The 55905-nt window shown below is 74.7% G+C and carries 54 protein-coding genes and 1 pseudogene (2 of these 55 running past the window's edge); 28 read left to right on the forward strand and 27 right to left on the reverse strand.

Annotation, left to right across the window (positions count from 1 at the left end; translation table 11 throughout):
• Nucleotides 1-46 carry the final stretch of a hypothetical protein gene (locus tag ACI790_RS09685; RefSeq protein WP_456569570.1) on the forward strand. Its footprint begins 449 nt before the window's first position, so the window shows 46 of its 495 coding nt (coding positions 450-495); its start codon lies off the left edge, out of view; its stop codon occupies nucleotides 44-46.
• Between the two features lie 10 nt (nucleotides 47-56).
• Nucleotides 57-566: a phosphohydrolase gene (locus tag ACI790_RS09690; RefSeq protein ID WP_456569571.1), complete on the forward strand. Its 510-nt coding sequence runs from the start codon at nucleotides 57-59 to the stop codon at nucleotides 564-566.
• Nucleotides 567-605: 39 nt separating this feature from the next.
• On the opposite strand, the gene serA is transcribed toward ACI790_RS09690, so the two are convergent.
• The 3 genes from serA to ACI790_RS09705 all read right to left on the reverse strand — a co-directional run bounded on the left by serA (nucleotide 606) and on the right by ACI790_RS09705 (nucleotide 3616).
• On the reverse strand, nucleotides 606-1814 hold the full coding sequence (gene serA, locus ACI790_RS09695) for a phosphoglycerate dehydrogenase (protein ID WP_456569572.1): 1209 nt from the start codon (nucleotides 1812-1814) through the stop codon (nucleotides 606-608).
• Nucleotides 1815-1919: 105 nt separating this feature from the next.
• Nucleotides 1920-2744, reverse strand: a complete 825-nt coding sequence (locus ACI790_RS09700; protein ID WP_456569573.1) for a sulfite exporter TauE/SafE family protein — start codon at nucleotides 2742-2744, stop codon at nucleotides 1920-1922.
• A gap of 101 nt (nucleotides 2745-2845) precedes the next feature.
• On the reverse strand, nucleotides 2846-3616 hold the full coding sequence (locus tag ACI790_RS09705) for an SDR family NAD(P)-dependent oxidoreductase (protein WP_456569574.1): 771 nt from the start codon (nucleotides 3614-3616) through the stop codon (nucleotides 2846-2848).
• A gap of 97 nt (nucleotides 3617-3713) precedes the next feature.
• On the opposite strand from ACI790_RS09705, the gene ACI790_RS09710 reads away from it, so the two are divergent.
• Nucleotides 3714-4970, forward strand: coding sequence for an acyl-CoA dehydrogenase family protein (locus ACI790_RS09710; protein ID WP_456569575.1), 1257 nt, complete (start codon nucleotides 3714-3716; stop codon nucleotides 4968-4970).
• Here ACI790_RS09710 and ACI790_RS09715 read toward each other — a convergent pair.
• A complete protein-coding gene (locus ACI790_RS09715; RefSeq protein ID WP_456569576.1) occupies nucleotides 4967-5758 on the reverse strand; it encodes a crotonase/enoyl-CoA hydratase family protein in 792 nt (263 codons plus the stop codon). The genes ACI790_RS09710 and ACI790_RS09715 overlap by 4 nt on opposite strands.
• 100 nt (nucleotides 5759-5858) lie before the next feature.
• On the opposite strand from ACI790_RS09715, the gene ACI790_RS09720 reads away from it, so the two are divergent.
• Nucleotides 5859-6665, forward strand: a complete 807-nt coding sequence (locus ACI790_RS09720; RefSeq protein ID WP_456569577.1) for an enoyl-CoA hydratase/isomerase family protein — start codon at nucleotides 5859-5861, stop codon at nucleotides 6663-6665.
• 24 nt (nucleotides 6666-6689) lie between these two features.
• Here ACI790_RS09720 and ACI790_RS09725 read toward each other — a convergent pair whose 3' ends face one another.
• From ACI790_RS09725 to ACI790_RS09760, 8 genes are all read right to left on the reverse strand, one after another.
• Nucleotides 6690-7712, reverse strand: a complete 1023-nt coding sequence (locus tag ACI790_RS09725) for an LLM class F420-dependent oxidoreductase (RefSeq protein ID WP_456569578.1) — start codon at nucleotides 7710-7712, stop codon at nucleotides 6690-6692.
• Between the two features lie 55 nt (nucleotides 7713-7767).
• Complete coding sequence (locus tag ACI790_RS09730; RefSeq protein WP_456569579.1) at nucleotides 7768-8925, reverse strand: acyl-CoA dehydrogenase family protein; 1158 nt, start codon at nucleotides 8923-8925, stop codon at nucleotides 7768-7770.
• A complete protein-coding gene (locus tag ACI790_RS09735) occupies nucleotides 8922-9863 on the reverse strand; it encodes a crotonase/enoyl-CoA hydratase family protein (protein WP_456569580.1) in 942 nt (313 codons plus the stop codon). The genes ACI790_RS09730 and ACI790_RS09735 overlap by 4 nt, the downstream gene beginning before the upstream one ends.
• Before the next feature lie 82 nt (nucleotides 9864-9945).
• Nucleotides 9946-11076, reverse strand: a complete 1131-nt coding sequence (locus ACI790_RS09740; protein WP_456569581.1) for a branched-chain amino acid ABC transporter permease — start codon at nucleotides 11074-11076, stop codon at nucleotides 9946-9948.
• Nucleotides 11073-11960, reverse strand: a complete 888-nt coding sequence (locus ACI790_RS09745; RefSeq protein WP_456569582.1) for a branched-chain amino acid ABC transporter permease — start codon at nucleotides 11958-11960, stop codon at nucleotides 11073-11075. The genes ACI790_RS09740 and ACI790_RS09745 overlap by 4 nt, the downstream gene beginning before the upstream one ends.
• Nucleotides 11961-12008: 48 nt before the next feature.
• On the reverse strand, nucleotides 12009-12716 hold the full coding sequence (locus ACI790_RS09750) for an ABC transporter ATP-binding protein (RefSeq protein ID WP_456569583.1): 708 nt from the start codon (nucleotides 12714-12716) through the stop codon (nucleotides 12009-12011).
• Nucleotides 12713-13540 (reverse strand): ABC transporter ATP-binding protein, encoded by an 828-nt coding sequence (locus ACI790_RS09755; RefSeq protein WP_456569584.1) that lies wholly within the window; start codon nucleotides 13538-13540, stop codon nucleotides 12713-12715. The genes ACI790_RS09750 and ACI790_RS09755 overlap by 4 nt, the downstream gene beginning before the upstream one ends.
• Nucleotides 13521-14759: an ABC transporter substrate-binding protein gene (locus tag ACI790_RS09760; protein ID WP_456569585.1), complete on the reverse strand. Its 1239-nt coding sequence runs from the start codon at nucleotides 14757-14759 to the stop codon at nucleotides 13521-13523. The genes ACI790_RS09755 and ACI790_RS09760 overlap by 20 nt, the downstream gene beginning before the upstream one ends.
• A gap of 198 nt (nucleotides 14760-14957) precedes the next feature.
• Between ACI790_RS09760 and ACI790_RS09765 the strand changes: the two genes are divergently transcribed.
• Genes ACI790_RS09765 through ACI790_RS09785 form a run of 5 tightly spaced genes read left to right on the forward strand, consistent with a single transcriptional unit; the run spans nucleotide 14958 to nucleotide 19765 of the window.
• Nucleotides 14958-15992, forward strand: a complete 1035-nt coding sequence (locus ACI790_RS09765) for a phosphotransferase family protein (protein WP_456569586.1) — start codon at nucleotides 14958-14960, stop codon at nucleotides 15990-15992.
• Nucleotides 15992-16363, forward strand: a complete 372-nt coding sequence (locus tag ACI790_RS09770) for a DUF6285 domain-containing protein (protein ID WP_456569587.1) — start codon at nucleotides 15992-15994, stop codon at nucleotides 16361-16363. Before ACI790_RS09765 ends, ACI790_RS09770 begins: the two co-directional genes overlap by 1 nt.
• Before the next feature lie 26 nt (nucleotides 16364-16389).
• On the forward strand, nucleotides 16390-17976 hold the full coding sequence (locus ACI790_RS09775) for a long-chain-fatty-acid--CoA ligase (RefSeq protein WP_456569588.1): 1587 nt from the start codon (nucleotides 16390-16392) through the stop codon (nucleotides 17974-17976).
• Nucleotides 17973-18740 carry an enoyl-CoA hydratase-related protein gene (locus ACI790_RS09780; RefSeq protein WP_456569589.1) on the forward strand — a complete coding sequence of 256 codons (768 nt, stop codon included), beginning with the start codon at nucleotides 17973-17975 and terminating at the stop codon, nucleotides 18738-18740. The genes ACI790_RS09775 and ACI790_RS09780 overlap by 4 nt, the downstream gene beginning before the upstream one ends.
• A 53-nt stretch (nucleotides 18741-18793) precedes the next feature.
• Nucleotides 18794-19765, forward strand: a complete 972-nt coding sequence (locus ACI790_RS09785; protein WP_456569590.1) for an NADPH:quinone oxidoreductase family protein — start codon at nucleotides 18794-18796, stop codon at nucleotides 19763-19765.
• A gap of 18 nt (nucleotides 19766-19783) precedes the next feature.
• Here the strand turns inward: ACI790_RS09785 and ACI790_RS09790 are convergent, their stop codons facing one another.
• Together ACI790_RS09790 and ACI790_RS09795 are read right to left on the reverse strand one after the other, a co-directional pair.
• Entirely contained in the window at nucleotides 19784-20812 is a 1029-nt protein-coding gene (locus ACI790_RS09790; protein WP_456569591.1) for an ATP-dependent 6-phosphofructokinase, read from the reverse strand.
• Nucleotides 20813-20905: 93 nt separating this feature from the next.
• Nucleotides 20906-21742: an acyl-CoA thioesterase gene (locus ACI790_RS09795; RefSeq protein WP_456569592.1), complete on the reverse strand. Its 837-nt coding sequence runs from the start codon at nucleotides 21740-21742 to the stop codon at nucleotides 20906-20908.
• Between the two features lie 260 nt (nucleotides 21743-22002).
• On the opposite strand from ACI790_RS09795, the gene ACI790_RS09800 reads away from it, so the two are divergent.
• On the forward strand, nucleotides 22003-22869 hold the full coding sequence (locus ACI790_RS09800) for a siderophore-interacting protein (RefSeq protein WP_456569593.1): 867 nt from the start codon (nucleotides 22003-22005) through the stop codon (nucleotides 22867-22869).
• Between the two features lie 6 nt (nucleotides 22870-22875).
• On the opposite strand, the gene ggt is transcribed toward ACI790_RS09800, so the two are convergent.
• Complete coding sequence (gene ggt, locus ACI790_RS09805) at nucleotides 22876-24747, reverse strand: gamma-glutamyltransferase (protein ID WP_456569594.1); 1872 nt, start codon at nucleotides 24745-24747, stop codon at nucleotides 22876-22878.
• 158 nt (nucleotides 24748-24905) lie between these two features.
• On the opposite strand from ggt, the gene ACI790_RS09810 reads away from it, so the two are divergent.
• The gene (locus tag ACI790_RS09810) at nucleotides 24906-26432 is read left to right on the forward strand and encodes a DUF2252 family protein (protein ID WP_456569595.1); all 1527 of its coding nucleotides are present in this window, start codon (nucleotides 24906-24908) and stop codon (nucleotides 26430-26432) included.
• Here ACI790_RS09810 and ACI790_RS09815 read toward each other — a convergent pair.
• From ACI790_RS09815 to ACI790_RS09830, 4 genes and pseudogenes are all read right to left on the reverse strand, one after another.
• The gene (locus tag ACI790_RS09815) at nucleotides 26423-27514 is read right to left on the reverse strand and encodes a YihY/virulence factor BrkB family protein (protein WP_456569596.1); all 1092 of its coding nucleotides are present in this window, start codon (nucleotides 27512-27514) and stop codon (nucleotides 26423-26425) included. The genes ACI790_RS09810 and ACI790_RS09815 overlap by 10 nt on opposite strands.
• Before the next feature lie 130 nt (nucleotides 27515-27644).
• Nucleotides 27645-28163, reverse strand: a pseudogene (locus ACI790_RS09820) (UGSC family (seleno)protein).
• A complete protein-coding gene (locus ACI790_RS09825) occupies nucleotides 28160-29557 on the reverse strand; it encodes a thioredoxin family protein (protein WP_456569597.1) in 1398 nt (465 codons plus the stop codon). The pseudogene ACI790_RS09820 and the gene ACI790_RS09825 overlap by 4 nt, the downstream one beginning before the upstream one ends.
• 55 nt (nucleotides 29558-29612) lie before the next feature.
• On the reverse strand, nucleotides 29613-29831 hold the full coding sequence (locus ACI790_RS09830) for a hypothetical protein (RefSeq protein WP_456569598.1): 219 nt from the start codon (nucleotides 29829-29831) through the stop codon (nucleotides 29613-29615).
• 223 nt (nucleotides 29832-30054) lie between these two features.
• On the opposite strand from ACI790_RS09830, the gene ACI790_RS09835 reads away from it, so the two are divergent.
• Nucleotides 30055-31017 (forward strand): hypothetical protein, encoded by a 963-nt coding sequence (locus ACI790_RS09835; RefSeq protein ID WP_456569599.1) that lies wholly within the window; start codon nucleotides 30055-30057, stop codon nucleotides 31015-31017.
• 25 nt (nucleotides 31018-31042) lie between these two features.
• Here the strand turns inward: ACI790_RS09835 and ACI790_RS09840 are convergent, their stop codons facing one another.
• Both ACI790_RS09840 and ACI790_RS09845 read right to left on the reverse strand, forming a co-directional pair.
• Complete coding sequence (locus ACI790_RS09840; protein ID WP_456569600.1) at nucleotides 31043-32023, reverse strand: phosphotriesterase family protein; 981 nt, start codon at nucleotides 32021-32023, stop codon at nucleotides 31043-31045.
• 37 nt (nucleotides 32024-32060) lie between these two features.
• Nucleotides 32061-33560 (reverse strand): class I adenylate-forming enzyme family protein, encoded by a 1500-nt coding sequence (locus ACI790_RS09845; protein WP_456569601.1) that lies wholly within the window; start codon nucleotides 33558-33560, stop codon nucleotides 32061-32063.
• Nucleotides 33561-33690: 130 nt separating this feature from the next.
• Between ACI790_RS09845 and ACI790_RS09850 the strand changes: the two genes are divergently transcribed.
• Nucleotides 33691-34557 carry a polysaccharide deacetylase family protein gene (locus ACI790_RS09850; RefSeq protein ID WP_456569602.1) on the forward strand — a complete coding sequence of 289 codons (867 nt, stop codon included), beginning with the start codon at nucleotides 33691-33693 and terminating at the stop codon, nucleotides 34555-34557.
• Nucleotides 34558-34561: 4 nt separating this feature from the next.
• Here the strand turns inward: ACI790_RS09850 and ACI790_RS09855 are convergent, their stop codons facing one another.
• Nucleotides 34562-35311 carry an alpha/beta hydrolase gene (locus ACI790_RS09855; RefSeq protein ID WP_456569603.1) on the reverse strand — a complete coding sequence of 250 codons (750 nt, stop codon included), beginning with the start codon at nucleotides 35309-35311 and terminating at the stop codon, nucleotides 34562-34564.
• Between the two features lie 252 nt (nucleotides 35312-35563).
• Between ACI790_RS09855 and ACI790_RS09860 the strand changes: the two genes are divergently transcribed.
• From ACI790_RS09860 to ACI790_RS09880, 5 genes are all read left to right on the forward strand, one after another.
• Nucleotides 35564-36049 carry a kynureninase/PvdN C-terminal domain-containing protein gene (locus ACI790_RS09860; protein ID WP_456569604.1) on the forward strand — a complete coding sequence of 162 codons (486 nt, stop codon included), beginning with the start codon at nucleotides 35564-35566 and terminating at the stop codon, nucleotides 36047-36049.
• 8 nt (nucleotides 36050-36057) lie between these two features.
• Nucleotides 36058-36528, forward strand: coding sequence for a heme-degrading domain-containing protein (locus tag ACI790_RS09865; RefSeq protein ID WP_456569605.1), 471 nt, complete (start codon nucleotides 36058-36060; stop codon nucleotides 36526-36528).
• Nucleotides 36529-36676: 148 nt separating this feature from the next.
• On the forward strand, nucleotides 36677-37066 hold the full coding sequence (locus tag ACI790_RS09870; protein WP_456569606.1) for a universal stress protein: 390 nt from the start codon (nucleotides 36677-36679) through the stop codon (nucleotides 37064-37066).
• Nucleotides 37067-37156: 90 nt separating this feature from the next.
• Nucleotides 37157-37747 (forward strand): TetR/AcrR family transcriptional regulator, encoded by a 591-nt coding sequence (locus ACI790_RS09875; protein ID WP_456569607.1) that lies wholly within the window; start codon nucleotides 37157-37159, stop codon nucleotides 37745-37747.
• A gap of 14 nt (nucleotides 37748-37761) precedes the next feature.
• Nucleotides 37762-39948: an MMPL family transporter gene (locus ACI790_RS09880; protein WP_456569608.1), complete on the forward strand. Its 2187-nt coding sequence runs from the start codon at nucleotides 37762-37764 to the stop codon at nucleotides 39946-39948.
• Between the two features lie 63 nt (nucleotides 39949-40011).
• Here ACI790_RS09880 and ACI790_RS09885 read toward each other — a convergent pair whose 3' ends face one another.
• Nucleotides 40012-40887, reverse strand: coding sequence for a mechanosensitive ion channel family protein (locus ACI790_RS09885; RefSeq protein WP_456569609.1), 876 nt, complete (start codon nucleotides 40885-40887; stop codon nucleotides 40012-40014).
• A gap of 170 nt (nucleotides 40888-41057) precedes the next feature.
• Between ACI790_RS09885 and ACI790_RS09890 the strand changes: the two genes are divergently transcribed.
• Nucleotides 41058-42878 carry a helicase-related protein gene (locus ACI790_RS09890; RefSeq protein ID WP_456569610.1) on the forward strand — a complete coding sequence of 607 codons (1821 nt, stop codon included), beginning with the start codon at nucleotides 41058-41060 and terminating at the stop codon, nucleotides 42876-42878.
• Between the two features lie 99 nt (nucleotides 42879-42977).
• On the forward strand, nucleotides 42978-44894 hold the full coding sequence (locus ACI790_RS09895) for an FAD-binding monooxygenase (protein WP_456569611.1): 1917 nt from the start codon (nucleotides 42978-42980) through the stop codon (nucleotides 44892-44894).
• 69 nt (nucleotides 44895-44963) lie between these two features.
• Here the strand turns inward: ACI790_RS09895 and ACI790_RS09900 are convergent, their stop codons facing one another.
• Complete coding sequence (locus ACI790_RS09900) at nucleotides 44964-45227, reverse strand: DoxX family protein (protein WP_456569612.1); 264 nt, start codon at nucleotides 45225-45227, stop codon at nucleotides 44964-44966.
• Nucleotides 45228-45229: 2 nt separating this feature from the next.
• Nucleotides 45230-45367 carry a hypothetical protein gene (locus tag ACI790_RS09905; RefSeq protein ID WP_456569613.1) on the reverse strand — a complete coding sequence of 46 codons (138 nt, stop codon included), beginning with the start codon at nucleotides 45365-45367 and terminating at the stop codon, nucleotides 45230-45232.
• Between the two features lie 106 nt (nucleotides 45368-45473).
• On the opposite strand from ACI790_RS09905, the gene ACI790_RS09910 reads away from it, so the two are divergent.
• Nucleotides 45474-46109, forward strand: coding sequence for a trimeric intracellular cation channel family protein (locus ACI790_RS09910; protein ID WP_456569614.1), 636 nt, complete (start codon nucleotides 45474-45476; stop codon nucleotides 46107-46109).
• A gap of 34 nt (nucleotides 46110-46143) precedes the next feature.
• Here ACI790_RS09910 and ACI790_RS09915 read toward each other — a convergent pair whose 3' ends face one another.
• Complete coding sequence (locus ACI790_RS09915; RefSeq protein ID WP_456569615.1) at nucleotides 46144-47829, reverse strand: phospholipase D family protein; 1686 nt, start codon at nucleotides 47827-47829, stop codon at nucleotides 46144-46146.
• A gap of 257 nt (nucleotides 47830-48086) precedes the next feature.
• Between ACI790_RS09915 and ACI790_RS09920 the strand changes: the two genes are divergently transcribed.
• The 6 genes from ACI790_RS09920 (at nucleotide 48087) to ACI790_RS09945 (ending at nucleotide 53638) form a co-directional block, all read left to right on the forward strand.
• Entirely contained in the window at nucleotides 48087-49031 is a 945-nt protein-coding gene (locus ACI790_RS09920; RefSeq protein ID WP_456569616.1) for a pirin family protein, read from the forward strand.
• Between the two features lie 346 nt (nucleotides 49032-49377).
• On the forward strand, nucleotides 49378-49788 hold the full coding sequence (locus ACI790_RS09925) for a WhiB family transcriptional regulator (RefSeq protein ID WP_456569617.1): 411 nt from the start codon (nucleotides 49378-49380) through the stop codon (nucleotides 49786-49788).
• 117 nt (nucleotides 49789-49905) lie between these two features.
• Nucleotides 49906-50811, forward strand: a complete 906-nt coding sequence (locus ACI790_RS09930; RefSeq protein ID WP_456569618.1) for an acyl-CoA thioesterase — start codon at nucleotides 49906-49908, stop codon at nucleotides 50809-50811.
• A gap of 69 nt (nucleotides 50812-50880) precedes the next feature.
• Nucleotides 50881-52344 (forward strand): protein adenylyltransferase SelO, encoded by a 1464-nt coding sequence (locus ACI790_RS09935; protein ID WP_456569619.1) that lies wholly within the window; start codon nucleotides 50881-50883, stop codon nucleotides 52342-52344.
• 59 nt (nucleotides 52345-52403) lie between these two features.
• Nucleotides 52404-52559, forward strand: a complete 156-nt coding sequence (locus ACI790_RS09940; RefSeq protein ID WP_456569620.1) for a hypothetical protein — start codon at nucleotides 52404-52406, stop codon at nucleotides 52557-52559.
• Nucleotides 52560-52666: 107 nt separating this feature from the next.
• Nucleotides 52667-53638, forward strand: coding sequence for an NADPH:quinone oxidoreductase family protein (locus tag ACI790_RS09945; RefSeq protein WP_456569621.1), 972 nt, complete (start codon nucleotides 52667-52669; stop codon nucleotides 53636-53638).
• 12 nt (nucleotides 53639-53650) lie between these two features.
• Here the strand turns inward: ACI790_RS09945 and ACI790_RS09950 are convergent, their stop codons facing one another.
• Nucleotides 53651-55579, reverse strand: coding sequence for a serine/threonine-protein kinase (locus ACI790_RS09950; protein WP_456569622.1), 1929 nt, complete (start codon nucleotides 55577-55579; stop codon nucleotides 53651-53653).
• Nucleotides 55580-55698: 119 nt separating this feature from the next.
• Here ACI790_RS09950 and ACI790_RS09955 point away from each other — a divergent pair, with 119 nt between their 5' ends.
• Nucleotides 55699-55905 carry the 5' portion of a hypothetical protein gene (locus tag ACI790_RS09955; protein ID WP_456569623.1) on the forward strand. Its footprint extends 108 nt past the window's final position, so the window shows 207 of its 315 coding nt (coding positions 1-207); its start codon is at nucleotides 55699-55701; its stop codon lies beyond the right edge, outside the window.

The raw sequence follows: 55905 nt of genomic DNA on the forward strand, positions 1-55905 counted from the left end.
GTCGTCGTCCGTCCCGCCGGACCCGACCGTCCGGCTCGGCGCCTAGCCTCGGCTCCGTGGGTTTCACCGTTCCCGACGCGCACCTGCTCGCGCTCGACGCGCACGACGGGCAGGTCGACGAGCACGGGCACGACCTCTACCTCGCCCACCTGCGGCCCCTCGGCGAGGCGCTGCGCCCGTACGGCCCGGACGCCGAGATGGCCGGCCTGCTCTCGGCCATCGTCGCGAGCACCCGCGACCACCCGGATCCCGGCCGCCGCTACGACCTCGACCGGCTGCGCGGCCTGGGCGTCCCGGAGGTGGTGGTCGAGGCGGTCGACGCGGTCACCCGGCGCCCCGGCGAGCCGTACATGTCCGGGCTGGTCCGGCGGGCTGCCGGCCACCCCCTCGGCCGCCTGGTCATGCTGGTCGGCAACAGCCGCGACCTCGCCGCCGGCGCGGCGCTGGCCGCGACCGATCCGGACAAGGCCCGCACCCTGCGCGAGGGCCGCTACCGCCCGGCGCGCCGGATCCTGCTCGCCGCCGAGGCCGCCGACCGCCGGCACGGGTGCCGCGTCCTCGTCTGACCGTGGGCCCGGCCGCGCCGGTCCGGTTGACCCGGGGGTTCAGCCGGGCAGGACGTCCAGGCGGATGGTCTCGGGCAGCCCGCGCAGCCGGTCGGTCACGTCCGCACCGAGCGTTCCCCGCACGTCGGTGACCGCGTACCCGACCGAGCCGGTCGTGGTGAGCAGCTGCTGCTCGACGTTCAGCCCGCCCTCGGCGAGCACCCCGGCCAGGTGGGCGAGGGCGCCGGGCTGGTTGCGGTGCAGCAGCAGCAGCCGGGTGGCGCCGTCCAGCCGCGGCAGCTGCACCTCCGGGAGGTTCACCGACAGCCCGGTGACCCCGGCGCGCAGGTAGCCGACCAGCTTGCCGGCGACGAAGTCGCCGATGTCCTGCTGCGCCTCCTCGGTGGAGCCGCCGACGTGCGGGGTGAGGATGACGTTGGGCAGCCCGCGCAGCTCCGACTCGAACGGGTCGCCGGGTCCGGCCGGCTCCTTCGGGAAGACGTCGACGGCCGCCCCCGCCAGGTGACCGCTGAGGATGCGCTCCCGCAGGGCCCCGTGGTCGACGAGGAAGCCGCGGGAGAGGTTGAGGAAGATCGCGCCCGGGGGCATCAGCCCGAACTGCGCGTCCCCGAACATGCCGCTGTTGCCGGGGCGCCCGTCGACGTGCAGCGAGACCACGTCGGAGTCGACCAGGAGCTCCTCCAGGGTCGCGCACCGGCGGGCGTTGCCGAGCGCGAGCCGGTCGGCGGTGTCGAAGAAGCGCACGTGCATGCCGAGCGCCTCGGCGAGCACCGAGAGCTGGCTGCCGATCTTGCCGTACCCGACGATGCCCAGCCGCCGGCCGCGGAGCTCGTGGCTGCCCTTGGCCGACTTGCGCCACTGCCCGGCGTGCATGGCGTCGTCCTGGACGGTGAGCCGGCGGGTCAGCGCGATGATCTCGGCGACGGCGAGCTCGACGACGCTGCGGGTGTTGGAGAACGGCGCGTTGAACACCGCGATCCCGCGCTCGGTGGCCGCCTGCAGGTCGATCTGGTTGGTGCCGATGCAGAACGCGCCGATCACCCGGAGGTCGGGGGCCTGGTCGAGCACCTCGGCGGTGACGTGGGTGCCCGAGCGCAGCCCCAGCACCTGCACGCCCGCCAGCCGGGCGGCCAGCTCCGCGCCGTCGAGGGCGCGGGTCTCCCGCTCGACGTCGATGCCGGAAAGGCCGAGCACCTCGGCCGCCACCGGGTGGATGCCCTCGACCAGCAGTGCCTTCAGGTCGTTCACGCGTTCTCCCCTGCTCCTCCGCGCCGACGTCCCGGCGCCCGCCCCGCCGTCCGTCCGGGGCGCCACCAGCATGCCCTTCTCCCCGGCCCGGCGACCGGCCGGGGATCAGTCCAGCAGCGGACGGACGTTCTCCGTCCACACGTCCCAGCCGACCCGACCGATCAGCGCGGTGACCACCACGAGGAAGACCACCCGGATGAAACCGCTCCCGCGGGTGGTCGCCGTCCGCGAACCGACGTAGCCGCCGAGCATGTTCGCCGCGCCCAGGACGAGCCCCAGGCCCCAGAAGACCGCGCCGTGCGGCGCGAAGAACAGCAGCGCCCCCAGGTTCGTGGCGACGTTGACGATCTTGGCCTTGGCGCTGGCGTTGAGGAAGTCGTAGCCCAGCAGCGAGACCATGGCGAACACCAGGAACGACCCCGTCCCCGGGCCGAGGATGCCGTCGTAGAACCCGATCACCGCACCGACTCCCCCGGCGACGACGTGGTGCCGCCGCCCGGTGTGCCGCAGCGCCGTCACCTCGCCCAGGGACGGGCGCAGCACGGTGAACGCGGCGATGGCGATCAGCGCGACCACGATGACCGGCTTGAAGACCGCGGCCGGCAGCGCCGCCGCGACCGACGCCCCGGCGAAGCTCCCGCCGAGCGCGATCGCGGCCATGGGGAGCGCGGTGCGCAGGTCGGGGTGCACCCGGCGGTAGTAGGTGACCGCGCTGGTCGTGGTGCCGAAGATCGAGGCCAGCTTGTTGGTGGCCAGCGCCTGCACCGGGCTCATCCCCGGGACGAGCAGCAGCGCGGGCAGCTGCACCAGCCCGCCGCCGCCGACCACGGCGTCGATCCACCCGGCCGTGAGCGCGGCGAGCAGGAGCAGCAGCAGGATGCCCGGGGTCAGCCCCTCGGGCAGCAGGTCGGCCGGGACGGCGTCCAGCATTCCGGCGACGTCCTCCTCGTCCCCCGCCCCCGGCCGGGCGCGTCACGCCGGAGACGGTAGGGCCCGCCGGTGCCCGGGTGGTGCGCGGGGCCCCTTGGGGATCAGAAGACGGCGTAGCCGCCGTCGACGAGGACCGTGGTGCCGGTCTGGTAGGCCGACGCGTCGCTCGCCAGGTAGACCGCGATGCCGCCGAAGTCCTCGGGGCGGCCCCACCGGCCGGCGGGGATGCGCGGCACGATCTTCTCCGCGAAGGCGGGCGACGCCTGGGCCGCGGCGGTCATGTCCGTGGCGATCCAGCCGGGCAGCACCGCGTTGACGCGGATGCCGTACCGGCCGAGCTCCACCGCCGACGACCGCACCAGCCCGGTGAGGGCGGCCTTGGCCATGCCGTAGGCGTGGTTGCGCGCCGCGCCCTCGACGGCGGCGAGGCTGGCCACGGCGATGATCGAGCCGCCCGGCCGGTCCGCCCCGGCGCCCGCGACCATGACCCGCGCCGACTCGCGCACCGTCCAGAACGCGCCGTCGAGGTTGGTCGCCATCGTCGTCCGGTAGTCGGCTGTGGTGGACTCCACCAGCCGCGTCAGCGGCAGCCCGATCCCGGCGTTGACGACCACGACGTCGAGCCGGCCGAGGGTGCGGACGGCCGCGTCCACGCCCGCGACGACGGCGTCCTCGTCGGACACGTCGACCTGCTGGACGTGCACCGTTCCGCCGGTCGCCCGGATCCCGTCGGCCGCATCCCGCAGCCGCTGCTCGTTGCGCCCCCAGAGCAGCACCTCGGCGCCGGCCTCGGCCAGGCCCCGGGCCATCCCCAGGCCGATGCCCGAGCCGCCTCCGGTCACCAGGGCCGTCCGGCCGCTCAGATCGAACATGGCACCCATTCGTCGTCCTCCTCGCCGCGAAGCCTGGACGCGTCCTCGCCCGCGGCCTAACCTAGCGCTCACTAATCCCCGGGAGAAGGTGGCGACGATGGAGTTCGCACTGTCCGACGAACTGCAGGGCTTCCTGGACGAGCTCGACACGTTCATCGACACGGAGATCGTGCCGCTGGAGCGGGAGCACATCCAGTTCTTCGACCACCGCCGGGAGTGGGCCAGGACCGACTGGGAGGCCGGCGGCACCCCCCGCGACGAGTGGGAGGCCCTGCTCGCCGAGATGAAGCGCCGGGCCGACGCTGCGGGCTTCTTCCGGTACTCCCTCCCCCCGGAGCTCGGCGGGCGGGGGGCGTCGAACCTCGAGATGGCGGTGGTGCGCGAGCACCTCGCCCACCGGGGCCTGGGCCTGCACAACGACCTGCAGAACGAGTCGTCGGTGGTGGCGAACCTGCCCTTCGCCCTGATCGTGCACGAGTTCGGCACGCCGGAGCAGAAGGCGGACCTCATCGAGGGCATGATCACCGGCGAGCGCGGGGTGGCCTTCGCCCTCACCGAGCCCGACCACGGCAGCGACGCCACCTGGATGGAGACCCGCGCGACCCGGAACGGTGACTCCTGGGTCATCAACGGGCGCAAGCGCTGGAACTCCGGCGTCCACCGGGCCACCCACGACGTGGTCTTCGCGCGCACCAGCGGGAAGGACGGCGACGCCCGCGGGATCACCGCGTTCGTCGTCCCGATGGGGACGCCGGGGCTGGAGGTGACCAGCTACGACTGGACCTTCAACATGCCGACCGACCACGCCAACGTGTCGCTGACCGACCTGCGGGTGCCCCACAGCTGCATCCTCGGCACCGAGGACGAGGGGCTCACCATCGCCCAGCACTTCCTGCACGAGAACCGCATCCGCCAGGCGGCCTCCAGCCTCGGCGCGGCGCAGTTCTGCATCGACCGTGCCGTGGCCCGGGCCCGGGAGCGGGTCACCTTCGGTGAACCGCTCGCCCGGCGCCAGGCCGTGCAGTGGCCGCTGGTGGAGCTGCACACCGAGGCCGAGATGGTCCGGGGGCTCGTCCGCAAGGCCGCCTGGACGCTCGACCACGCCGGGGACCCCACCGAGGTCAGCGAGTACGTCTCGATGGCGAACTACCGCGCGAACCGCCTCGTCTGCGACGCGGCGGACCAGGCGATGCAGGTCTTCGGCGGCGAGGGGTACTCCCGCAACCAGCCGTTCGAGCACATCTACCGGCACCACCGCCGGTACCGCATCACCGAGGGCGCCGAGGAGATCCAGATCCGGAAGATCGCCGGCACGCTGTTCGGCTTCATGGGCCGGCGGAAGGTTCGGGCCTAGCTCCTCGGTGAACCGGCGCCCCGCGATGCCGCGAGGCGCCGGTTCACCACCTCCACCTGCTCCGGCGAGCCGATCAGCTCGCCGATCGCGTCCTGCTCGGCCTGCAGCCCCTCGGCCAGGCCGACCCGGCCGGCGAGGTCGATCAGCCGCTTGACGTGCCGGGTAGCGGTGCGGCTGTGCCCGGCGATCTCCCGGGCCAGCGCACCAGCCGCCTCGAGCGGGTCGTCGGCCAGCCGCGTGGCCAGGCCGAGGGAGACCGCCTCGGCGCCGTCCACCCTCCGGCCGGTGAGCGCCAGCTCCTTGGCGACGTCGCGGCCCACGAGCTCCGGCAGCAGCTGGGTGCCCATCATGTCGGGGACCAGCCCCCACTGGACCTCCATCACCGAGAGCTGGGCTTCCGGGGCGACGATCCGGATGTCGGCGCCGAGCGCGATCTGCAGGCCGCCGCCGAAGGCCACGCCGTGCACCGCCGCCACCACGGGCGCCGGCACGAGCGACCACACGTGCACCGCCTGCTGGGCCAGCGCACGCGCCGCTCCGAGCGGCTCCCGGGGCGCCACCGCGCCCACCCGGCGGCCTTCCCCCATGGCGGCGAACTGGGCGAAGTCCAGCCCGGCGCAGAAGGCGCGGCCGTTCCCGGCGAGCACCACGGCGCCCACGTCGTCGCGCGCCATGAGCTCGGTGCCCACGGCCACGAGGTCCTCGAACGTCGCGGGGTCGAGCGCGTTGAGCTTGTCCGGCCGGTCGAGCCGCACGTGCCCGACCCCCTCGACGACATCGAGCGTCACGCGACAGTCCTGGTTGCCCATGGCTGCCTCCGGAGGTCCTTGGCCGCGGGGTCGCGGCTGGTTAGCATGCTAGTGAGCGCTCGGTCAGAATGGGGAGTCCATGTCCACGGTCCGCATCACGACGCCGATGCCCGGCGTCACCACCCTGACGCTGGACCGGCCGGACCGGCTCAACGCCCTGGACGCCGGCCTGGTGGCCGAGCTCTCCGCGGCGCTGGACCGCATCGCGGCGGACCGCGACTGCCGCGTGGTGGTGCTGACCGGCGCCGGCCGGGCGTTCTGCGCCGGGCTGGACCTGGGTGGCTACGACGCCGACGACGAACGCGTCGACCGGCTGGGTGAGGCGCTGGGGACGCTGGACCGCCAGCGCGAGATCGCCCACCTGGCCGAGCAGCTGCACCGGCTGCCCCAGCCGGTCATCGCCGCGGTCAACGGTCCGGCCGCCGGCGGGGGCCTGGCCCTGGTGTGCGCCAGCGACATCCGCCTCGCGGCCGGGTCGGCCGTCTTCGCCGTCGGGTTCATCCGGGCCGGCTACTCCGCCTGCGACATCGGCGTCTCGTGGCTCCTCCCCCGGCTCGTCGGCGCGGGGCGGGCCCACGAGCTGATGCTCACCGGACGCCGCTTCACCGCGGCCGAGGCCCGGGAGATGGGGCTCGTCGTCGCCGTGGTGCCCGACGCCGACCTCGAGGAGCGGGCCCTGGCCACGGCCCGGGAGATCCTGGCCAACCCGCCGGCCTCGGTCGAGCTGACCAAGCAGGGCATGTGGATCTCCCTGGAGACGCCCTCGTTCTCCGCCGCCGTGGAGTTCGAGAACCGGCAGCAGGTCATCACCGCCCTGACCGCCGACGCGCGGGAGGCCACCAGCGCCTTCCTGGCCAAGCGCCCCCCGGTCTACCGGCGGCGGTAGACCGGGGCCCGCCCCGGCGCCGGCTCAGCCGGCGATCTCCGCCATGACCCGTAGCGTCTCCGCGGAGCCGTTCACCAGCACGGTGGTCACCAGCGACGACTCCCAGGCGGCGAACTCCTCGGCGATCTTCTCCCGCGGGCCGACGAGCGCGACCTTCTCCACCATGGCCAGGGGCACGGCCCGCACCGCCTGCTCCTTCTCCCCGCCCAGGTAGAGGTCCTGGATGCGCGCGCATTCCTCCTCGAAGCCCATCCGGGCCAGCACCTCGTAGTGGAAGTTCGCCCCGCGGGCACCCATGCCGCCGATGTAGAGGGCGAGCAGCGGCCGCACCCGGTCGGCGGCGGCCTCGACGTCGTCGTCGATCTCCACGCTGACCATGCAGCTGACCTCGAACTCCTCCGGCGTGCGACGCGCCCCCGGCCGGGCGAAGCCCTCCGCCAGCGACTCCCGGTAGTGCCCGTCGTCGTGCGGCGAGTAGAACAGCGGGATCCACCCGTCGGCGATCTCGGCCGCGAGGGCGACGTTCTTCGGCCCCTCCGCGGCGAGCAGGATCGGGATGTCCGGCCGCACCGGGTGGATCGTCGAGCGCAACGGCTTGCCGAGCCCGGTCCCCCCGGGGAAGGGCACCGGGTAGTGCTCTCCCTCGAAGCGCACGACCTCCCGGCGCATGACCCGGCGGAGGATCTCCACGTACTCCCGGGTCCGCGCCAGGGGCCGCGGGTAGGGCTGGCCGTACCAGCCCTCGACGACCTGGGGACCGGACGCGCCGATGCCCAGCACGAACCGGCCGCCGCTGAGGTGGTCCAGCGTCATCGCGGCCATGGCCGTCGCGGCCGGGGTGCGCGCCGACATCTGCGCGACCGCCGTCCCGAGCCGGAGCCCGGACGTACGGCTGCCCAGCCACGCCAGCGGGGTGAGCGCGTCGGAGCCGTACGCCTCCGCCGTCCAGACCGAGTCGAAACCGAGCTCCTCGGCGACGGCGACCAGCTCCGCCTGGCCCTCGGGTTGCCGGGCGCCCCAGTACCCCAGCGACAGGCCGAGCTTCATCCGATGACCTCCAGGTGCGTGCTGGTGTGGACGGAGGGCCGCGCTGCCCGCCGGCTCATTTCCGGCCGACGACGTCGCGGCCGATGATCTGCCGCATGATCTCGTTGGTCCCGCCGAAGATGCGCTGCACCCGGGCGTCCTGGAAGGCGCGGGCCACGGGGTACTCGAGCATGTAGCCGTAGCCGCCGTGCAGCTGCAGGCACTGGTCGATCACCCGGTTCTGCACCTCGGTCGACCACAGTTTCGCCTTGGCCGCGTCCACCGCACCGAGCTCGCCGTCGTTGTAGGCCAGCACCGCCTCGTCGACGAAGACCCGGGTGACGTCGAGCTCGGTGACCATCTCGGCCAGCCGGAACCGCGTGTTCTGGAAGTCGGCGACCGGCTGGCCGAAGGCGGTGCGCTGGTCGGTGTACTGCACGGTCGAGGCGAGCGTCGCATCGGTGGCCGCGACGGCGTGGGCGGCGATGGACAGCCGCTCCAGCGGCAGGTGCGACATGAGCTGCCGGAACCCGCCCCCCTCGGCGCCGAGGAGGTTCTCCTGCGGGACGAACACGTCCTCGAAGAACAGCTCCGCGGTGTCCTGGGCGGGCAGCCCCACCTTCGCCAGCTTCCGGCCCCGCGTGAAGCCGGGCATCCCCCGCTCGACGACCAGCAGGCTGAACCCGCCGGGCCCCCCGGCCGGGTCGGTGCGGGCCACGGTGATGACCAGGTCGGACTGGATGCCGTTGGTGATGAACGTCTTCGCCCCGTTCACCACCCAGCCGCCGTCGACCTTGCGGGCCGCCGTCCGGATGCCCTGCAGGTCGCTGCCGGTCGCCGGCTCGGTCATCGCGATGGCGCCGATCAGCTCGCCCGAGGCCATCCCGGGGAGCCACCGCTGCCGCTGCTCCGGGGTGCCGAGCGCGGCGACGTAGGGCACCGCGATGTCGTCCTGCAGCGAGAAGCCCGAGGCCAGCGAGGTGGCGAAGGCCTTGGCAAGCTCCTCCAGGACGACGTACCGGTAGCGGTAGTCCCGCCCCACGCCCGCCCCGCCGTACTCGGCCGGCGTGGACAGCCCGATCACCCCCTGGGCGCCGGCGGCCCGCCACACCTCCCGGTCGATCAGCCGCTGCTCGTCCCACCGCTCGACGTGCGGCGTCACCTCCCGGGCGACGAACTCCGCCACCACCTCCCGGAAGGCCTCGTGGTCGGCGTCGTACAGCCGGCGTCTCATCGGTGCTCCTCGTGCTCGACCAGGGGTTCCCGGTAGCTCGGTGCGGGCAGCCGCGCGAAGACGTCGGGCAGGTCCCCGCTGACCGTCTCGGGGAACCGCGCCGGGCGCTTCTCGAGGAAGGCGCTGATGCCCTCCCGGGCATCGCGGCCGACGCCCCGCACGTTGAGGGCGTGGGTCTCGATCTCGTGGGCGGTCATCGGGTGCGCGGCGCCGAGCATCCGCCACAGCATCTGGCGGGCGAGCGCGACCGACACCGGCGCGGTGTGCTCGGCGATCTCCGCTGCCAGCGCATGGGCGACGTCCAGCAGCTCCGCGCGGGGGTGCAGGCTGCGCACCAGGCCCGCCGCGAGCGCATCCGTCGCCGGGAAGACCCGCCCGCTCAGCACCCACTCCAGCGCCGTCTGCACGGACACCAGCCGGGGCAGGAACCAGGACGAGCAGGATTCCGGCACCAACCCCCGCCGGTTGAAGACGAACCCCATCCGGGCGTCGTCGGCGGCGATCCGGATGTCGGCCGCGAGGGTCATCGTGATGCCGACGCCCACGGCCGGCCCGTTGATGGCGGCGATGATCGGCTTGTGCAGCTCGAACATGCGCAGCACCACTCGGCCACCACCGTCCCGCCGCAGCCGTGGGCCGGACGCGCCGGAGTCGTCGTCGGTCCGCCAGCCGTCGAAGGTGGCAGCGCTCTGCGAGAGGTCCATCCCGGCGCAGAACGCCCGCCCCGCCCCGGTGATCACCACGGCGCGCACGGTGTCGTCCCGGTCGCAGGAGTCGAACACCGCCAGGAGCTCCACCTCCATGCGGTCGGTGAAGGCGTTGAGCGCCTCCGGCCGGCTGAGCGTGATGGTGGCGATGCCGTCACGCACCTCCAGCGAGATGTCGCGCAGGTCGAGCTCCTGCGCCGCCTCCCCCGCCACCGTGCCGGCGGCGCTCATCGCGGACCGGTCCGAGCAGCGACTGCGGTGTCCATGCGTGTCCTTCCTCGGGGGCGTCGGTGCCGTCCGTCGGTGGCCCGCCTCACCGGACGGGTGCCGTCTGCTCGATCTCCTCGTCCTGCGGGACGGCGACCGAGGCCGCCGGCTCGCGGCTGCTGAGCAGCCCACGCCGGCCCGGGAGGCGGTCGACGAACGGGCGGAGGACCGCACGCGCCAGGCCCGCGATGCCGAACGGCATGACGAACATGAAGAGGATCAGCGAGAGGCCGTACACCAGGCCCGCGGCCGCCTGGTTGACGTCCGCCGTCCACTCGGGGACGTAGGTGATGAAGAAGGCGCCGAGCACGGCGCCGCCGAGGGTGCCCAGCCCGCCGACGACGATCAGCGAGATGAACGCGATGGCCATGACCAGGCCGAAGGAGTCCGGGCCGACGAACTGGACGGCGTAGACGTAGAGGACGCCACCGACGCCGGTGTAGGCCGCGCTGATCGCGAACACCGTCGTCTTGGTGCGCGAGCTGCGCACGCCCAGCGTCCGGGCGACGGTCTCGTGGTCGCGCACGGCCACCAGGGAGCGCCCGATCCGCCCGGTCGACAGCCGGCGGGTCAGGATCCAGGCGGCCACCACCGCGACGAGGCACAGCAGGTAGACCCACTGGTCGCGGGCGAGGCCGGTCCACTCCGGCGGCTGCGCGGTGAAGACGTTGATGCCCTCCTGCCCCTGGGTGATGCCGTCCAGGCGCTTGATCGCCGCCGGGGTCACGATCGCCAGGGCGAGGGTGACCAGCGCCAGCTGCAGGCCCTGCAACCGCAGCGCCGGCATGCCGAACAGGTAGCCCAGGACGAACGTGGCCACGATCGCCACGGGCAGGACCGCCAGGTAGTGCCAGCCCTCCTGGATCAGCACCGCCCCGACGTAGGCGCCCGTCGCGAAGAAGGCGCTGTGCCCCAGGGAGATCTGGCCGTTGAACCCGGTGAGCAGGTTCAGGCCCATGCCCACGACCGCGTAGATCATGACCATGCTCAGGTCGAAGTTCACGTACGGCGGGGAGTTGAGCGGGATCAGGACGGCGACGACGACCACCGCCGCGAACACCGCGTAGCGGAGCCAGCCGGGCGCGTCGAGCGGGGCCTGCGCCTGCCGGAGCCGGCCGACCCGGCCGGCCAGCGTGCGGCGGGGCGTGGGCCGCGCCGCGGTCAGGGTGCTGGTCATACCCGCGCCACCGTCCTCGTTCCGAAGAGCCCCTCGGGCTTGAACAGCAGCACCGCCATGATGATCACCAGCGCCACCGCCTGCTTGAAGTCGTTGCCGATGAAGTCCACGTAGGTGCCGGCGAGGTTCTCCACGACACCGACGATCAGACCGCCGACCAGCGCGCCCACCGGGCTGTCGAAACCGCCCAGGGTCGCCGCCGCGAACGCGTACAGCAGCATCGCGGCCATCATGTTGGGCTGCAGGAACAGCTGCGGCGCGGCCAGCGAGCCGACCAGTGCCCCGATGCCGGCGGCGAGACCCCAGCCGAGCATCAGCATCCGCCCGACCGGAACCCCCGACAGCCGGGCCGACTCGGGGTTGCTGGCGGCGGCCCGCATGGTGAGCCCGAGCTTCGTGTGCTGGAACACCCAGTACAGGACACCGGCGACCACGGCGACGGTGGCGATGATGCCGAGCGCCTGCCGGGACACCGCGGCCGGGCCGAGGTCGACGGCTCCCTCGCCGAAGACCGGCGGGACGTCCTTGGTCAGGTAGCCCCAGATCCAGCCCGCACCGCTGGTCAGGCAGAGCATCAGGCCGAGGGTGACGATGATCAGCGACAGGTGCGCCGAGGGGCTGGTCCCGAACGGGCGGATGAGCACCTTCTCGGCGAGCACGCCGAAGAGGAACGCGACCGCCATCGACACCAGGATGGCCAGCGGCAGGGCCAGGCCCCAGGCGTAGAGCTGCCAGGTGAGGAAGGCGGCGAACATCGCCATCTCCCCCTGCGCGAAGTTCACGATGCCCGATGCCCGGTAGACCAGGACGACGCTCAGCGCCAGGGCGCCGTAGAGCGCACCGGTGGCGATGCCGTCGAGCACCTGCTGCATCAGCAGGTCCATGTGTGCTCCTTCATCCGTGCCGGTGTTCCGAGGCCGGCGGCGGGGCGGTCAGTAGCCGAGGTAGGCACGGCGGATGTCGTCGTTGTCCCGGAGCTCCGCGGCCCGGCCGGAGGAGACGACGCGACCCGCCTCGAGCAGCACGGCGGTGCTGCCGATGTCGAGCGCGAGCTGGGCGTTCTGCTCGACCACGAGCATCGCGGTGCCCGTCTCGGCGTTGATCTGCTGCAGCGACTCGAACAGCGACCGCGTGGTGTTGGGCGCCAGCCCCAGCGAGGGCTCGTCGAGCAGCAGCAGCCGGGGCGAGGGCATGAGCGCCCGGGCGATGGCCAGCATCTGCTGCTCGCCGCCGCTGAGGCTGCCGGCCTGCTGCCGGCGCCGCTCGGCGAGCCGGGGGAACACCGAGAACCACTGCTCGATGTGCCGGCGCTCGTCGCGGTCGCTGCGCAGGTAGGCCCCGACGCGGAGGTTGTCCTCCACGCTCATGTCGCCGAAGGTCCCCCGGCCCTGGGGGACGTGCGCGATCCCCAGGGCGGCGATCCGCTCGCTGGCGAGCCCCAGCAGCTCCTGGTCGTCGAACCGCACGCTGCCGCTGCCGCGGATGATGCCCGACAGCGCGCGCAGCAGCGTGGTCTTCCCGGCACCGTTCGCGCCGAGGACGACCGCGATCTCGCCCCGGTCCACCGACAGGTCGATGTCGTGCAGCACCTGCACCGGCCCGTAGCCGGCGCTCAGGCCCGCCACCGTCAGGAGGTTCACGACCCGCCTCCCAGGTAGGCCTCGACGACGTCGGGATCCGACCGCACCTGGTCCGGCGTGCCGTCGGCGATCTTGCGCCCGAGGTTGAGCACGACAACCTGGTCGGAGACCCGCATGACCATCGCCATGTGGTGCTCCACGAGCAGCACCGAGAGGCCGCGCTCGTCGCACAGGCGGCGGATCGTGTCCGCCAGCTCGAGCACCTCTTCGTGGATGAGACCGTTCGCCGGCTCGTCGAGCATGAGCAGGCGTGGCTCGGCCATCAGGGCCCGGGCCAGCTCGACCCGCTTGAGCGTTCCGTACGGCAGCCCCGCGGCGAGCGAGCCGGAGACCTCGGTCAGGCCCAGGTCGGCCAGGAGCGCCCGGGCCCGGTCGATCTCCGCCCGTTCCTGCCGGCGCACCCCGGGCAGCCCGAGCGCGCTGGCCCAGAACCCGGACCGGGTGCGGTGGTGCCCGCCGGCCAGCACGTTCTCCAGCACGGTCATCGACCCGAACAGGCCCAGGTTCTGGAAGGTGCGGGCGATGCCGACCGAGGCGATCTCCTCGGTCCGCAGCTGCAGCAGGTCGCGGCCCTCGAGCCTGATCTCGCCCGAATCCGGCTCGTACAGCCGGCTGATGCAGTTGAACAGCGTCGTCTTGCCCGCGCCGTTGGGTCCGATCAGGCCGCAGATCCGCCCCTCCCGGAGATCGAACGAGGGGCCGTCGAGGGCGACGACGCCGCCGAACCGGAGCCGGACGTCGCGCACGGTGAGGAAGGCGTCCCCCGGCGTCCCCGGCCGCTCCCGGACGGCGGTCCCCATCGGGTCACTCGCGCTCGAGGACATCGCCCTGCAGCTCCCACGTGGTCCCGTTGAAGGTCATCATCTGGACCTGGGTGGTGAAGAACGGGTAGTCCGGCGTCGTCTCGACGGTCACCTCGGGAAGGAACAGGTCCGGCGAGACCCCGGACAGGTTCTGGGCGGCGTCGAGCATGTCCTGACGGGTGCACCCGTCCATCTGCTCGAGCACCTCGACCATCATCTGGCCCACGGTGTAGCCGTTGGCTGCGGTGGAGTCGGCCGCCTCGAAGTCACCCTGGTGCTTCTCGGCGAAGGCCTGCCAGGCCTGCATGCCCTCGTCGTCGGACCAGCTGGGGTCGGACACGTCCTTGAGCCAGGTGAAGGACACCGCGTCCACCGCGCCCTCCCCGGCGGGCTGCATGATCGCCTGGGCGTGGTTGGTGCCGGAGGTGACCAGCGTCAGCGGCTCCCACCCGATCTCGGCGGCCTTCTTCAGCGACTGCGTCATGAAGGTGCCGGTGGCGTAGTTCAGCCACACGTCGGCGCCGGAGTTCGCCAGGTTGACCACCTGGGAGTCGGCCGATCCCCCGGACTGCTCGTAGGCCTGCGCGCTGACGATCTCGACGTCGGTGCCCTCGAACTCCTTCTCGAAGTTGGCGAGCATGCCCTTGCCGAAGCCGTCGTTCTGGTAGAGCAGGCCGACCTTGGCCTGCGGGTTGTTCGCCAGCACGTAGTCGGCCATCACCTGGGCCTCGAACTCGTACTGCGGGAGGAAGCCCATGGACCAGTACTCGTCCTGCGCCATGAACTCGTCGGTGCCCGTCATCGCGAAGAGGTTGGGCACCCCCTGCCCGGCCACCAGGTCACCGATCGCGAGGTTCGGGGAGGTGCCCAGGACGTTCATCAGCGCGAACACCTGGTCCTGCTCGATGAGCGTGCGCGCGTTGCTCACCGTGCGGGCGGGGTCGTAGGCGTCGTCCATCGGGATGTACTCGATGGTGCGGGTGACGCCGTCCCCCATCTCGACCCCGCCCTGGGCGTTGACGTCCTCGAAGTACGCCTGGGCGGCGCGGGCGATGGAGCCGTAGACGGCGCCGGCACCCGACATCGGCAGGCTGGCGCCGATCTTGATGCTGGAGTCGGTGATCCCCGGATCGCAGTTCCCCCCGGCGGCCGAGGCCTCCTCCGAGTCGGCGCGACCCCCGCATCCGGCGAGCACGAGCGCGGTGCAGCCCAGGGCGAGGACGGAGCGACGGCGATTCACGGCAACCTCCACGGTTCGGGGAGCCCGCCGGCGGCGGCTCCGGCAGCTCAGGTGGCTGAGCGAGCGCTACATAGAAGACACGCGGATGTGATCTGTGTCAACGTCTTGCGCGCCGTGTCCGTGAACCCGTTCACTGTGCCGGTTGACGGTTCCTGATCGATCGTTCAGTCGCGGCGCGGCTGTGACGGAGGGGTGGGCATGGCGGCGGCGCAGACAGCACGCGACGGGGGCCTCCCGGAGACGGCGTCGCTCGCCGCGGCCCTCCGGACCCGGCTCGAGGACGTGCTGGACCGCCCCTGCCCGGTGACCGGGCTGCGCCGCCTCTCCGGCGGGGCCAGCCGCGAGACCTGGACCTTCACCACGGGCGGGGGGGAGCACCCCGCGACGCGACTGGTGCTGCGCCGCGACCCACCTGCCGAACCGCGGCCGGAGATGATGCGCCGGGAGGCGGTGGCGCTCGGTGCCGCCGGGCGGACGGGGGTGCCGGTCCCGGAGCTGGTCGACTGGTCCGCCGACGTCACGACGCTGGGTGCCCCGTACCTGATCACGTCCTTCGTCGACGGCGAGACGATCGCCCGGCGCATCCTGCGCGACGAGGAGTACGCCGGCGCCCGGTCGGTGCTCGCCGCCGACCTGGGGCGCGCGGCCGCCCGGATCCACCGGATCACGCCCGAGGAGGCCCCGGGGATACCCCGCACGGACATCCTCGAGGACCTCCGGGCCCGGTACGAGTCGGTCGGCGTCGCCCGCCCCGTCCTGGAGCTGGCGTTCCGCTGGCTCGGGTCGTCGCGGCCGCCCTCGGCGCGGGCCGACGTCCTGGTGCACGGGGACTTCCGGCTCGGGAACGTGATCGTGGGACCCGACGGCCTGCGGGCCGTGCTCGACTGGGAACTGGTCCACCGGGGCGACCCCATGGAGGACCTCGGCTACCTGTGCATCCGCGCCTGGCGGTTCGGCGGCCCCGAGCCGGTCGCCGGGGTCGGCCGCTTCGGCAGCCTCTTCGACGCCTACGAGGAGGCCGCCGGCGTGCGACCCGACCCCGAGGTCGTGCACTGGTGGCAGGTCGCCGGCACCCTGAACTGGGGCGTGAGCTGCCTCGTGCAGGCCGACCGCCACTTCTCCGGGTCGACCCGGTCGGTCGAACTGGCCGCCATCGGCCGGCGCGTGGCGGAGCAGGAGTACGACCTGCTGCGCATGCTCGGCCGTCGCGTCGGAGCGGCGGTGGCCGGCTGATGCTGCACCGCTTCCCGGACGCCCGGGAGATCGTCGAGGCCGTACGCGAGTTCCTCGAGCACGAGGTGATGCCCGGGACCACGGGTGCGCTGTCGTTCCACGCCCGGGTGGCCGCCAACCTGCTCGGCGCCCTCGAGCGGGAGCTCGCCGAGGGACCGGAGCCGCAGGCGCGCTACGCCGACCTCCTGGCCGGCCTCGGCGTCCGGGACGAGGCCGAGCTCGCCGAGTGGATCCGCACCGGGCGGATCGGCGCCGACGACCCCCGGCTCCTGCCCTCACTGCTCTCCATCACCACCGACCGGCTGCTGGCCTGGAACCCCCGGTACCTGGCCGCCGAGATCGACGACGACCCGCGCACGACCGCGCAGTGACCGCCACACCGAACAGAGAGGACCGCATGACCGTGCGCACCGACTCGCACCCGAGCCAGCGCCTCACCTGGGTCCACCAGGTGGCCAAGCACGCCTGGACCCACCCCGACCGCCCGGCCCTGCGCTTCGGCGGCCGCACCACCACCTGGGGCGACCTCGAGGACCGGACCCGCCGGCTGGCCACCGCCCTCGAGCAGCGCGGGATCGGCCGCGGGGACCGGGTGCTGCTGCTCCTGACGAACCGGCCCGAGTTCATCGAGGCCTTCGTCGCCGTCAACCGGCTCGGCGCCGTCGCCGTCCCGGTGAACTTCCGGCTCGTCGCCGGCGAGGTCTCCTTCCTCGCCGAGAACTCCGGCAGCCGGGCCGTGATCGTCGAGCAGCAGCTGGCGGGCCTGGTCGGCGCGGTCCGCGCCGGCCGGGAGGACGAGCTGCCGTGCCTGGTGGTCGGCGACGACGTCTCCGCGGCCGGCGCCGGCGCGACCCGGTACGAGGACGCGCTGACCGGCGCGGAGCCGCACGCGGCGGACGGCCCGGACGACCTCCGCGAGGTCGCGTTCATCATGTACACCTCGGGCACCACGGGCCTGCCCAAGGGCGCGATGCTCACCTACGAGAACCTGCTCGGGCAGACCATGACGCTCGTCCAGGCGTTCCGGCTGGTCGAGGACGACGAGATCGGGCTGGTCACCTCGCCGATGTTCCACATCGCCGCCGTGGGGGCCATGGTGCCGAACCTCGTCCTCGGCTACACGACCGTCATCACGCCCACCGGCGCGTTCGACCCCGAGGCATTCCTCGACCTGGTCGAGTCCGAGGGCGTGACCAACGCCTTCCTGGTGCCGACCCAGTGGCAGGCCGTCTGCGCCTCCCCCACCATCGGCGGGCGCGACATCCGGCTGCGCAGCATCGCCTGGGGCGCTGCCCCGGCCACCCCGGCGGTGCTGCGCGCCATGGCCGCGGCCTTCCCCGGCGTGCCGAACGTCTGCACCTTCGGCCAGACCGAGATGTCCCCGGTCACCACCGTGCTGCCCGGCGAGGACGCCATCCGGAAGATCGGGTCGATCGGCAAGCCGGTGCCGCTGGTGGCGGTGCGGGTGGTCGATCCGGACATGGTCGACGTGCCGCAGGGCGAGATCGGCGAGATCGTCTACCGCGGGCCGCAGACGATGGTCGGCTACTGGGACAACCCCGGCGCCACCGAGGAGGCGTTCCGGGGCGGCTGGTTCCACTCCGGTGACCTGGTCCGGGTGGACGAGGACGGGTTCTTCTACGTCGTCGACCGGCTCAAGGACATGATCATCTCCGGCGGGGAGAACATCTACAGCGCCGAGGTCGAGGCGGTCGTCGCCGACCACCCCAAGGTCCGGGAGGTCGCGCTGGTGGGCCGCCCGCACCCCCGCTGGGGCGAGACGCCGGTCGCCGTGGTGGTCCCCCACGACCCCGCCGACCCGCCCGGCGAGGAGGAGCTGATCGCCTTCTGCGCCTCCCGGCTGGCCTCCTACAAGAAGCCCACCCGGGTCGTCGTCCTGGACGAGCTGCCCCGCAACGCGTCGGGGAAGATCCTCAAGAACCCGCTCCGCGAGCGGTTCCGCGAGGAGGCGGTGGCGCAGTGACCCGCTCCCCCGAGGGCCTCGAGCGCGACCTGGCCGACGGCGTCCTGCACCTCGTGCTGTCCCGGCCGCAGACGCTCAACGCCGTCACCACCGGCCTGCTGGAGGAGCTGGCCGGGACGGTCTCGGCGGCCGGCACGGACCCGGCGGTGCGCGCGATCACCCTCCGCGGCGCGGGGCCGGCCTTCTCCTCCGGCGCCGACCTCAGTGGCTCCGAGGAAGAGGTCTCCGTCGCGGCCGCGAACCGGGCCGTCCTGGCGGTCCGGGACGTGCCGGTGCCGGTCGTGGCGCTGGTGCACGGCCCGGCCGCGGGCGTCGGCTGCTCGCTGGCGCTGGCCTGCGACCTGCTGCTGATGAGCCGCTCGTCCTACCTGCTGCTCGCCTTCACCCGGATCGGCCTCATGCCCGACGGCGGGGCCACCGCCCTGGTGGCTGCCTCCGCCGGTCGGGCCCGCGCCATGCGCATGGCTCTCCTGGCGGAGAAGATGCCGGCCGAGGAGGCGCTGGCGTGCGGCCTGGCCGCCGCGGTGGTCGACGACGACCGGCTCCACGACGAGGGCGCGGCACTGGCGACGCGGCTGGCCGGCGGGCCCACCGCCGCGTTCGGCCGGACGAAGCAGGCGATCAACGCCGCAGCCCTCGCCGAGATCGAGGGCGCGCTGGACCGCGAGGCGGAGGGGCAGGCCGCGCTCGCGGGCACCGCCGACTTCGCGGAGGGCGTGGCGGCCTTCCGCGAGCGACGGGCGCCCGCCTTCACCGGACGGTGACGGCGACCGCACCGGGTCACGGCGGTGCCCGGCCCGCACGCGCGGGCAGGGGCATGCGCGCGTGGCAGGTGCAGGAGCTCGGTGAGCCGGAGTCGGCCCTGCGGCTCACCGAGCTCCCGGCGCCGGTGCCGGGTCCGGGGCAGCTGCTGGTCCGGGTCGAGGCGGCCGCGCTGAACTTCCCCGACCTGCTGCTGTGCCGCGGGCAGTACCAGGAGCGGCCGGCCCTGCCGTTCACCCCGGGGCTCGAGGCGTGCGGCACCGTGGTCGAGGGCCCGCGCGCCGGGGAGCGGGTGGTGGTGTCACCCCGGCTGCCCGCCGGCGGGCTCGCGGAGCTCGTCGTCGTACCGGCCGGGGATGCGCTCCCCGTTCCGGACGGGATGGCCGCCGCCACCGCGGCCGCGATGCTGACGACCTACCAGACGGGGTGGGCGGGACTGCACCGGCGGGCCCGGCTGCGTCCCGGTGAGACGCTGCTGGTGCACGCGGGCGCGGGCGGCGTGGGGAGTGCGGCGATCCAGCTGGGCAAGGCCGCCGGCGCGACGGTGATCGCCACCGCGGGCGGCCCGGCGAAGACCGGGGTGTGCCGCCGGCTGGGGGCCGACGTGGTCGTGGACTACTCGGCCGGGGACTGGGTGGCCGCGGTGCTCGATGCGACCGGTGGCCGCGGCGTCGACGTCGTCTACGACTCCGTCGGGGGCGACGTCTTCGACGGCAGCCGGCGCTGCACGGCCTTCGAGGGACGTCTCGTGGTGGTCGGCTTCGCCGGCGGGCGCATCCCCACGTTCCCCACCGCCGAGCCGATGGCGGGGAACTACGACGTCGTCGGATTGCACTACGGCCTCTACCGCACCCACGAGCCCCACCTGTCGGCCGAGGTCCACGAGCGGCTGGTCGGGCTGTGGCGCAGCGGCGACATCGAGCCGCTCATCGGCGCCGAGGTGCCGATGGCCGAGGCTCCGGCGGCGCTGCGCCGGCTCGGCGAACGCGGCACGGTCGGCAAGATCCTGGTCCGCCCGCAGGGCTGAGCGGATCCTGCGCACCGGTCAGCCCGTGAACGCGTGGATCTCCGCCAGCCGGGCCGGGGTGACGGTCTTGAGCCGGGCGACGGCGCGGGCCAGCGGCACCAGTTCGATCTCGGTGCCGTGCAGGGCGACCATCTGGCCGGTGTGCCCTTCGTGCGCGGCGATCGTCGCGTGCAGGCCGAACCGGGTGGCGAGCACCCGGTCGAAGGAGGTCGGCGTCCCGCCGCGCTGGACGTGGCCCAGCACGGTGGCCCGCACCTCCTTGCCGGTGCGCCGCTCCAGCTCCTCCCCCAGCTGCTGGGTGACCCCGGTGAAGCGGCGGTGGCCGAACTCGTCCACGCCGCCCCGCCGGAAGGCCATCTGGCCGGGCAACGGCTCCGCGCCCTCGGCGACCACGCCGATGACGTGCGAGTCCCCCCGGGCGAACCGCTCGCAGACCAGCGAGACGACGTCGTCGACGTCGAAGGGCTCCTCGGGCACCAGGGTGAGGTGCGCCCCGGCGGCCAGGCCCGCGTGCAGCGCGATCCACCCGGCGTGCCGGCCCATCACCTCGACCAGCAGCACCCGCTGGTGGGACTCCGCGGTGGTGTGCAGCCGGTCGATGAGCTCGGTGGCGATGCTGACCGCGGTGTCGAAGCCGAAGGTCAGGTCGGTGCCGTCGATGTCGTTGTCGATGGTCTTGGGGATGCCCACCACCGGCACGCCCGCCTCCGACAGCAGGTGGGCCGCCGTCAGGGTGCCTTCGCCGCCGATCGGGACGAGCACGTCGATCCGGTGCTCGTCGAGGGTGCCGATCATCTCGTCGATGCCGGCGTTCAGCTTCTCCGGCGCGACCCGGGCCGACCCCAGCGTGGTCCCGCCCCGGGTCAGCAGCCCGTCGACGGCGGCGACGTCCAGCGGCGTCGTCCGGTTCTCCAGCAGGCCGCGCCAGCCGTCGCGGAAACCGACCACCTCGCTGCCGTAGTGGGCGCCCGCGGTGCGGACCACCGAACGGATCACGGCATTGAGGCCGGGGCAGTCCCCGCCTCCGGTGAGTACTCCGATGCGCACCGGCTGGCTCCTCGCGGTCGTGGGCCGGGACGCGGTCGACCATACGTCATGACGTCTGGACGAACGGGCGACGCGCGGGCCCGTCCAGGACCGTCAGCTGCCGGGCCGGAACGGGTTGCGGCCCGGCCGGAACAGCGTCTCCTGCGTGAAGCTCGCGGCCAGCACCCCGCCCGGGGTGGTGATCGAGCCGGTGTACCAGCCGCGGCCGCCGGAGACGGTGCGCGGAACCATGTCCATGAGGGCCCAGTCGTCGAGCCGGACGTGCCGGTGGAACCAGACGGCGTGGTCCAGGCTCGGGCCGGGCGCGGCCTCGTCGTCGGGCAGCGCGGAGAGCCCGGTGCCGATGTCGGACAGGTAGGTCAGGACGCAGGCGTGCACCAGCGGGTCGTCGGGCAGCGCGACCGTGGCCCGGGCCCAGAACCGGGTGGGCCAGTGCGCCGCCGGGAACGGCTGCTCCGGCCGGCGGGCCTCCATGGAGAACAGCCGCGGCATGTCGAACCGGGGCAGCGCGTCCGGCGCCTCGACGGTCGGCGTCTCCTGCACCTGGTGGTCGGGGCCGGGACCGGGCACGTGGAAGGAGGCGGACATGCTGAAGATGACCTCGCCGCCCTGGATGGCGACCACCCGGCGGGCCGAGAACGAGCCGCCGTCCCGGTCCCGGTCCACCCGGAAGATCGTCGGGCGGGCGGCGTCCCCGCTGCGCAGGAAGTACCCGTGCAGCGAGTGCGGGAGCCGGTCGGCGCCGACGGTGCGGCCGGCGGCGTACAGGGCCTGGGCGGCCACCTGCCCGCCGTAGAGCGGGAACGGGTCGCTGAACAGCAGGGTGCTGCGGTAGAGGTCCCGGTCGATCTCCTCCAGCGCCAGGACGTCGAGCACGCTCGCCTCGGCTGCGGTTCGGTCCTCGCCGGTGCCGGCTGCGATGGTGCCCACGCCGGGACAGTAACCGCCCGCCTCCGGCACACCGATCACCGTCGCCAGGGGGCTGCCGGCGGGAACGATCGGCTCACCGCCGGCGATGTGCGCTGGTGGCGCCTGGTGGACGCCGGAACGCGCCATCGCCGCACATCACCGGCCGGGGCGCTGCGCCGGGCGGGCGAGCGGGAACGGTGATCATCGGGCTCTGTAGCGTCCCCGGGGACGGCGGACCGGTCGGTGCAGCGGTCGCCGGCGCGACCAGGAGCGGAGCAGCCATGAGCGAACCACGGCGGAACGGCGACGGGCGCCCGCCGCGCAAGCGGACGCCGCGGATCGGCGAGGTCGTCCGGACCTCCTGGATCACCCCGCACATGATCCGCGTCGTGCTCGGCGGCGAGGGCCTGGCCGGCTTCCCCGACGGCGAGTTCACCGACCGCTACGTCAAGCTGCTCTTCCCGCCCGCAGACGCCTCCTACGCCGTCCCCTACGACGTCGAGCAGGTGCGCGCGGAGCTGCCCGCCGACCAGTGGCCGGTCACCCGCACGTACACGGTGCGCGCGTGGGACGCGGCGGCCGGTGAGCTGACCATCGACTTCGTTCACCACGGCGACGAGGGGCTGGCCGGGCCCTGGGCCGCCGCCGCCCGACCCGGCGACCGCATCCAGTTCATGGGCCCCGGCGGCGCCTACGCGCCCCGGCCGGACGCCGACTGGCACCTGCTCGCCGGGGACGAGGCCGCGCTGCCCGCCATCGCCGCGACCCTCGACCGGCTGCCCGCCGGCGCGCGGGCGCTGGTGTTCGTCGAGGTGGCCGGGGCCGAGGAGGAGCAGACGGACCTCGCCGTCGGGCCGGGCGTCGAGCTGCACTGGCTGCACCGCGACGGCGCCGAGCCGGGCGTGCCGCTGGTCGATGCGGTGCGGGCCGTCGCGCTGCCGGCCGGCAGCGGCCACGTGTTCGTGCACGGCGAGGCCTACGCCGTCCGGGAGCTGCGCCGCCACCTGCGGGCGCAGCGGGGCCTGGACCCGGAGTGGACCTCGATCTCCGGCTACTGGCGGCGGGGCGACACCGAGGACCGCTGGCAGTCGGGCAAGCGCGACTGGAACGCCGCCATCGAGGCCGAGGACGCCGTCGCCGGTCGCTGACCGGCGTCAGCCGTCCCCGAGCGGCGGGGCGAGCTCCGCGGCCCCCGGAGCGGATGCCTCCGGGCCGGTGCGGACCGGGTGCACCACCCCGGCGCTCCCGCCGCCGCGGCGTTCCCCCTCCGCGGCGGCCAGCACCAGGCCGCCCGGCAGGTACTCGATGCCGGTCGCCGCGCCGAGCTCCTCCACCACGGTGAACTCGTGGCCGAGGGCGGCGAGCGGCTCGCCGTACGCGTCGACGAACGCCTGCTCCGCGCTGACCGTGGGCGTGTTGCGCTGGCTGGCCCGCGGAGCGGCGATCGCCTCCGCGAGATCCATGTTCCGGTCGATGCGGTTCACCAGCGTCTGCAGGACCGTCGTGATGATCGTGCTGCCGCCCGGCGAGCCGAGGCCGAGCACCGGCTCGCCGTCGTGCAGGACGATCGTCGGCGCCATGCTGCTGCGCGGGCGCTTGCCGGGGGCCGGCAGGTTCGGCTCGGGCCGGGTGGGATCGGCGACCGCGAACGTGAAGTCGGTCAGCTCGTTGTTGAGCAGGAACCCGCGGCCGGGCACCGTGATCCCGCTGCCGCCGGTCTGCTCGATGGTCAGCGTGTAGCTGGCGATGTTGCCCGCGGCGTCACCGACGGTCAGGTGGGTCGTGGACGGCCCCTCCGAGCCCTCCCCCACCGTGGGCCCCTCGGGGGCCGGGCACGCGGCGTACTCGCCGTCCGGGTTGCCGGCGGCGGTCGGCTTCGCCAGCACCGCGTCCGGAGCGATCTCGCAGGCCCGCTCCCGGGCGAACCCGTCCGAGAGCAGCTCGGCCAGCGGCACCTGGCTGTACGCCGGGTCGCCGACGTAGGCGTTGCGGTCGGCGAACGCCAGCGCGCTCGCCTCCAGGTAGGTGTGCAGCACCGGCACGGCCGGCAGCGAGCCGAGCGGGAAGGGCTCCAGGATGTTCAGCGCCTCCCCGACGGTCGACCCGCCGCTGGACGGCGGCGCCATCCCGTAGACCTCGAGCCCGCGGTAGTCGACCCGGGTGGGCTCCCGCAGCGGCGCCTCGTACCGCGCCAGGTCGACGGCCTCCAGCAGGCCCGGCCGGACCTCCGCGGCACCGGCCGCCTCGGGCGGGTCCTGGACCGTCCGCACGATCTCCTCGGCCAGCTCACCGGTGTAGAGCGGGTCCACGCCCTTGCCCGCCAGCAGCCGGTAGGTGTCGGCCAGGTGGGGGTTGCGGAACACCGAGCCCACCTCGGGCAGCGCCCCTCCGGGGAGGAACAGCTCGGCGGTCGGCGCGAACCGGCGGAACTTCTCCTCGTTGTCCGCCGTCTGCTGCCGGAAGGTCTCGTCGACGACGAAGCCCTCGTCGGCCAGCCGGGTCGCGCCCTGCAGCGCATCGTCCAGCGACCAGGTGCCGAACTCCTCCAGCGCCGTCGCCCAGGTGCGCGGGGTTCCCGGCGTGCCCACCGACAGCCCGCTCTCGACGGCCTCGGAGAAGGGGATCGGCTCGCCGGCGTCGTCGAGGAAGGCGTCGGCTCCCATCGCCAGCGGCGCGGTCTCCCGGCCGTCGATCGTGGTGACCTCGCCGGTGGCGGCGTCGTAGTACACGAAGAAGCCACCGCCGCCGATGCCCGCCGAGTAGGGCTCGGTCACGCCCAGCGCGGCGGCCGCGGCCACCGCCGCGTCGGCGGCGTTGCCGCCGGCGGCCAGGACGTCCAGGCCCACCCGGGTGGCGTCGGGGTCGACCGTGGCGACCGCACCCCCGGTGCCCACGGCGAGCGCGCGCTTCTCCGGTGGAGCAGTGCCCGGGTGGTCGCCCGGGGCGGCGCTCGCGGGGCCGCCGGCCACCAGGGAGCCGCCGGCGAGCACGGTGAGGGCCAGGACGGTGGTACGCGGACGCGGCATGGGATCTCCTCGGGCGTCATCGGCGCAGGAGGCCATGGGACACCCGCGCGGCCCGGCGCGCCAGGTGTCCCCGCGCGCCGTTCCGGAACGCAACCGGACGACCCGGTGTCACACGATCGTCGTGCCTGGTCGGGGCGCCGGCGGGTAGCCGGACAGCCATGGATCCCTCCCCGCGGCTCACCACCGCCACCCGCGCCGAGCTCCTCCGTCTGGCCCGCGAGCACGGGATCCCCGGCCGCAGCCGGATGACGAAGGACGAGCTCGTCGCCGAGCTGCGCGAGCGGTCCGCGCCGCTGCAAGAGACCGAGCGCCCCGGGCCGGGCCGGCGGCAGATCAGCTCCCGGGTCGAGGCCTTCCGCCGGCTCGCCGAGGCCCGCGCGGCCGGCGAAATGGTCTTGATCCCCCGCATGCTCACCGGCAACGACCGCCGGGTTCACGTGCGGGAGACCGTCCGCGAGGACCACGAGACCCGGATCGCGAGCGGTGACCTGGAGGCGCGGGCGAAGTTCGACAAGCTCGCCGGGTCGGTCTTCCACTTCTTCCGCGGCACCAACCTGCTCTTCTACCGGGACCTGGTGGGCGAGGACGCCCGGCTGCCCACCGTGCTGGCGCTCGGCGACGTCCACCCCGGCAACTTCGGCGTGATGCCGAGCTCCGACAACGTGCCGGTCTTCGGTGTCAACGACTTCGACGACGCCTACTACGCGCCGTTCACCTGGGACCTCAAGCGCGGCGCCGTCGGGTTCCTGCTCGGAGCGGCGGAGAAGTCCGGCCACGGCCCGAAGAAGCAGCGGGCCATCGCCCGCCGGTTCGTGCGCGGCTACGTCGCCGGCATCGCCTCCTACGCCGCCGACGGCCGGGAGCAGACCGAGCAGCTCCGGATGGACAACGCTCCGCCGCTGATCGCCGGGCTGATCGCCGGCACGCTGGAGACCAGCCGCGCCGACTGGCTGGCCGGCCTGCTGGACGAGACCCGGACCGGCTTCCGGACCGACGAGGAGCTGGTGCCGGTCAGCAGCCGCCGGGCGGAGTTCCAGCAGCTCGTCGACCGCTACGTCACCGAGAACGAGGTGGCGGTCCCCGAGCGCGCCGGCCGGATGCGGGTGAGGGACGTCGCCGAGCGGCGCGGCGCCGGCACCGCCTCGCTCGGCCTGACCCGGTACTACGTGCTGATCGCCGGCGTGCGCGACGACGGGACCGACGACCTGCTCCTGGAGTTCAAGCGCGCCCGCCGCTCGGCCCTGTCCGGGCTGGTGCCGCCGTCGGGCTACGAGGTGGACGGTCAGGGTGACCGGATCCGGCACGCCCAGCGGGTGCACCTGGTCAGCGGCGACGTCTTCTACGGCAGCGTCGACATCGACGGCCAGAGCTTCATGGTGCGCGAGCGCGCGCCGTTCCGGGACGACCTCGGGCTGGGCCCGCTGTCGCCCGGGGAGTGGAAGGACTACGCCGGGATCTGCGGCCGGGTGCTGGCGCACACCCACGCGATGAGCGACGAGACGGGGAACGTCGACTACGACGTGGAGCCGGCGATCCTCGACGCGATCGGCAACCGGGACCTGTTCGTCGACGACATGCTCCGGTTCGCCGAGGAGGCGGCCGCCCGGGTGCGCCGGGACCACGCCCTCTTCGCCGCCGACCACGCCCTGGGCGCGTTCCGCAGCGTCGACGTCGTCTACCGCTGAGCGCCCCGCGGCCGGTCGACGTCCTCGGCCCCATCGGCCGAGGCCGCGGCGGCCGCGTCCTGGGCGACGTCCCCGGGAAAGCCCTCGGCATCGGCGGGCCGTCGGCCGGCGTCCTTGCGGAACGAGGCGTCCACGCGCTGGAAGCCCTTGTACCGCTCGCTGCGCGCGTAGCCGGTGTAGGCCCGGACGTCGGCCGGGGTCAGCTCCACGTCGTCGGTGAACGGGGTCAGCAGCGACCGGGGGTACAGCCGCCGGTGCCGGACGACGTTGATCTCCGCGGCCAGGACCACGACCAGCGCCTGCAGGTAGATCCAGACGACCAGGCCGAGGATCACGCCGAAGACCCCGTAGACGTCGCTGGACCGCGTCACGTACGTGCCGAAGTAGTAGGTGCCGAGCACGTGCAGCAGCTCCCAGAGCACGGCGGCGATGACGGCACCGACGGCGACGTTCCGCCACTCCAGCCGGCGTGCGGTGAGCACCTGGTAGACCACCAGGAAGATCCCGACGTTGATCGCCAGGCTGGCCAGCGTGCCGGTGGCCGTGACCACCGGGCCGGGCACCGGCAGGACGTCGGAGAAGGTCGCCACGAAGGCGGTCAGCGCCGTCGACACCACCGCCCCGAACCCGAGGGCCAGGACCAGCAGCAGGCTGCGCAGCCGCGACAGCAGGGGGTTGGGCTGGGCGAAGCGCGGCACGGCGTAGATCCGGTTGAGCGCCGCCTGGGCCGCCTGCATGACGCCCAGCCCGCCGTAGAGGCTGCCCAGGACGCCGATGACCAGCGCGACGCCGCTGCCCCGGAAGGTGCCGATGTTCTCCTCCAGCACCGGACCCAGCAGCGGGAAGTCCGACAGCGCGGACTCGAGGATCCGCTGCTGTAGCCCGGGGTCGTCCTGCAGCAGGAAGCCGAGCACCGAGGTCAGCATCAGCAGCAGCGGGAACAGCGAGACGAACCCGTAGTAGGTGATCAGCGCGGCGAGGTGCGGCCCGCGGTCGTCGGCGAACTTGTAGACGACCGCCAGCGGAAGGGCCACCGCGGGGTGCCGGGACTGGAACGCGTCGATGCGGTCGACGACCCCCATGCGTGCATCCCTCCTCCGTCGGCGGCACCCGGGTTCGGCGATGTGCGCGTACGGCGGGGTCCGCCGCCGGTAACGCGCCGTTCCCGCACATCGCTTCCCGTGGGGGCAGGGATACCGCGCCCGTCGGCGGCTATGCGGGCCTGGTCAGCGCGGCCACCACCGCGGGGTAGATCTGCTCGGCGACCGCCCGCAGCTCGGCGTCGGTCCGGTCCTGGACCGGGTGCGGCACCAGCACGTAGGGCGCCGGGAACCCGAGCGCCTCACCCTGCAACCGGGAGGCCTCCGCGAACGCCTCGCTGGCGAGGAACACCCCCACCACGCCACGCCGCTCCAGGTCTGCGATGTCATGCACACTGCACGACGTGCAGGAGCCCTAATCGGCCAGCGCCTCGATGACCACCTCGCACTGCTCGGCGATCTCGTGGCGCAGGTCGACCGGGGCGGTCCGGGCGAACGTGGGCTTGCGGTACCGGCGCACCACGGCGCCGTCCGCGGTCAGCAGCTCCTCGAGCCGGTTCAGCACGACGTCGCCGCGGGCCTTGCTGATGTCGAGCAGCCCGACGCTGCGATCGCGCAGCGACTCCGGGCGGGGCAGCAGATCCCGGGCGGACGTCTGCCGCTCGCCGGTCGGGTCCAGGACGGTTCTCATGCGCGCACCTCTCTGGTCACCGGGGCGCTCCCGGTCTCACCGGCCACCCAGCCGCCGACGACGGCGCTGAACAGGCCGGCGTCGCCGCCGGCGTGCGCCACCAGCAGCCCACCGGGCCGGAACTTGGGCAGCTCGGCCCGGGCCAGCCCGGGCGGCACGCCCTCGGCCATGCCGCCCGCGCCGCGCACCAGCTCGTCGGCGGGCAGGGTGAGCAGCTCTCCGAGCTCGGCCAGCAGCCGCGCGCGGTCCCAGCCGGCCTCGCGGAACACCCGGCCGTGCTCCGGGGAGACGATCAGCATCGCGTCGAAGGCCATCGGCAGCTTCGGGTGGGCGTTGACCCGCAGGCAGGCGGCGAAGGTGCGGGCCAGTGACTCCGGCTCCCGGCTGAGCTGGTCGACCACGGGCTGGACGCCGGAGCCGGCGAAGAGCGTCACCGCGTCCCCGGCCACCCCTCGATCGGCCGCCAGCGGCGCGAACGGGCTGCCCGCCTCGCGCTCGGCGAAGCAGAAGGTGAGCTTCCCCGGGTTGCCCAGGGTCGCCCGGTCGATCCCGCCGGGCACTCCCCCGCCGACGTTGCGCACGACCAGCTGCAGCGCCCGGCCGATCGTCGCGTTGGCGCGGTTGCCCTGCCCGAGCGCGTTGACGCCGCTGTTCATCCCGATCCGGGCGGCGACCGGGCCGTTGACGACCACGACCGGGCCGGCGAAGTAGGTCGTCGCCAGGAGGCCGTGCAGTGCGAACTCCTCCGCGGACGCCGCCTCCAGCGCGGCCAGCACCACCGGCAGGTACTCCGGCAGGCAGCCGGCCATCACGGCGTTGACGGCGACCTTCTCGACCGTGCACTCCACCAGGTCCGGCGGCACGAGCGCGATCACCTCGGCCGGGTCGCGGGTGGTGCCGCGCAGCATCCGCAGCACCCGCTCCGCCGTCGGGGGGACGACGGGCAGCCCGTCGGTCCAGCCGCGGTCGAACATCGCCTCGTGCTCGTCCTCGAGGTCGGCCAGCTCCACCCGCCGGCTGGACAGGCCGCTGCCGCCGTAGCGCGCCTCCAGGGCGTCGACCCGGAACGGGTCCACCGACAGGGAGCCGCAGCCGGGCCGGTGCTCGGGCAGCTCCGCGCCGAGCCCGGTGACGCCGGTCAGCTGCTCCCACTGCTCCCGGCTCCAGCCCACGACCCGGGCCGTCTCCGCGCCGTCCTGCACCCGCAGCAGCGTGGGGACGGTCTCGATGCCCAGCCGGTAGGACAGCTCCAGCTCGGTGTCGTCCCCGGGGAACCAGCCGGCGTCGTCCTGGCACCACACGGCTGCGCCGAGCTGCCGCAGCACCGGCTCGACGAGCCGGCAGGTGGGGCAGTCGCGCTTGACCACGGCGACGAGGCCGTCAGGGAGGCGCACTCCCGGACCGTACCGAGGTGCCGGTCACCCGGCCACCGGCGCGCGGGGTGGCCCCCTACCGATCGGCGCGCAGGTCGTCCGGGCCGTGCGACCGCGCGGCCAGCCACTGCTGCCACTCCGCGCGCCCGCCGGCCCCGGAGCGGGCCGCGAGGAGGACCAGCGCCGCCACGGCCAGCACCGCCGCGACGAGCAGGACGGACCCGAGGACGTGCCAGTCGAACAGCGGCGGGACCGTCATGCTGCCGGGAGCCGGCGAGGAGGGAGGCGGGGCCATGGGCAAGGGTGTGCCCCGGCGCCGGACGCATCGATCACTCGCGAGCCATCACTCACCCGCACGTGGGACATCACCGGGTGCAACTGCCGGCGGAGGCGCCGCCCGCACCGGTGCGCCGGCCCCACCCGGCCGGGTGAGCCGACGGTCCGTAGGCGGGCGAAGCGCTGCACCACCGCCCTACCGTCGGTCCGATGGCAACCCGACGGGGACGCGAGGCGACCTGATGAGCACTGCGACGCAGCACCAGAATTCTGCCCTGGTCGCCGGCGGGGACCCGCCGGCCGAGCACGGCCGGCCGAACGTCTCGGGCGACCTGCCCACCCTCTTCCGGGCCGCGCCGATGTTCGGCCGGGCGCTGGCCGGCTACGACCGCTTCCAGGTCGACACCTACGTCCAGTGGGCGGAGGACGAGCTGGCGACGGCGGAGCGGGAGCGCGAGCACCTGCTCGCCCGCTGCCTGGACACCCAGTCGGCCCTCGCCGAGGCCCGGGAGCTGCTCGACCACTCGGCCGGTGGCGGCGAGTTCCTCCGGCTGTCGGAGCGGATCGGGTCCATGCTCGCCGCCGCCGCCGACCAGGCCGAGGGCATCACCGCCGAGGCCGAGGCCGTGCGGGCCGCGGCGCAGGAGGCGGCCGAGGAGCTGCAGGAGCGGGCCGCCGCGGACCTCGCCGCCGCGCGGACCCGGGCCCGGGAGACCGTGGCCGCCGCGGAAGCGCGGGCCGAGGCGATCCGCGCGGCGGCCGACCGGGTGCTCGCGGAGGCCGAGCAGACCCGCCGGGAAGCCGCCGACGAGGCGGCGGCGCGCATCGCGCAGGCGCGGGCGGCGGAGCAGGCCGCCGCCGACCACGCCGCCCTGCTGGCGGAGCAGGCCGCGGCCGACGTCGCCGCCCTCCGGCTGCAGGGCCGGGACGAGGTCGTCCGGATGCTGGCCACCGGCCGGGAGGAGCGCCGGCGCGCGGACGCCGCGGCGGAGGCGGACCGGGAGCGCCTGGACTCCGCGGCCGCCGACCGGCGGGCCGCGCTGCTGGCGGACGTGACCGACCTCGTGCGCCGGCGGTCCGTCCTCGAGGCGGAGCTCCGGCGCGCGGCCGGCTCGATCGCGCTCCCGACGGAAGGCCCGCCGGCCGCTCGCACCGGCGGCCTCCTGGGCCGTACCCGGCTGCTGTCGACGCAGCGGCACCGCTGAGCCGCCGCGGGGCGGCCGGCGTGCGCTACTCGAAGTAGCGCCGCGGGGTGTCCACGAGCATCGTGCTGATCTGCTCGTCGGTCATCCCCCGCTCGCGAAGCATCGGGAGCACGTCCTTGCTGATGTGCGTGAAGTTCCAGTTCGGCTGGACCTGCTGGAAGGCCGCCCGGGCCGCCGGGTCGGGGAAGTAGTCGATGAAGCAGCTGGCGTCGTGCGCCAGCACCATCCGGTCGGCGTAGCCGCGCTCCGCGAGGGCGACGATCGTGTCCACCCGGTGGTCGGTGGCGTTGTAGATGTCCAGGCCGAACCGGTCCATGCCCAGCAGGCACCCGGCGTCGGCGAGGTCGGTCAGGTAGTCGAGGTCGTTGCTGTCACCGGCGTGCCCGATGACCACCTTGGTCAGGTCGACCCCCTCCTCCCGGAACACCTGCAGGGCCAGCCGGCCGGCCTCGTTGTGGGAGGACGTGTGCACGGTGATCGGCGCGCCCGTGTCGCGGTGGGTGGCCGCGCAGGCCCGCAGGTTGCGCTCGACTCCGGGCGTCAGCCCCTTGGCCTCGACCACGCACTTGAGGAACGCCGCCTTGACGCCGGTGTCCGCGATGCCGTCGCGGACGTCACGGGTGAAGTCGTCGACCATCGGGTCGGTCGGCAGGTCCAGGGCCAGCCCCGGGCCGCGGTGCTCGTACTGGTGCGGGATCTCGTCGTAGGTGTAGAGCCCGGTGGCGACGATGATGTTGATGTCGGTCTGCTCGGCGACCCGCTGCACCCGCGGGATGTAGCGCCCCAGCCCCCACACGGTCGGGTCGACGATCGTGTCGATGCCGAGCGCCTTGAGCTCGTTGAGCTGGTCCACGGCGTCGGCGACCCGCTCGTCCTCGTCCCACCAGTCCCCGGCGCCGTAGTTCTGCACGTGCTCGGTGGAGAGCACGAACACGTGCTCGTGCATGAGCGTCGCGCCGAGGTCGGCGGTGTCGATCGGGCCACGGACGGTCTCGACGGTGGGCACGGAGAAGCCTCCAGGGGTGGGTGGGTTGGGACCTGCGTCAGCGGATGGGCTGCCACTCGGTCTGCTGGCGCAGCGAGGGCTTGAGGACCTTGCCGCCGGGGTTGCGCGGCAGCGGTTCGGTGCGCACGGAGACGAACTGCGGGACCTTGAAGTCGGCGAGCTGCTCCCGGGCGAAGGCGAGCAGGTCCGCCGGGTCCAGCGCGCGGCCGGGCAGCGGGACCACGACGGCGCCGACCTTCTCGCCCATCATCGAGTCGGGCACGCCGACGACGGCGACCTCGCCGACGGCGGGGTGCGCGGCCAGGGCGTTCTCGACCTCGACGCAGTACACGTTCTCGCCGCCGCGGTTGATCATGTCCTTCTTGCGGTCGACGACGTGCACGAGACCCTCGTCGTCGATGCGGGCCAGGTCGCCGGTGTGCAGCCAGCCGTCGACGAACGTCTCCGCGGTCTGCTCGGGCTTGCGCCAGTAGCCGGCGACCACGTTCGGGCCGCGGATCAGCAGTTCGCCGACGCCCGTCGCCGGGTCCGGCTCGGTCACCGACAGGTCGACGACCGGCGCGGCGAAGCCCACCGAGTCGGCGTGCGCGGCGGCGTACTCGTCCGGTAGGTACGTCGACACCGAGGACGTCTCGGTGAGCCCGAAGCCGTTGCCGACGCGGGCGGTCGGGAAGGCCGCCTTGATCCGGTGCACCAGGTCGGGGGCGATCGGCGCTCCCCCGTAGCTGACCGCCCGCACCGAGGAGGTGTCGACGTCGGCGAAGCCCGGCTGCTGGAGCGCCAGCCAGTAGATCGCCGGCACGGTGGTGAGCACCGAGATGCGCTCCTCCTCGATGGCGCGCAGGAAGGCGCCGACCTCGAACGCCGGCATGATCACCGCCGTCCCGGCCACCGCGGTGACGACCAGCAGCTGGGAGTTGCACCCGGTCACGTGGAAGAGCGGCACCGAGATCAGCGTCGACAACTGCTCGTCGCGGGGCAGCCCGAGGCAGCGCAGGCAGGTCTCGACGTTGGACAGGAAGTTCTCGTGGGTGGTCATCGCACCCTTGGGGAAGCCGGTGGTGCCGCTGGTGTAGAAGATCCCGGCCAGGTCGGTGTGCGCCTGGTCGGTGACGGCCAGCGGCTCGCCGTCCGGCAGCGCGGCCCCGGGTTCGACGACGTACGCGGCGCCGGAGTCCTCGACGACGTAGCGCACCTCGGGTTCGGCGAAGCGCGTGTTGACCGGGACGACGACGGCCCCGGCCAGCAGCGTCCCCCAGAACACCAGGACCCAGTCGTTGCCGTTGGGCAGCCGGTTGGCCACCCGGTCGCCCGGCGCCACGCCCGCGGCCCGCAGCCCGCCGGCCACCCGGGTCGCGCGGTCCCACAGCTGCCGGTAGCTGATCCGGTCGCCGCCGAGCTCGACCAGCGCCTCGGCGTCGGGAGCGGCGTCGACCGCCGCGCGCAGCAGCTGCACCAGGTTGGGCGCCAGGCCGGTGTAGCGGCGGATGCCGTCGGGCCCGACCTCGGTCCCGCTCCGGTCGAAGGGGTACGGCATCTGCGACCTCCCGCTGACGGCGCTGTCGGCGTGCCCCGGCAGTCTGTCGGCGTCCGCCTCCGGTGTCCACCAGACCGTTCGCCGCGACCGGACGCGGGGGACGGCGGCGAACGGTCGGAAGGGTGGGGCCATGCGCAGACGGGCCTTCCTCGCCGCGACGGGGGCGGCGCTGCTCGGGGCCTGCTCCACCCCGGCCGCCGGCCCCTCGACCGCTCCCGCCCACCGCAGCCCCCGGACCTCTCCGCCCGCGCCGCCGGCCGGCCCCCCGACGTCGGCCGGCGCACCGCCGACGCCCGCGACCGCCGAGGAGGTGCTGGCCCGCGCCACCGTGCCGGTGCTCTGCTTCCACCAGCTGCGCGACTTCCGCCCGGACGACAGCGCCTACGCCCGCACGCTCATCACCCCGCCAGCGGTCTTCCGGGCCCAGCTGCAGGCGCTGCGCGACGGCGGGCGGACCCCGATCGGCGCCCCCGAGCTGGTGGACCACCTGCAGTTCGGCACGCCCCTCCCCGACCGGCCGGTCCTCCTCACCTTCGACGACGGCTCGCCGACCCACCACACGGTGGCGCTCCCCGTGCTCCGCGAGTTCGGCTTCCCGGCGGCGTTCTTCCCGATGACCGTGGTCCTCGGCAAGCCCGACTGGCTGAGCGCGGACCAGCTCCGCGACCTGGACCGGGCGGGCATGACCATCGGTGCGCACACCTGGGACCACCAGCGGGTCGACCGGCTCACCGGTGACGAGTGGGCGGTGCAGCTCGACCGGCCGCGGGCCGAGCTGGGCGAGCTCCTCGGGCACCCGGTGGACCTGCTGGCCTATCCGCACGGCGTCTGGTCGCCCGAGGCGCTGCCCCGGGTGGCTGCGGCGGGCTACCGGGCGGCCTTCCAGCTCGCCGATCCGCTGGACCCGACGGACCCGCTGCGGACCATCCGCCGGATCATGCCGCCGCCGACCTGGGACGGCCCGACGCTGCCCGCCCGGCTGGACTCGGCGTTCTGACCGGTCAGCCCTCCCTGCCGAGCGCCGCCAGGGCGGCGAGCACCGCCGGCCAGGCCGCGCTGCGGGGATCGATCGGGGCGAAGTGCCCGCCTGCGACGGCGACGAGGACGGCTGCCGGGTGGGCGGCCACGTAGGAGTCGCTCAGCTCGAGGGGGACGATCTCGTCCCCCGTTCCGTGCACGATGCGGACCGGCACGGCCGGCGGGGGCAGGCGCACCGGGTCCAGGTCGGGCCGCGCCGTGGCGTCCTCGCCCAGAAAGGCCCGGACCGCGCCGGACCCGAGACCGAGCGCCTGCGCCCGCCGGAGGTCGGCGACCGGCGCGAGGGCCAGCACCCCAGCCGGGCCGTGCGAGCCGGCCATGGCCGCGGCCGCCTGCAGCGCGAGGTGCCCGCCGGCGGAGTGCCCGGCGAGCAGCACCGGCCGGCCCCGGCCCGCGGTCGCCCGCACCGCCGCGTGCACGTCGGCGACGGCGAGGTCGGGACGGCCGGGGACGCGCCGGTACTCCGGGGCCACCGTCGGCCAGCCGGCCGCGGCCAGCGCCTCGGTCATGGGTCGAACGTGGGCCCGGTCGTACTCCGGCCGCCAGAACCCGCCGTGCACCACGACGACCACCGGCCGGCCCGGCCCCTCCTCCCGCGCGTGCCGGACGTCGGCCACCTGCTCGGCCCCCGGGCCGTACCGGAGGACGGCGTCGGGGGGCGCCGCCGGACGGGTCAGCACCGCGCGGTCCTCGGCCTGGGCGTGCGGGAGCATGTGCGCGAGGATCGACCGCGCCCGCCGGTGACGTCCAGCCGGCCCGGCGGCCGGGGAGGGACGTCATGGCGATCGACGACGGCGGGCGGCCCGACGTCCGCGCGGAGCTGGACTACGCCGGCTACCTGGCGCTGGACACGCTGCTGTCCGCGCAGCGCCCGATCAGCGACCACCACGACGAGCCGCTGTTCATCATCCAGCACCAGACGACCGAGCTCCGGCTCAAGCTCGCGCTGCACGATCCCCGGCTGGATGGGGCACGCCGACCCGTTCGCCATGGGCCCGGAGCACGTCCCGGCGCCGGGCATCCGTCGTCTGCTCAGCGGCACGCCTCCCGTCCTCGGCATGCTCCCGGTCGAGGACATGCTGGCGCTGGTGGAGCGGGCCGGGATGCCGGCGATCCGGGCCAAGTCGGTGGTGCTCACCGAGTTCACCATCGCCGTCGCCGACGAGGTCCTGGCCCCGCTCGGGGTCGTCGTCGCCTCACCGCGGGACGCCGACCGGCGCGGCGGCCACGTCACCCTCGAGCACGACGCGATGCGGACGGTCGTCGACCGGCTGTGGCGGCGGGGCGTCGTCCCCGACTTCCGGCGGCCGCGAGGGCTGCGGATCGGCCTCTCCCCGTTGAGCACGAGCTTCACCGAGGTGGCGACGGCGCTCGCGCACGTGGCGCAGCTGCTCGGCGCGGTCCGCGGAGGGACCGACGCGGGCGGCCCGGCGGGACGGGCGGGACGGTAGGAAGGGGCATGCCCGAGTCGTTCCCCTCGCTCGCCGACCTCGCCGCGGAGGAGGCCGAGCTGCAGCTCACCTCGTTCACCAACGACGACGCCTGGGAGCTCGGCGCCGCACTGGTCGCCACCGCCCGCCGGGCGGCCGCGCCGGTCGCCGTCGAGATCTCCCGCAACGCCCACCGGCTGTTCGCCGTCGCGCTCCCCGGCGCGACCCCGGACAACGCGTCGTGGATCGAGCGGAAATCCCGGGTGGTGCACCGGTTCGGGCACAGCTCGCTGTACGTCCGCCAGGCGAGCATCGAGCGGGGCACCACCTTCGAGGCCGAGTTCGGCCTGGACCCCGCCCGGTACGCGGCCCACGGCGGGGCGTTCCCGCTGCTGGTGCGTGACGTCGGGCCGGTCGGCGTCGTCACGGTCTCCGGGCTGCCCCAGCTGGAGGACCACCGCATGGTCGTCGGCGCGCTCCGGGAACACCTGGGCCGCTGAGCCCGGTGCCGCGGACGCCGGTTCCGGGGCGGCCGGTTCCCGGAGCCGCGACGGTGGTATCCCCCTCCGGGGCGCTCGGCCCCCGGAACCACCCACCGCCGCGCCCCGCGCCACCCGCCGGGCGCCGCAGCGACACGGAGGAGCACGCATGACGGTCCTGGTCGGATACCTGCCCACCCCCGCCGGCGAGGCCGCCTTCACCGCCGGGCTGCAGGAGGCGCGGCGGCGCTCGGAGCCGCTGGTGGTGGTGAACACCGCCCGGAGCGGCGCCCCGGTGAGCGTCGAGGTCGCACCCGAGCACGCGGTCCAGCAGATGACCCGGCGCGCCGCGGCCGAGGACGTGCCGCTCGACCTGCGCCAGACGGCGCACGACGGGGACGCCGCCGACGAGGTGCTGCGGACCGCCCAGGAGGTCGATGCCTCGGTGATCGTGATCGGCCTGCGCCGGCGCTCCGCCGTCGGCAAGCTCCTGCTGGGCAGCAGCGCCCAGCGGATCCTGCTCGATGCGGACCGCCCGGTGCTCGCCGTCAAGCCGTGAGCCGTCCCCGCCCGGTGTGACGAACGTCCACCGACCGGTCCGGTCGGAGAACCGACCGAATCGGTCGGTTGCGGTCGTAAGCTGGTCGGCGTGGCGCGACCGTTCCGGCAGCAGACCGACGACGGCATCCTCGACCGGGCCGCTGCCCTCTTCGCCCGCCGGGGCTTCGCCAAGACCTCGCTGCAGGACATCGCCGCCGCCGTCGGGCTCTCCAAGGCCGGGCTGCTGCACCACTTCCCGAGCAAGGAGGCGCTGTACGACGCGGTGCTGGCCCAGGCCGGCACGCTCGGGCAGCGGGTGCTCGCCCAGGTCAGCGACCTGCCCGTCGGGCCGGACCGGGACCGGCGCGCCATCGACGTGCTGGTGGACATCGCGTTCGACCACCCCGGCGTGGTCGCCCTGCTCCTCACCCCCCTGACCCGGGGCGACTCCGACTACGGCGAGCCCGAGATGGACGCCGCCGGCGCCGCAGCGCTCCAGGCCCTCGGCGTCACCCTCGACGCGCCGGTGTCCGAGCGGACCATCCGCGCGATCGGCGCGCTCTCCTCGCTCGCCGTCCTGACCCTGGCGGCGCACGGCCAGGACGAGCCGGCCACCTGGCGGGCCGCCATCGTCGCCACCTGCTTCGACGCGCTCGGCCACCCCCGGCCCGGCGCCACCCTCCCCGTTCCCCACCAGTAGAGGTCTGATCCCGCATGGCTGTGTTGTTGTCCCGGATCGGTGCCTTCTCGCACCGGCACCGGGTGTCCGTGGTGGCCGTCTGGCTGGTCCTCCTCGTCGGCGGCGGCGTGGGGGCGGTCACCCTGGCCGGCGACACCTCGAACAGCTTCTCCATCCCGGGCCAGGAGTCGACCAACGCCCTGGAGCGGATCGACGAGGAGTTCGGCTCGGCCGGCGGCGCCAGCGCCCGCGTGGTGTTCCAGGCGCCGGACGGCGAGACGGTCACCACCCCGGAGAACGCGGCGGCGATCCAGGCAGTCGTCGGTGAGCTCGGGCAGCTGCCCGGCGTGACCTCGGCGACCACCCCGCTCGACCCGGCCGCTCCGGCGGTGAACCAGCAGCAGGACACCGCCTACAGCACCGTCACCTACGACGCCGTCCCCGGTGAGGTGACTCCCGAGCAGCAGGACGCGCTGCTCGCCGCCGTCGACGACGCACGGGACACCGGCCTGACCGTCGAGGTCTCGGGCGAGGCCGTGCAGGAGCCCCCGCACGTCGGCGGTCCCGCCGAGGTGGTGGGTGTCGTCATCGCCCTGCTCGTCCTGGCGGTCACCTACGGCTCGCTGATCACCGCGGGCATGAACCTGCTGACCGCCGTGGTGGGTGTCGGCATCGGCGTCATCGGCATCACCATCGCCACCGGCTTCATCGACCTGTCGTCGACCACGCCGATGCTGGCCGCGATGCTCGGCCTGGCCGTCGGCATCGACTACGCCCTGTTCATCATCACGCGGTACCGGCAGGAACTGCATGCCGGCTCCGACGCGGGCACCGCCATCGCGACCGCGGTCGGCACCGCGGGTTCGGCCGTCGTCACCGCCGGCCTGACCGTGGTCATCGCACTGACCGGCCTCTTCGTCGTCGGCATCCCGTTCCTGACCCAGATGGGTCTGGCCGCGGCCGCGACGATCGTCGTCGCCGTCCTCGTGGCGCTGACCCTCGTGCCCGCCGTGCTGGGTTTCCTGGGCGAGCGCGCGCTGCCGCGCCGGGAGCGCGGCACCGGCTCCGCGGGCAAGCACGAGGCGCCGGCCCCGCAGCGCAACTTCCTGGCCGGCTGGGCCGCCACGGTCACCCGCCGCCGCGTGCTGTCGCTGCTGCTGACCGTCGTGACGCTGGGGATCATCGCCATCCCGTTCGCGTCGATGCAGACGACCCTCGTGCAGGAACCGCCGGAGGGCAGCACCGGCGCCCGGGCCCAGGAGATGCTCGCGGAGGGCTTCGGGGAGGGCTTCAACGGCCCCCTGGTCGTCCTGTTCGAGGGCGCGGGCGCCGTCCAGGCCGCGGGCCGGTCGATGGAGACGGTCGCGGGGCTGGACGACGTCGCCCTGGTGGTCCCGCCGACCCCGAACGCCGACGGCACCGCCGCCCTGCTCACCGTGATCCCCGTGTCGGGGCCGGCCGACCCGGCGACGGAGGAGCTGGTCGCCGACCTGCGGGCGGAGCTGGCCGACCTCGACGGTGCCGAGGCGTCGGTGACCGGCCAGACCGCGGTCAGCGTCGACGTGGCGCAGGCGCTCGACGAGGCGCTGCCGATCTACCTGGTGCTGGTGGTCGGTCTCGCGCTGGTGCTGCTCGTGCTGGTCTTCCGCTCGCTGCTGGTCCCGCTGGTGGGGGTGCTCGGCTTCCTGCTCACCATCGGCGCCTCGCTCGGCGCCACCGTCGCGGTGTTCCAGTGGGGCTGGCTGGCCGACGTGGTCAACCTGGACAGCACCGGGCCGCTGATCAGCCTCACGCCGATCCTGGTGATCGGCATCCTGTTCGGCCTGGCGATGGACTACCAGATCTTCCTGGTGTCCCGGATGCACGAGGCGCACAGCCACGGCACCCGTCCGCTGGAGGCGATCCGGACCGGCTTCGGCCAGGCGGCCCCGGTCGTCGTCGCCGCGGCGCTGATCATGTTCTCCGTGTTCGCCGGCTTCGTGCCCGCGGGTGAGGCCACGATCAAGTCGATCGCGTTCGCCCTCGCGGCCGGCATCCTCTTCGACGCCTTCGTCGTCCGGATGGTCCTGGTGCCGGCCGCGCTCGCCCTGCTCGGCGAGCGCGCGTGGTGGCTCCCTGGCTGGCTGCGCCGGCTGCCCGTCCTGGACGTCGAGGGCGCCGCGCTGGAGAAGGGCGCCACCCCGTCCGGGGACCGCGAGCCGGTGGGCGCCACCCGCCACTGAGCGACCGCACCGCCGCACGGCCCGTCCCCCGGGGGCGGGCCGTGCGCCGTCCGGCCGGAGCGGTCAGCGCTCCCCGTCCCCGTCGCCCTCCGGGGCGGCGTCGCGGTCGCGCGGGAACCAGAGCACCCGCTGCGGGAAGGGGATCTCGATACCGGCCGCGTCCAGCGCCCCCTTCAGCGAGATGGCGACCGCGCTGCGCACCCGCCAGCGGCTGGCGATGTCGGCCGGGTGCCAGTAGCGCACCGCCACGTTGATGGAGGACTCGCCGAACTCCTCCACCCACACCTCCGGCGGCGGGCTCGACTGGACGCCCTCGGCCGCCCCGCAGGCGCGCAGGAGCACCTGCCGGGCCCGCTCCAGGTCCGCGTCGTAGGGGAGCCCCACGGTGAGCGACGTCCGGCTGACCGGCGTCCGGGTGTAGTTGGTGATCGGGTTCTTCAGCACCTCGGCGTTGGGCAGGTACACGACGAGACCGTCGTAGGTGCTGAGCACCGTGGTGCGCAGGTTGACGTCCTCGACCACCCCCTCGTGGTCGCCGCTGCCGATCTGCTCCCCGACGCGGAACGGGCGCCGCACCTGGAGCAGCACCCCGGCGACGAAGTTCTGCAGGATGTCCTGGGCGGCGAACGCGATCGCGATGCCGCCCACGCCGAGCGCCCCCACCAGCGGGCCGATGCTCACCCCGAGCAGGTCCAGGGCGTACACCGCCGCCACGGCCGCGACGATCACGCTCACGAAGCGCCCGACCACCAGGCCGACGTGGCGGCTGCCCTCGCGGTCGATCGCCCGGACCATGACGCGGCGCACGACGACCGCCAGCACCAGCCCGGCGAGGAAGACCGCCAGCGCCAGCACGGCTTCCTGCCAGGTGATCGGGTCGGCGACGACCACGGCGTCCTCGTCGGCCGCGAGGACAGTGAGGAAGGGCGCTCCGGGCACCTCCGGAGGCTAGGCAGTGGCGGCCGCTCCCGCAGACCGGGCAGGTCGCGGGGCGACGCGCCGGAGACCCCGGGGGCATGGATCGACGGCCGTCGGTGTTGGCTGTGTGACGGTCCGTCCGCAGGGACGTCGACCGAGCACGCCAGCCGTTCCCCACCGAAGGACGTCGTTTGTCCCAGCACGACCCACAGCCCGCCGCCACCTCGCGACGCCGGGAGCGCTCGGCCGCCCGCCGGCCGGAGGCCCGGCCCGAGGGTCGGCAGACCGACCGCGCCGCCGCCCGCGAGGAGCGGCGCGCCCAGGAGAGCTGGGTCGAGGGGGCCGCCCCGGCGCTGCCCATCCGCGCCACGCGCCCGGCCGAGGTCGTCTTCCACCTGGGCCCGACGAACTCCGGCAAGACCTACGAGTCGCTGCAGGCCCTGGCCGCGAACGGGTCCGGCGTCTACGCGGCGCCGCTGCGCCAGCTCGCCCACGAGGCCTACGCCAAGCTCTCCGCCGTGCTGCCGCCGGGCACGGTCGGCCTGTCCACCGGCGAGGAGGAGATCGACCCCTTCGCCCCCATCGTCTGCTGCACGGTCGAGAAGGCACCCATGCGCGGGGAGCTGCTCGTCCTGGACGAGTCGCACTGGATCGCCGACCCCGACCGGGGCCACCACTGGGCGCGGCTGCTGCTCACCGGCGAGTACCGGGAGATGCACCTGATCTCGGCCGCCGAGGCCTACCTGCTGCTGAAGCCGCTGGTCTCCGACGCCGAGCACGTCACGGTCGTCAACCACAAGCGGCTCTCCCGCCTGGACGTCCTCCGCACCCCGGTGCGCCCGGCCGACGTCCGGCCGCAGACGCTGGTCGTCGCCTTCTCCCGCAAGACCGTCTACGCCGCCGCGGCCGAGCTGGACCAGCACCGGCCGGGCAAGGTCGGCGTGCTCTACGGGGCGCTCCCCCCGGCCACCCGGCGCGAGGTGATCGAGCGCTTCACCCAGGGCGAGGTCGACGTGCTGGTCACCACCGACGTCATCGGGCACGGCATCAACGTGCCGGCCACCACGGTGCTGTTCGCCGAGACCACCAAGTTCGACGGCGCGCAGGTGCGGCCGCTGCGCAGCTGGGAGACCGCCCAGATCGCCGGCCGGGCCGGGCGCTACGGCCTCACCGGCCACGGCACGGTGGGCGTGCTCGCCGGGGTCACCGGCCTGCGCCCCGACGCCGGCATCCTCGCCACGGGCGCCGCGGTCGCTCGCGGCGACGCCATGAGCGACCTGCCCAAGAGGGCGCCGCGGCTGCGGCCGGAGCTGGCCGACCTGGGCGCCATGGAGGCCGTCGACCTGCCCGAGGCGCTGACCCGCTGGATGGCGTGGGCGCGGGGCGCGACCCGGGACCACGCGATGACCCCGGACGACGTGAGCACCCTCATCCTGCGGGTGCACGCCCTGCTGCCGCTGCTGCGCGGCCCGCTCGGCGCCGCCGGCGACCTGGACACCGTGTGGCGGCTGGTCAACCTGGCGATCGACTACAACCCGCCGCGGCGCACCCGCTGGATCACCCTCGCCGAGGCGGCCCTGCGGCACGCCGTCGGCCTGCCGGTCCAGCCGGAGAGCGTGCTCCCCGACGTCCCGCGCGGCGGGAGCGTCGAGGAGTTCGAGCAGGCGGCGGCCGCCGCCCGCGACGCCCAGACCCTGCTCCGCCAGTTCCCGGGCGTGGCCGGCCTGGACAGCGACGACGCCGCCTGGGTCGAGGAGGAGTGCGCCGAGATGATCACCGAGCTGCTGCCCGACGCCATCTCCCTGGGCAAGTCGGGCAAGTGCGTGGAGTGCGGCAGCGCGATCGCTCCCTGGTTCACCACCTGCCGGCCCTGCAGCGCCCCGGCCGGCCGGCACGGCGGCGAGCGCGACCGCCGTCCCGGTGGCGGTGCCCGCCGCACGCCGGCCCGGGCGGCCGGCCGTGCGCCCGGCGGCCGGCAGGGCGGGCCCCGCGGACGCACCCGCCGGGGCTGACCTCCGCCGCGGCGGAAAGCCCTATCCCTCCGGGCCCATCCTGCGGGACGGTCGGCATCGTCCGCGGCACACGGCCGCGCGCGTCGAGGGGGTCGGGTCGTGCAGTTCTACCTGAACGGGTACCGGGCCGGGGACCCCTTCGTCGAGGAGCCGCACCCGTCGGTGGTCGAGCGCCCGGACGGGCTGCCCGGGGAGGTCGACGTCCTGATCGTCGGCTGTGGGCCGGCCGGCCTGGTGCTGGCCGCGCAGCTGGCCGCCTTCCCCGACGTCCGGACGGCGATCGTCGACCGGCGGGACGGCCCGCTCGCCGTGGGCCAGGCCGACGGTGTCGCCTGCCGCACGGTGGAGATGTTCGAGGCGTTCGGCCTGGCCGACCAGCTGGTGGCCGAGGCGTACTGGGTCAACGAGGTCTCCTTCTGGCGGCCGGACCCGGCCGACCGCAGCCGGATCGCCCGCACCGGCCGGGTGCAGGACGTCGAGGACGGCCTGTCCGAGTTCCCGCACGTCATCGTGAACCAGGCGCGGATGCTGGCCTGGCTGCGCGACCGCATGGCGCGGTCGGCGTCCCGGCTCGAACCCCGCTACGGCCTGCAGGCCGCCGACCTCCGGATCGACCGCGACGGCGAGCACCCGGTGACGGTCACCCTCCGGCACGTGCGGGGCGGGGTGGAGACCGGCGACAGCTCGACGGTCCGCGCCCGCTACGTCGTCGGGTGCGACGGCGCCCGCAGCGCGATCCGCGGCGCCATCGGCCAGGAGCTGGTCGGCGACCCGATGAACCAGTCGTGGGGCGTGCTGGACGTGCTCGCGGTGACCGACTTCCCCGACATCCGGCTCAAGTGCGCGATCCACTCGGCCAACCAGGGCAACATGTTGATCATCCCGCGCGAGGGCGGGTACCTGGTGCGCCTCTACATCGAGCTGGACGCGGTCCACGACCGGGAGATGCTCGAGAGCCGGGACGTGACGCCGGAGAAGCTGGCCGCGGTGGCCAACCGGATCATGGCGCCGTACACGATCGACGTGAAGGACGTCGGCTGGTGGTCGGTGTACGAGATCGGCCAGCGGCTGAGCGCGACGTTCGACGACCTGCCCGCCGGGGAGACCGACCGGCTGCCGCACGTCTTCATCGCCGGCGACGCCTGCCACACGCACAGCGCCAAGGCCGGCCAGGGCATGAACGTCTCCATGGCTGACGCCTGGAACCTCGGGTGGAAGCTCGCCGCAGTCCTGCGCGGCACCGCCCGGCCCGAGCTGCTGCACACCTACACCGTGGAGCGCCGGGCGATCGCCCAGGAGCTGATCGACTTCGACCGGGAGTTCGCCCGCATGTTCAGCGCGGCGCCCGCCGACGGCGACGCGGACGCCGGGGGCGTGGACCCGGAGGAGTTCCAGCGGTACTTCGTGCAGCAGGGCCGGTTCACCGCCGGCGTCGCCACCCGGTACGCGCCGTCGATGATCACCGGGGACACCGGGCACCAGCACCTGGCGGAGGGCTATCCGGTCGGGATGCGCTTCCACTCCGCCCCCGTGGTCCGGCTGGCCGACGCCAAGCCGGTCCAGCTCGGGCACGCCGCCCGCGCCGACGGCGCCTGGCGGCTCTACGTCTTCGCCGACCGGGCCGAGCCGGCGTCGGCGGGCTCGCGCGCCCGGGCGGTGTGCGAGTTCCTGGCGTCGGAGGCCTCCCCGATCACCCGGCACACCCCCGCCGGCGCCGACCCCGACGCGGTGATCGACGTCCGCGCCGTCTTCCAGCAGGGGCACCGCGAGCTCACCGTCGAGCAGCTGCCCCCGGCGCTGCTCCCGCGGAAGGGGCGGTTCGGGCTCGTCGACCACGAGAAGGCCTTCTGCCCCGACCCCGCGGCCGGCGACGTGTTCACGCTGCGCGGCATCGACCGCGAGCAGGGCTGCATGGTGCTGGTCCGGCCGGACCAGTACGTCGCGCAGGTGCTGCCCCTCGACGCGCACCGGCAACTGGCCGGCTTCCTGGCCGGCGTCCTGCTCGACGCCCGGTAGGACGACCCCCCTCCCGGAGCTCCCGCGCCGTGGCCGGCCCTGCCCGTCGGCTGACGGCGGAGGCGGGGCTCAGCCGCGCCGGGTGCGGCGGCGCAGCCAGCCGCCGCCGTACAGCGCCCAGAGCACGAGCAGGGGCTGGAAGAACAGCCGGAGCAGCCGCTTGCGGTCCGTGTCGAGGCCGAACGCGTCGGTGCCCTCGAGGTACTGGGCGACGTTGCCCGGGAAGATGACGACGAAGAACGCCGCCAGGAGCGCGCCGACCGTGCGCCGCCTCCGCGGGAGCGCGATGAAGCACGCACCCAGGGTGATCTCGGCGACGCCCGAACCGAGCACCGTCAGGTCCTCGTCGAGGGGAACCAGCCGGGCACCTGGGCCTGGAACTCCTGCCGCTGGACCGTCAGGTGCAGCGTGCCCGCCCCCACCATGGTCGCCCCCAGGAGCAGGCGGGCGGCGGTCCGGACGGCAGACGTCATGCCGGCACCGTAGCCGCACCGATCCGGTCGCACCGGCGGCCTGACCCTCGGGCAGAGTGGGCCGACCGCGACCTCCGGCGTCCGGCAGGGAGGAGCGAACCGCCACATGCCCACCACGGTGCTGCTCGTCCTCGACCTCGTGGGCACCTTCGCCTTCGCGCTCAACGGGGCGCTGATCGCCGTCCGCTCCACCCGGCTGGACATCGTCGGCGTGGTCACGCTGGGCATGACCACCGCGCTCGGCGGCGGCACGATCCGCGACGTCCTCCTCGGCGCCCTCCCCCCGGCTACGTTCGTCGACTGGCGCTACCTGGCGGTGGCCGCCTCGGGTGGCCTGATCGCCTTCTTCACCGGCCACTACCTGGAGCGGGTGTACGGCGCGATCAACGTGCTCGACGCCGCCGGCCTCAGCCTGTTCGCCGTCACCGGGGCGCTCAAGGCGCTCGACCTCGGCTTCGGGCCCGCCCAGGCGGTCGTCGTCGGCGGGATCACCGGCGTGGGCGGCGGCACGATCCGCGACGTGCTCATCCGCCAGGTGCCCACCGTGCTCAGCAGCGGGCTGTACGCCGTCCCGGCGATCGTCGGGGCGACCGCCGTCGTCGTCACCGAGCTGCTCGACGTCCGGAACGCGGCCGCCACGGTCGGTGCCGCCGTCCTGTGCTTCGCCATCCGGATGGTCGGCGTCCACTTCGACGTGAACGCCCCGTTCCCGCCGGGCCGCCGGTGGGACGAGGAGGAGTGAGGCCCAGGCGCCCGTTCCGCGCGCGGGCAGTCGGTCAGTACTCACCCCGCACGCGCATCGCCCACGGGCGGCCGTCCGGGTCGTAGGCCAGGCCGTACACCGGCTCGATCAGCCGGCGCAGCACCGGCCCGCCGCCGATCCGCCGGGGATGGGCACGCAGCCGGCCGCCCGGCCGCGGCCCGGTGCAGCCGCCGGCGTGCCATGCGTCGAGCTCCGCCGCGGCCCGGCGCATCGCCGCGGCCGCCTCGTCGGGGTGGAGAAGGTCGACGTCGTCCCCGTCGCCGCGGCCCAGGTGCTCGCGCATCAGCGCCAGTCGCAGCGAGCGCGCGAAGCCGCGGGCGCCGTCCCCCAGGCCGCCGGGGTCCACCGGGTCGCGACCGTCACGCTGCTCGTCGAGGACGGCGGCGGCCAGCTCCGAGTCGTGCGTCCAGGACCGGCGGTTGAGGTTGGCGCTGCCGACGGCCGCCCACACGTCGTCGACGATGGTGAGCTTGGAGTGCACGTACACCGGCCGTCCGGCCTCGTTCTCCAGGTCGAACAGCTGCACCCGGTCCCCGCCGGCCGCCACGACCATCCGCCACGCCGTGTTCTGGCCGAGCAACGAGGCGAGGAAGGTGAACCGGCTCTCGTCGTCGACGTGGCGCGGGACGACGGCGATCAGCCGGAGCTCCGGGGAACGGCGCAGAGCGGCGGCGAAGATGCGGGCGACCTCGCGCGACCACAGGTACTGGTCCTCGACGTAGACGAGCCGGCGCGCCCGGGACAGCGCTTTGGCGTAGCCCCGGGCCACGCTGCGCTCCCCCTCGGGCGCGAACGGATAGGCGGGCCGGCGCCGCGGATAGGTGCGCAGCAACTGGACGGTGCAGCTCCCCGCCGCCACCGGCGCCGGCGCCGGTGGCGGGAGACGGTCCGGCGTCCGGGGGACCCCGAGCAGCCGGTCGGGAACGGTGTGCCAGGGCCACCGGGTGGGCGGCGCCGGGTCGTTCCACCGCTGCCGGAACACCGACTCCAGATCCCGCACGGCCGGGCCCCGCACCTCCAGCTGCACGTCGTGCGCGGCCGGGGTCGGCCCGTAGACGGGCGACAGCGGCCGGGACTGCGGATCACCGGTGTGCTCCCCGCCGTCGCGGCGGGACCGCGCGACGTCGATGCCGCCGACGAACGCCACGTCGTCGGCGGCACCGGTCACCACGACGAACTTCTGGTGGTGGCTGCCCAGCGGGCGGATCCGCTGGTCGAGCAGCACCCGGCCACCCGCGGCGGTGACGGCGCGGGCCACCGCACGGTTGGCCTGGAGCGCGTGCCCGATCGCCTCCGGGTGGGAGCGCCACAGCAGCCCTCGCACGGCCACGCCCCGGCGGGCGGCGCCGACCAGCGCCGCGCCCAGCGGTGGCCCGTCGTCGTCCAGCAGCTCCTCGGGATCGGCGCGCCAGCCGACGAGCAGGATGGCGTCCCCCCGCTCGGTTCCGGCCAGCGCCGCGGCCAGCACCGGCAGGTAGCTGCGGCCGTCCACGAGTGCGCGCACGGCGTTGCCCTCGCGCCACGCGGGCAGACCCGAGGCCGCGTTGCCCCGCTCGGCCTCCGTCAGGAACCACGGATGCCCGCCGTCCCCCAGCCGCCGGGCCCAGCGCGGCTCGGCACGGGATCGGGCAGTGGCGAGCCGCCGGGCGCGGGCACGGACCCGCGCCAGGGCGCCACCACCGCTCCGGGAAGAGTCCACCGCGACGTCCTCTCCCCCGCAAGCCGCAGGCCCGGGCACCGGAGTGGGCTCCCGGTCGGTCCCGGCGCCGCTACCCCCGCCGCCCGGGCACGACACCTGCCGGGGCCGGCGCCGGCCCCAGCAGCGGGCACGGAACCGGAGAGGGACGCGCCGTGAACGGTGTGACCACGTCGCCGCCGGCCGTGTGCCCGACGTGGTCGGCAAGGCTCCCGCCCGCACGGCCCCGCGGCGCGGGATCCTGTGCCAGGGTGGCCGGGGTGAGCGACGTCCAGGTGATCACGAGCCGGGAGGTGCCGCTGGGCGGCCCACGCGCGATGGCGGTGCGCCGCACGCTTCCGCAACGCGCCCGGTCGCTCATCGGCGCCTGGTGCTTCGTCGACCACTACGGGCCCCACGACGTCGCCGGGACAGGTGGCATGGATGTGCCGCCGCACCCGCACACCGGCCTGCAGACCGTCAGCTGGTTGTTCTCCGGCGAGATCGAGCACCGCGACACCACCGGTGCCCACGCGTTCGTCCGCCCCGGGGAGCTGAACCTGATGACCGCCGGATCCGGGGTCGCGCACTCGGAGGTCTCCACCGGAGCCTCCAGGACGTTGCACGGCGTCCAGCTGTGGACGGCGCTGCCCGATTCCGCCCGGCATGCCGGCCGGAACTTCGCCCACCACGTTCCCGAGCCGCTCGGCCTGGACGGGGCCATCGCCCGGGTGCTGCTGGGTTCCCTCGCCGGCCATCGCTCCCCGGTGCCCACCCACAGCCCCCTGCTGGGAGCGGAGCTGGTGCTGGAACCGTTCGCGGAGCTCGTCCTCGACGTCGCCCCGGAGTTCGAGCACGGCGTCCTCGTGGACCAGGGCCCGGTCCTCGTCCAGGGCATCGAGCTGGGGCGCACCGAGCTGGGCTACCTGCCGCCCGGCGGTCGTCACCTGCGGCTGACCAACCCGGGTGACCGGCCCGCCCGGGTGATGCTGCTGGGCGGGGAGCCGTTCCCGGAACCGGTGCTGATGTGGTGGAACTTCGTGGGCCGCACCCACGAGGAGATCGTCGGCTACCGGGAGGAGTGGGCAGCCGGGTCGGAGCGCTTCGGCCGGGTCGAGGGCTACGCCGGGCAGGCCGACCGCCTGCCCGCGCCGCCGCTGCCGACCGTCCGGCTGCGCCCTCGGCTGTCCCCACCAGGCGCCGGTGATGCCAGCGCCTGGGGATAGCCGGCGCGCCTGGTCCCCTCGGCCCCACGGCGGCGCCGGGGGCGGGAGCAGCGCCGAGCGCTCCTGCGCCCACCAGCCGCTGGATCGCCGGGAGTCGCGCCTCTCACCGCGCGACCCGGGACGAGTCGCGCGGTGCCCTGGTCGACGAGCCGCCGAGGCGGGTCGGGCCGCGCCCGGCCGGCGGGCCGCTCCGGCGCCGTGGAGCAGATGTCACCAAAGAATCGGCGCGGTTCCGTCCGGTTCTTGCCAGTGCCGAACCGCCCACCCGCTCCGTAGCGTCACTGACAGCAGTCGGCCCGTACCGGTCCGTCACCCGTCGTGTCGCACGACCACCGAGGAGCTTCCCGTGTCTTCCTTCTCCCGCCCCGCCCTGACCCTCGTCCACGACGGCGGCGCATCCGCCGGCTTCGGCTCCGAAGCCGCGCCCGACTGGGACGACGCGCCGGGCTGGGACGCCGCCCCGCAGTGGGGAGCCGGCTCGCCGTGGCCCGAGGCCGCCGCGTGGACGGAGGAGCCGACGGGCGAGGACGCGTGGCGGCTGGACGCGCTGTGCGCCGAGACCGACCCGGAGGCGTTCTTCCCGGACAAGGGTGGGTCGACCCGGGAGGCCAAGCGCGTGTGCACCGGCTGCCCGGTGCGCGCGCAGTGCCTGGAGTTCGCCCTCGCCAGCGACGAGCGGTTCGGGATCTGGGGCGGGCTCTCCGAGCGCGAGCGCCGCCGGCTGCGGCTGCAGCGCCGCAGCTCGATCAGCGCCTGATCGCACGGCCGGGCGCACGCCCCGGCGGCGGTTCCCGCGGTCCGGCCGCGGACGCGGACCGACGCATGATTCGATCGACCCGGCACAGGCTCCCGGCGGGAAGAGGCGGACGACGACATGCGGATCGACGACGGTCCGCCGGCACCCCTGCGCCGCACCGCCGCAGGATCCGGTGGGCTGGGAGAACTGCTCGACGTGGCCGCGGTCGGGTCGGGGTCGTTCCGCGCCGGCCCCCGCAGCGACGTCCCCGGGCACGCCTTCGGCGGCGCCGTGGCGGCGCAGGCCCTGTTCGCCGCTGGGCGCACCGTGCCGCCCGAGCGGGCCGTCCACTCCATCCACGGTCACTTCCTGCGGCCCGGCGACGTCACCGCACCCACCGCCTTCTCCGTCACCCCGGTCCGGGACGGCGGCAGCTACACGACCCGCTCCGTGGTCGCCGAGCAGCACGGCCGGGCGGTCTTCTCGCTCACCGCGTCGTTCCAGGTGGCCGAGGACGGCTGGCAGCACCAGCTGCCGGAGCTCGACGCCCCGGCGCCCGAGTCGTCGCCGACCCTCGAGCAGGTGGCGGAGTCGGCCGAGGGCCCGGCGCGGGAGTGGCTGCACTGGCTCATCGAGCGGCACGCCTTCGACTTCCGCTTCGCCGGTGAGCTCCCCCGGCTGGCCGCGCTGCGCGGCGAGCGCGCGGCCCCGCGCCAGCAGTTCTGGCTGCGCAGCCGGGCCCCGCTCCCGGACGAGCCGCTGACGCACAGCTGCGGGCTCACCTACGCCTCGGACATGCTCCTTCTGGGCACCGCCCTGGCACCGCACGGGACCATGATCGGGGCGCCCGGCGTGGCCGCGGCGAGCCTGGACCACGCGGTGTGGTTCCACGAGCCGGTCCGCGTCGACCAGTGGCTGCTCTTCGACCAGGAGAGCACCTGGGCCGGGGGTGGCCGGACGCTCTGCCGCGGCCGGTTGTTCGACCGGACGGGCCGGCTGGTCGCCACGGTGGCGCAGGAAGGCATGATCCGCCGCCTCCGCTGACCGCGGCCGCGAGCGTCCGGCCCGTCGTTCCCGGGCGGGTGGTGCGGAATTGCACGTACCCTGGTGCCGGTGAGCGTCGCACCGCCACCGACCGTGCTCCTCGACTCCCGCTTCGCCCGCGAGCTCGGGGAGATGGCCCTCCCCTGGCAGGCGGAGGAGGCGCCGGATCCCCGCCTGCTCGTGCTCAACGAGCCCCTCGCCGCCGAGCTCGGGCTCGACCCGGCGTCGCTGCGCACCCCCGACGGCCTCCGGCTGCTCGTGGGCACCGGCGTCCCCGACGGCGCCACCCCGGTGGCGCAGGCCTACTCCGGGCACCAGTTCGGCAGCTTCAACCCGCGCCTGGGCGACGGGCGGGCGCTGCTGCTCGGCGAGCTGACCGGCGCCGACGGCGTCGTCCGCGACCTGCACCTCAAGGGCTCCGGCCGGACGCCGTTCGCCCGCGGCGGCGACGGCCTGGCCGCGGTCGGCCCGATGCTGCGCGAGTACGTGATCAGCGAGGCGATGCACGCCCTGGGCATCCCGACCACCCGGTCGCTCGCCGTGGTCGCCACCGGGCGCGCGGTGCGCCGGGAGACCCTGCTGCCGGGCGCCGTCCTCGCCCGGGTGGCCGGCAGCCACCTGCGCGTCGGCAGCTTCCAGTACGCGCGGGCCACCGGCGACGTCGAGCTGCTGCGCCGGCTCGCCGACCACGCCATCTCCCGGCACCACCCGGCCGCGGCGACGGCGGAGCAGCCCTACCGCGCCCTGTTCGAGGGGGTCGTCGCGGCCCAGGCGTCGCTGGTCGCGCAGTGGATGCTCGTCGGCTTCGTCCACGGCGTCATGAACACCGACAACACGACGATCTCCGGCGAGACGATCGACTACGGCCCGTGCGCCTTCCTGGACGCCTACGACCCGGCCACCGTGTACAGCTCGATCGACGTCGGCGGGCGGTACGCCTACGGCAACCAGCCCGTGGTGGCCGAGTGGAACCTCGCCCGGCTCGCCGAGGCGCTCCTCCCGCTGCTCGCCGACGACCAGGAGCAGGCCGTGCCCCTGGCGGTGGAATCGCTGCGCCGGTTCGCGCCGCAGTACGAGGCCGCCTGGACCGCCGGCATCCGGGCGAAGCTCGGCCTGCCCGACGGGCTCGAGGACGCGGTGGTCCGCGCCCTGGCCCAGGAGCTGCTGGACCTCCTCCGGCAGGACCACGTCGACCTCACCGCGCTCTTCCGCGCCCTGGCCGGTGCCGCCCGCGGCGACGCGGAGCCGGTGCGGCTGCTCTTCCTCGACCTCGCCGGGATCGACAGGTGGCTGGAGCGCTGGCGGGCACTGGCCCCCGACGCCGCGGGCATGGACCGGGTCAACCCCGTGTACATCCCCCGCAACCACCTGGTCGAGGAGGCCCTCGACGCCGCGACCGAGGGTGACCTGGACCCGCTGGGCCGGCTGCTCGAGGCCGTGCGCGCGCCCTACGACGAGCGCCCGGGGCTGGAGCGGTACGCCGCGCCCGCACCGCAGGACTTCGGCGTCTACCGCACCTTCTGCGGCACCTGAGCCGCGCCGGCGCCGGGCGGCCGCTGATTGGCGCCGGCCCGGTCGGGTAGTCGGGGTCCGTGCCACGCGAGATGGACCCCAAGGACCCCGACACCCTCTACGCCGAGGGGCCGGTGGCCGCCGAGCCTCCGGAGGACGACGTCCCCGAGACCTCTCCGCTGGCCGACTCCGGAGGCACCGGCCCGGGGCCCGACGACCTCGACCGGCTCCTCTGAGCGGGGTGGCCGCCTCCCCGCGACCGCACCCGCACCGTCTGACAAGCTCGCGGCACCCGGTCGGCGTGGCGACGCGCCGGCCTCCGCCCCACCGAGCAGGAGGACCTGTGCGCGCCGCCCAGATCAGCTCCCTCGACGGCCCCCGCGCGCTGCGGGTCGTCGACGTCCCCGAGCCCGCCGCCGACGGGAAGGTCCTGGTCGACGTGCACGTCGCCGGGGTGACCTTTCCGGAGGTGCTGCTCAGCCGCGGCGAGTACCAGCTCAAGCCCGAGCTGCCGTTCATCCCGGGTAGCGAGGTCGCCGGCACGGTGCGCAGCGCACCGGAGGGCAGCGGGCTGGTGCCCGGCCAGCGGGTGGCCGCTTTCCCGGCGTTCGGCGGCTTCGCCGAGGTGGCCGCCGTCGACCCGTCGCTGGTCTTCCCGCTGCCCGACCGGACCAGCTTCGAGCAGGGCGCCGCCCTCCCGATGAACTACCTGACCATGCACTTCGCGCTGCACCGCCGGGGCCGGCTGGCCGCCGGCGAGACCGTGCTGGTGCACGGTGCCGCCGGTGGGCTCGGGACGGCCGGGATCCAGCTCGCCCGCGCCGCCGGCGCCCGCGTCCTCGCCGTGGTCTCCACCGAGGCGAAGGGCGAGGTCGCCCGGGCCGCCGGCGCCGACGAGGTCGTGCTGGCCGACGGGTTCCGCGACGGCGTCAAGGAGCTCACCGGCGGCCGGGGCGTCGACGTCGTCGTCGACCCGGTCGGCGGGGACCGGTTCACCGACTCGCTGCGCAGCCTGGGCCGGGAGGGCCGGCTGCTGGTGCTGGGCTTCACCGGCGGGGAGATCCCGACCGTGAAGGTGAACCGGCTGCTGCTCAACAACGTCTCGGTGGTCGGCGTCGGCTGGGGCGCCTTCTGGTCCGGCGCGGAGCCCGGCTACCCGAAGGAGCAGTGGCAGGAGCTGGCTCCGCTGCTGGAGCAGGGCCGGCTGGACCCGCCCCTGGGCTCGGTCCACGGGCTGGACGACGCCGCCGAGGCCGTCGTGGAGCTCGACGAGCGCCGGGCCACCGGCAAGGTGCTGCTCCGCGTCCGCGCCTGACCGGACGGGACGTCAGACCCGGGGGTCGGTCCCGCCGTCCGTCTCGTCCTCGGGGGTGACCGTCGGGGTCGCCGGCGTACTGGTCGGCGTCTCCGGCTCCGCGGTCGGCGTCGCCGGCGCGTCGGGATCCCCGCCCTCCCCGGCCGGGGTGGTGGGCGTGCCGGTGTCCTCCGCGGGCGGGGTCGTCGGGGTGGTGGGCGTGCCGGTGTCCTCCGCGGGCGGGGTCGTCGGCGTGGTCGGCGTGCCGGTGTCCTCCGCGGGCGGGGTCGTCGGCGTGGTCGGCGTGCCGGTGTCCTCCCCGGGCGGCGTGGTCGTCGGCGTGGTCGGCGCGCCGGTGTCCTCCCCGGGCGGCGTGGTCGGGGTCCCGGTCCCCGGGGCGGCCGTGTCGTCGGCCGGGCTGCCGGGTGCGGACGTGCCGGGTGCCGGCTCCTCGGCGGCCGGCGGCTCCGTCGTCGTCGCCGCCGGCTCGGGCCGGGGTGCGGGCGCGGGCGGAGGAGCCGGGACGGGCGCCGGCGCACCGCCGTCGGCCGGTGCGGACGTCTCCGGTGCGGCGGTGGGCGCCGCGACGAGGACGACCACCTCATCCCCGGGCTCGAGCCGCGGACCGGCGGCCTCCACGCCGGTGACGGTCCCCGCGACGCCGCCCGGGGTCGGGTCCTCCTGGAGCCGCACGGTCAGGCCGAGCGCGCTCAGCTCGGCGACGACCTCCTCGACGGGCCGTCCGACGTAGTCCGCGGCGACCAGGTCGACGAGGGCGACCGGCTGCGTCGAGACGGCGTCGGTCGACCGGCCGTCCTCGGCGTCCGAGGCGCCGAGCAGAGCCGCCGCGCCCCCGCCGAGCAGGAGGAAGGCCAGCACCGGGAGGACGACCAGCAGCGCCGGCCGGCGCGCGGCAGGCCTCGCCTGCGGCGGGGCGGCGACCCGGCGGGGGCCGGTCCGCGCGTGCGCGCCGGCCCCCGCGTGGGCACCGGTCCCGGCGTGGGCACCGGTCCTCGCGTGGGCACCGGTCCCCCGGTGCGCGCCCGTGCCGTGCCGGGGACCGGCCGGGCGACCGGACGCCGCGAGCGCGACCGGCCGGGTCAGCGAGACGGTGCCCGCCGGCCGGCGCATCGTCTCCTCGACGGCGTGCAGGAAGGCGTTCCCGTCGGGCAGCCGGTCGTCGGGATCCTTGGCCAGCGCGGCGTCGATCAGGGCGCGGACGTCCTCCGGCAGCTCCGCGGGCAGCGGCTCGGGGTGCTCCTGCACCTGCTTGAGCGCGACGGTCACCGGGTTGTCACCGTCGAAGGCGGCGTGCCCGGACAAGGACTCGTAGCCGACCAGGCCCAGGGCGTAGACGTCGCTCGCCGGGCCCACGTGCTCGCCCCTGGCCTGCTCGGGCGACATGTACTGGGCGGTGCCGATCACCTGACCGGTACGGGTCAGGGGCACGCTGCCCGCCGACCACGAGATGCCGAAGTCGGTCAGCTTCACCGTGCCGTCGGAGGTGAGCAGGATGTTGGCCGGCTTGACGTCGCGGTGCACCACACCGGCCCGGTGCGCCTCGGCGAGGCCGGCCGCGGCCTGCCGGAGGAGCGAGAGGGCGGCATCGGTCTCGAGCGAGCCCTCCGCCGCCAGCCGCGCCGAGAGCGGCGGCCCGTCGACCAGCTCCATCACGAGGTAGGCGAGGTGCTCACCGGTGCGCTCGGCCGTCGATTCCCCGTAGTCCAGGACGGCGGCGATGTTGGGGTGGCTCAGGCTGGCGGCGTTCCGGGCCTCCGTGCGGAACCGGGCCACGAACACCGAGTCGTCGGCGTACTCGCTGCGCAGGATCTTGACGGCCACCGGGCGGTCGAGCAGCACGTCGCGCGCGCGCCAGACCTCGCCCATCCCACCGACGGCGATCAGGTCGCGCAGCTCGTAGCGGTCGCCGAGGATCTGCCGGCTGGTCTCGGCCGTGGTCACTCCCGGTCCCCTCGTGCTGATGCCCGCGAGGTCGTCCCCGCCGTCGTCCCGTACCTCTCGTGAGTGCCCGTTCGGGCCCGACCTGAACCCCGCTGTCGCCGGGAAGGCACACTGGACCGGTGCAGCCACCCCCCTCCCGACCGTTCCCGCAGGTCCGCGGCGTGGTCCGGCTGCTGAACACCGCCGGCGGCCGGGTGCTGTGCCTCGCCGGGGAGGTCGACGACGCCGTCGTCGACGCGTTCCTCACCCGCTACGGACGGGAACCGGTGCGGATCGACGCAGTCGACGCCGGATCGGTGACCGGCCTGTCGCCCGCGGGCCGGCAG

It is taken from the genome of Blastococcus sp. SYSU DS0539 (assembly GCF_054050855.1).

Excerpts from the sequence above, each read along its gene's own strand:
- ACI790_RS09700 (WP_456569573.1), bottom strand. The coding sequence starts at position 2,744 with ATGCTGGACGCCGTCCCGGCCGACCTGCTGCCCGAGGGGCTGACCCCG.
- ACI790_RS09705 (WP_456569574.1), bottom strand. The coding sequence starts at position 3,616 with ATGTTCGATCTGAGCGGCCGGACGGCCCTGGTGACCGGAGGCGGCTCG.
- ACI790_RS09710 (WP_456569575.1), top strand. The coding sequence starts at position 3,714 with ATGGAGTTCGCACTGTCCGACGAACTGCAGGGCTTCCTGGACGAGCTC.
- ACI790_RS09720 (WP_456569577.1), top strand. The coding sequence starts at position 5,859 with ATGTCCACGGTCCGCATCACGACGCCGATGCCCGGCGTCACCACCCTG.
- ACI790_RS09725 (WP_456569578.1), bottom strand. The coding sequence starts at position 7,712 with ATGAAGCTCGGCCTGTCGCTGGGGTACTGGGGCGCCCGGCAACCCGAG.
- ACI790_RS09730 (WP_456569579.1), bottom strand. The coding sequence starts at position 8,925 with ATGAGACGCCGGCTGTACGACGCCGACCACGAGGCCTTCCGGGAGGTG.
- ACI790_RS09735 (WP_456569580.1), bottom strand. The coding sequence starts at position 9,863 with ATGAGCGCCGCCGGCACGGTGGCGGGGGAGGCGGCGCAGGAGCTCGAC.
- ACI790_RS09740 (WP_456569581.1), bottom strand. The coding sequence starts at position 11,076 with ATGACCAGCACCCTGACCGCGGCGCGGCCCACGCCCCGCCGCACGCTG.
- ACI790_RS09745 (WP_456569582.1), bottom strand. The coding sequence starts at position 11,960 with ATGGACCTGCTGATGCAGCAGGTGCTCGACGGCATCGCCACCGGTGCG.
- ACI790_RS09755 (WP_456569584.1), bottom strand. The coding sequence starts at position 13,540 with ATGTCCTCGAGCGCGAGTGACCCGATGGGGACCGCCGTCCGGGAGCGG.
- ACI790_RS09765 (WP_456569586.1), top strand. The coding sequence starts at position 14,958 with ATGGCGGCGGCGCAGACAGCACGCGACGGGGGCCTCCCGGAGACGGCG.
- ACI790_RS09770 (WP_456569587.1), top strand. The coding sequence starts at position 15,992 with ATGCTGCACCGCTTCCCGGACGCCCGGGAGATCGTCGAGGCCGTACGC.
- ACI790_RS09775 (WP_456569588.1), top strand. The coding sequence starts at position 16,390 with ATGACCGTGCGCACCGACTCGCACCCGAGCCAGCGCCTCACCTGGGTC.
- ACI790_RS09785 (WP_456569590.1), top strand. The coding sequence starts at position 18,794 with ATGCGCGCGTGGCAGGTGCAGGAGCTCGGTGAGCCGGAGTCGGCCCTG.
- ACI790_RS09800 (WP_456569593.1), top strand. The coding sequence starts at position 22,003 with ATGAGCGAACCACGGCGGAACGGCGACGGGCGCCCGCCGCGCAAGCGG.
- ggt (WP_456569594.1), bottom strand. The coding sequence starts at position 24,747 with ATGCCGCGTCCGCGTACCACCGTCCTGGCCCTCACCGTGCTCGCCGGC.
- ACI790_RS09810 (WP_456569595.1), top strand. The coding sequence starts at position 24,906 with ATGGATCCCTCCCCGCGGCTCACCACCGCCACCCGCGCCGAGCTCCTC.
- ACI790_RS09815 (WP_456569596.1), bottom strand. The coding sequence starts at position 27,514 with ATGGGGGTCGTCGACCGCATCGACGCGTTCCAGTCCCGGCACCCCGCG.
- ACI790_RS09830 (WP_456569598.1), bottom strand. The coding sequence starts at position 29,831 with ATGGCCCCGCCTCCCTCCTCGCCGGCTCCCGGCAGCATGACGGTCCCG.
- ACI790_RS09835 (WP_456569599.1), top strand. The coding sequence starts at position 30,055 with ATGAGCACTGCGACGCAGCACCAGAATTCTGCCCTGGTCGCCGGCGGG.
- ACI790_RS09845 (WP_456569601.1), bottom strand. The coding sequence starts at position 33,560 with ATGCCGTACCCCTTCGACCGGAGCGGGACCGAGGTCGGGCCCGACGGC.
- ACI790_RS09850 (WP_456569602.1), top strand. The coding sequence starts at position 33,691 with ATGCGCAGACGGGCCTTCCTCGCCGCGACGGGGGCGGCGCTGCTCGGG.
- ACI790_RS09855 (WP_456569603.1), bottom strand. The coding sequence starts at position 35,311 with ATGCTCCCGCACGCCCAGGCCGAGGACCGCGCGGTGCTGACCCGTCCG.
- ACI790_RS09860 (WP_456569604.1), top strand. The coding sequence starts at position 35,564 with ATGGGGCACGCCGACCCGTTCGCCATGGGCCCGGAGCACGTCCCGGCG.
- ACI790_RS09865 (WP_456569605.1), top strand. The coding sequence starts at position 36,058 with ATGCCCGAGTCGTTCCCCTCGCTCGCCGACCTCGCCGCGGAGGAGGCC.
- ACI790_RS09870 (WP_456569606.1), top strand. The coding sequence starts at position 36,677 with ATGACGGTCCTGGTCGGATACCTGCCCACCCCCGCCGGCGAGGCCGCC.
- ACI790_RS09880 (WP_456569608.1), top strand. The coding sequence starts at position 37,762 with ATGGCTGTGTTGTTGTCCCGGATCGGTGCCTTCTCGCACCGGCACCGG.
- ACI790_RS09905 (WP_456569613.1), bottom strand. The coding sequence starts at position 45,367 with ATGACGTCTGCCGTCCGGACCGCCGCCCGCCTGCTCCTGGGGGCGACC.
- ACI790_RS09910 (WP_456569614.1), top strand. The coding sequence starts at position 45,474 with ATGCCCACCACGGTGCTGCTCGTCCTCGACCTCGTGGGCACCTTCGCC.
- ACI790_RS09930 (WP_456569618.1), top strand. The coding sequence starts at position 49,906 with ATGCGGATCGACGACGGTCCGCCGGCACCCCTGCGCCGCACCGCCGCA.